General features: G+C 44.7%; 52 protein-coding genes, 2 tRNA genes and 2 rRNA genes (2 of these 56 only partly in view). 43 read left to right on the top strand and 13 right to left on the bottom strand.

Annotated features, from left to right (window positions below):
* Positions 1 to 307, top strand: partial view of a diguanylate cyclase gene (locus tag P5V12_RS14200; RefSeq protein WP_316953744.1) — the final stretch only. Its footprint begins 866 nt before the window's first position; only the last 307 of its 1,173 coding nucleotides appear in the window; its start codon lies beyond the left edge, outside the window; the stop codon is at positions 305 to 307.
* Here the strand turns inward: P5V12_RS14200 and hldE are convergent.
* Genes hldE through P5V12_RS14185 form a run of 3 tightly spaced genes read right to left on the bottom strand, consistent with a single transcriptional unit; the run spans position 295 to position 3,810 of the window.
* On the bottom strand, positions 295 to 1,737 hold the full coding sequence (gene hldE / locus P5V12_RS14195; RefSeq protein WP_316953743.1) for a bifunctional D-glycero-beta-D-manno-heptose-7-phosphate kinase/D-glycero-beta-D-manno-heptose 1-phosphate adenylyltransferase HldE: 1,443 nt from the start codon (positions 1,735 to 1,737) through the stop codon (positions 295 to 297). The genes P5V12_RS14200 and hldE overlap by 13 nt on opposite strands.
* Entirely contained in the window at positions 1,734 to 2,840 is a 1,107-nt protein-coding gene (locus tag P5V12_RS14190; RefSeq protein WP_316953742.1) for a glycosyltransferase, read from the bottom strand. Before P5V12_RS14190 ends, hldE begins: the two co-directional genes overlap by 4 nt.
* The gene (locus P5V12_RS14185; protein WP_316953741.1) at positions 2,821 to 3,810 is read right to left on the bottom strand and encodes a glycosyltransferase family 9 protein; all 990 of its coding nucleotides are present in this window, start codon (positions 3,808 to 3,810) and stop codon (positions 2,821 to 2,823) included. Before P5V12_RS14185 ends, P5V12_RS14190 begins: the two co-directional genes overlap by 20 nt.
* 261 nt (positions 3,811 to 4,071) lie before the next feature.
* Here P5V12_RS14185 and P5V12_RS14180 point away from each other — a divergent pair, with 261 nt between their 5' ends.
* The 23 genes from P5V12_RS14180 (at position 4,072) to nadA (ending at position 25,549) form a co-directional block, all read left to right on the top strand.
* The gene (locus P5V12_RS14180) at positions 4,072 to 5,241 is read left to right on the top strand and encodes a hypothetical protein (RefSeq protein ID WP_316953740.1); all 1,170 of its coding nucleotides are present in this window, start codon (positions 4,072 to 4,074) and stop codon (positions 5,239 to 5,241) included.
* A 25-nt stretch (positions 5,242 to 5,266) separates the two neighbouring features.
* Positions 5,267 to 6,361 (top strand): glycosyltransferase, encoded by a 1,095-nt coding sequence (locus P5V12_RS14175; protein ID WP_316953739.1) that lies wholly within the window; start codon positions 5,267 to 5,269, stop codon positions 6,359 to 6,361.
* A 462-nt stretch (positions 6,362 to 6,823) separates the two neighbouring features.
* Positions 6,824 to 9,691, top strand: a 23S ribosomal RNA gene (locus P5V12_RS14170).
* 232 nt (positions 9,692 to 9,923) lie between these two features.
* A 5S ribosomal RNA gene (rrf, locus tag P5V12_RS14165) occupies positions 9,924 to 10,038 on the top strand.
* 265 nt (positions 10,039 to 10,303) lie between these two features.
* The gene (locus P5V12_RS14160; RefSeq protein WP_316953738.1) at positions 10,304 to 11,428 is read left to right on the top strand and encodes a glycosyltransferase; all 1,125 of its coding nucleotides are present in this window, start codon (positions 10,304 to 10,306) and stop codon (positions 11,426 to 11,428) included.
* A gap of 28 nt (positions 11,429 to 11,456) precedes the next feature.
* Positions 11,457 to 12,572 carry a glycosyltransferase gene (locus tag P5V12_RS14155; RefSeq protein ID WP_316953737.1) on the top strand — a complete coding sequence of 372 codons (1,116 nt, stop codon included), beginning with the start codon at positions 11,457 to 11,459 and terminating at the stop codon, positions 12,570 to 12,572.
* A 5-nt stretch (positions 12,573 to 12,577) separates the two neighbouring features.
* Positions 12,578 to 14,380 (top strand): asparagine synthase (glutamine-hydrolyzing), encoded by a 1,803-nt coding sequence (gene asnB, locus P5V12_RS14150; RefSeq protein WP_316953736.1) that lies wholly within the window; start codon positions 12,578 to 12,580, stop codon positions 14,378 to 14,380.
* Between the two features lie 18 nt (positions 14,381 to 14,398).
* Positions 14,399 to 15,061, top strand: a complete 663-nt coding sequence (locus tag P5V12_RS14145; RefSeq protein ID WP_316953735.1) for a sulfotransferase family 2 domain-containing protein — start codon at positions 14,399 to 14,401, stop codon at positions 15,059 to 15,061.
* 199 nt (positions 15,062 to 15,260) lie between these two features.
* Positions 15,261 to 15,782 carry a crossover junction endodeoxyribonuclease RuvC gene (ruvC, locus tag P5V12_RS14140; RefSeq protein WP_316953734.1) on the top strand — a complete coding sequence of 174 codons (522 nt, stop codon included), beginning with the start codon at positions 15,261 to 15,263 and terminating at the stop codon, positions 15,780 to 15,782.
* 18 nt (positions 15,783 to 15,800) lie between these two features.
* Complete coding sequence (gene ruvA / locus P5V12_RS14135; protein WP_316953733.1) at positions 15,801 to 16,421, top strand: Holliday junction branch migration protein RuvA; 621 nt, start codon at positions 15,801 to 15,803, stop codon at positions 16,419 to 16,421.
* Positions 16,422 to 16,436: 15 nt separating this feature from the next.
* A complete protein-coding gene (gene ruvB / locus P5V12_RS14130; protein WP_316953732.1) occupies positions 16,437 to 17,447 on the top strand; it encodes a Holliday junction branch migration DNA helicase RuvB in 1,011 nt (336 codons plus the stop codon).
* Positions 17,448 to 17,466: 19 nt separating this feature from the next.
* Complete coding sequence (ybgC, locus tag P5V12_RS14125) at positions 17,467 to 17,886, top strand: tol-pal system-associated acyl-CoA thioesterase (protein WP_316953731.1); 420 nt, start codon at positions 17,467 to 17,469, stop codon at positions 17,884 to 17,886.
* A complete protein-coding gene (tolQ, locus tag P5V12_RS14120) occupies positions 17,883 to 18,572 on the top strand; it encodes a protein TolQ (protein WP_316953730.1) in 690 nt (229 codons plus the stop codon). Before ybgC ends, tolQ begins: the two co-directional genes overlap by 4 nt.
* 12 nt (positions 18,573 to 18,584) lie before the next feature.
* The gene (gene tolR, locus P5V12_RS14115) at positions 18,585 to 19,001 is read left to right on the top strand and encodes a protein TolR (protein ID WP_316953729.1); all 417 of its coding nucleotides are present in this window, start codon (positions 18,585 to 18,587) and stop codon (positions 18,999 to 19,001) included.
* Between the two features lie 5 nt (positions 19,002 to 19,006).
* A complete protein-coding gene (gene tolA / locus P5V12_RS14110; protein WP_316953728.1) occupies positions 19,007 to 19,762 on the top strand; it encodes a cell envelope integrity protein TolA in 756 nt (251 codons plus the stop codon).
* A gap of 8 nt (positions 19,763 to 19,770) precedes the next feature.
* On the top strand, positions 19,771 to 21,054 hold the full coding sequence (tolB, locus tag P5V12_RS14105) for a Tol-Pal system beta propeller repeat protein TolB (RefSeq protein WP_316953727.1): 1,284 nt from the start codon (positions 19,771 to 19,773) through the stop codon (positions 21,052 to 21,054).
* A gap of 45 nt (positions 21,055 to 21,099) precedes the next feature.
* Positions 21,100 to 21,606, top strand: a complete 507-nt coding sequence (gene pal / locus P5V12_RS14100) for a peptidoglycan-associated lipoprotein Pal (protein WP_316953726.1) — start codon at positions 21,100 to 21,102, stop codon at positions 21,604 to 21,606.
* 109 nt (positions 21,607 to 21,715) lie between these two features.
* Positions 21,716 to 22,501: a tol-pal system protein YbgF gene (ybgF, locus tag P5V12_RS14095; protein WP_316953725.1), complete on the top strand. Its 786-nt coding sequence runs from the start codon at positions 21,716 to 21,718 to the stop codon at positions 22,499 to 22,501.
* Positions 22,502 to 22,570: 69 nt separating this feature from the next.
* Positions 22,571 to 23,221 carry a 7-carboxy-7-deazaguanine synthase QueE gene (queE, locus tag P5V12_RS14090; RefSeq protein ID WP_316953724.1) on the top strand — a complete coding sequence of 217 codons (651 nt, stop codon included), beginning with the start codon at positions 22,571 to 22,573 and terminating at the stop codon, positions 23,219 to 23,221.
* Positions 23,222 to 23,250: 29 nt separating this feature from the next.
* Positions 23,251 to 23,928, top strand: a complete 678-nt coding sequence (gene queC / locus P5V12_RS14085) for a 7-cyano-7-deazaguanine synthase QueC (RefSeq protein ID WP_316953723.1) — start codon at positions 23,251 to 23,253, stop codon at positions 23,926 to 23,928.
* 112 nt (positions 23,929 to 24,040) lie between these two features.
* A tRNA-Lys gene (locus tag P5V12_RS14080) sits at positions 24,041 to 24,116 on the top strand.
* A gap of 54 nt (positions 24,117 to 24,170) precedes the next feature.
* A tRNA-Lys gene (locus P5V12_RS14075) sits at positions 24,171 to 24,246 on the top strand.
* Between the two features lie 238 nt (positions 24,247 to 24,484).
* Positions 24,485 to 25,549 carry a quinolinate synthase NadA gene (nadA, locus tag P5V12_RS14070; RefSeq protein ID WP_316953722.1) on the top strand — a complete coding sequence of 355 codons (1,065 nt, stop codon included), beginning with the start codon at positions 24,485 to 24,487 and terminating at the stop codon, positions 25,547 to 25,549.
* 93 nt (positions 25,550 to 25,642) lie between these two features.
* Here nadA and P5V12_RS14065 read toward each other — a convergent pair whose 3' ends face one another.
* Genes P5V12_RS14065 through P5V12_RS14055 form a run of 3 tightly spaced genes read right to left on the bottom strand, consistent with a single transcriptional unit; the run spans position 25,643 to position 27,351 of the window.
* Positions 25,643 to 26,527, bottom strand: a complete 885-nt coding sequence (locus P5V12_RS14065; protein WP_316953721.1) for a M48 family metallopeptidase — start codon at positions 26,525 to 26,527, stop codon at positions 25,643 to 25,645.
* 8 nt (positions 26,528 to 26,535) lie between these two features.
* On the bottom strand, positions 26,536 to 26,991 hold the full coding sequence (locus P5V12_RS14060) for a YbjQ family protein (RefSeq protein ID WP_316953720.1): 456 nt from the start codon (positions 26,989 to 26,991) through the stop codon (positions 26,536 to 26,538).
* Between the two features lie 42 nt (positions 26,992 to 27,033).
* Entirely contained in the window at positions 27,034 to 27,351 is a 318-nt protein-coding gene (locus P5V12_RS14055; RefSeq protein WP_316953719.1) for a YbjQ family protein, read from the bottom strand.
* Positions 27,352 to 27,811: 460 nt separating this feature from the next.
* On the opposite strand from P5V12_RS14055, the gene P5V12_RS14050 reads away from it, so the two are divergent.
* The 5 genes from P5V12_RS14050 (at position 27,812) to P5V12_RS14030 (ending at position 33,184) form a co-directional block, all read left to right on the top strand.
* Positions 27,812 to 29,356 carry a 2-isopropylmalate synthase gene (locus P5V12_RS14050; protein ID WP_316953718.1) on the top strand — a complete coding sequence of 515 codons (1,545 nt, stop codon included), beginning with the start codon at positions 27,812 to 27,814 and terminating at the stop codon, positions 29,354 to 29,356.
* A gap of 46 nt (positions 29,357 to 29,402) precedes the next feature.
* Entirely contained in the window at positions 29,403 to 30,176 is a 774-nt protein-coding gene (locus P5V12_RS14045; RefSeq protein ID WP_316953717.1) for a hypothetical protein, read from the top strand.
* Positions 30,177 to 30,226: 50 nt separating this feature from the next.
* Positions 30,227 to 30,727 carry a ribosomal protein S18-alanine N-acetyltransferase gene (rimI, locus tag P5V12_RS14040; protein ID WP_316953716.1) on the top strand — a complete coding sequence of 167 codons (501 nt, stop codon included), beginning with the start codon at positions 30,227 to 30,229 and terminating at the stop codon, positions 30,725 to 30,727.
* Between the two features lie 78 nt (positions 30,728 to 30,805).
* Positions 30,806 to 32,089 carry an MATE family efflux transporter gene (locus P5V12_RS14035; RefSeq protein WP_316953715.1) on the top strand — a complete coding sequence of 428 codons (1,284 nt, stop codon included), beginning with the start codon at positions 30,806 to 30,808 and terminating at the stop codon, positions 32,087 to 32,089.
* A gap of 270 nt (positions 32,090 to 32,359) precedes the next feature.
* Positions 32,360 to 33,184: a transporter substrate-binding domain-containing protein gene (locus P5V12_RS14030; RefSeq protein ID WP_316953714.1), complete on the top strand. Its 825-nt coding sequence runs from the start codon at positions 32,360 to 32,362 to the stop codon at positions 33,182 to 33,184.
* Positions 33,185 to 33,216: 32 nt separating this feature from the next.
* Here P5V12_RS14030 and P5V12_RS14025 read toward each other — a convergent pair whose 3' ends face one another.
* A complete protein-coding gene (locus P5V12_RS14025; RefSeq protein ID WP_316953713.1) occupies positions 33,217 to 34,605 on the bottom strand; it encodes a substrate-binding domain-containing protein in 1,389 nt (462 codons plus the stop codon).
* Between the two features lie 81 nt (positions 34,606 to 34,686).
* Positions 34,687 to 35,634, bottom strand: coding sequence for a DUF6635 family protein (locus P5V12_RS14020; protein WP_316953712.1), 948 nt, complete (start codon positions 35,632 to 35,634; stop codon positions 34,687 to 34,689).
* A 130-nt stretch (positions 35,635 to 35,764) separates the two neighbouring features.
* Between P5V12_RS14020 and P5V12_RS14015 the strand changes: the two genes are divergently transcribed.
* From P5V12_RS14015 to P5V12_RS13950, 14 genes are all read left to right on the top strand, one after another.
* On the top strand, positions 35,765 to 36,628 hold the full coding sequence (locus P5V12_RS14015; protein ID WP_316953711.1) for a methyltransferase: 864 nt from the start codon (positions 35,765 to 35,767) through the stop codon (positions 36,626 to 36,628).
* A 720-nt stretch (positions 36,629 to 37,348) separates the two neighbouring features.
* Positions 37,349 to 37,840 carry a type VI secretion system tube protein Hcp gene (locus P5V12_RS14010; RefSeq protein ID WP_316953710.1) on the top strand — a complete coding sequence of 164 codons (492 nt, stop codon included), beginning with the start codon at positions 37,349 to 37,351 and terminating at the stop codon, positions 37,838 to 37,840.
* A gap of 189 nt (positions 37,841 to 38,029) precedes the next feature.
* Complete coding sequence (locus tag P5V12_RS14005) at positions 38,030 to 40,036, top strand: type VI secretion system Vgr family protein (RefSeq protein ID WP_316953709.1); 2,007 nt, start codon at positions 38,030 to 38,032, stop codon at positions 40,034 to 40,036.
* A gap of 2 nt (positions 40,037 to 40,038) precedes the next feature.
* Positions 40,039 to 40,524: a DUF6484 domain-containing protein gene (locus tag P5V12_RS14000; protein ID WP_316953708.1), complete on the top strand. Its 486-nt coding sequence runs from the start codon at positions 40,039 to 40,041 to the stop codon at positions 40,522 to 40,524.
* Between the two features lie 20 nt (positions 40,525 to 40,544).
* On the top strand, positions 40,545 to 41,003 hold the full coding sequence (locus P5V12_RS13995; RefSeq protein ID WP_316953707.1) for a DUF4150 domain-containing protein: 459 nt from the start codon (positions 40,545 to 40,547) through the stop codon (positions 41,001 to 41,003).
* A 5-nt stretch (positions 41,004 to 41,008) separates the two neighbouring features.
* Positions 41,009 to 42,133, top strand: a complete 1,125-nt coding sequence (locus tag P5V12_RS13990) for a hypothetical protein (RefSeq protein WP_316953706.1) — start codon at positions 41,009 to 41,011, stop codon at positions 42,131 to 42,133.
* A gap of 12 nt (positions 42,134 to 42,145) precedes the next feature.
* Positions 42,146 to 43,069, top strand: a complete 924-nt coding sequence (locus P5V12_RS13985) for an AHH domain-containing protein (RefSeq protein WP_316953705.1) — start codon at positions 42,146 to 42,148, stop codon at positions 43,067 to 43,069.
* Between the two features lie 16 nt (positions 43,070 to 43,085).
* Positions 43,086 to 43,679 (top strand): imm11 family protein, encoded by a 594-nt coding sequence (locus tag P5V12_RS13980; protein ID WP_316953704.1) that lies wholly within the window; start codon positions 43,086 to 43,088, stop codon positions 43,677 to 43,679.
* Positions 43,680 to 43,682: 3 nt separating this feature from the next.
* Positions 43,683 to 44,276: an imm11 family protein gene (locus tag P5V12_RS13975; protein WP_316953703.1), complete on the top strand. Its 594-nt coding sequence runs from the start codon at positions 43,683 to 43,685 to the stop codon at positions 44,274 to 44,276.
* A gap of 22 nt (positions 44,277 to 44,298) precedes the next feature.
* Positions 44,299 to 45,108 (top strand): hypothetical protein, encoded by an 810-nt coding sequence (locus P5V12_RS13970; protein ID WP_316953702.1) that lies wholly within the window; start codon positions 44,299 to 44,301, stop codon positions 45,106 to 45,108.
* Positions 45,109 to 45,113: 5 nt separating this feature from the next.
* Positions 45,114 to 46,133, top strand: coding sequence for a DUF2169 domain-containing protein (locus P5V12_RS13965; RefSeq protein WP_316953701.1), 1,020 nt, complete (start codon positions 45,114 to 45,116; stop codon positions 46,131 to 46,133).
* A 10-nt stretch (positions 46,134 to 46,143) separates the two neighbouring features.
* Complete coding sequence (locus tag P5V12_RS13960; RefSeq protein WP_316953700.1) at positions 46,144 to 47,490, top strand: hypothetical protein; 1,347 nt, start codon at positions 46,144 to 46,146, stop codon at positions 47,488 to 47,490.
* 29 nt (positions 47,491 to 47,519) lie between these two features.
* Complete coding sequence (locus P5V12_RS13955) at positions 47,520 to 48,077, top strand: DUF6484 domain-containing protein (RefSeq protein WP_316953699.1); 558 nt, start codon at positions 47,520 to 47,522, stop codon at positions 48,075 to 48,077.
* 71 nt (positions 48,078 to 48,148) lie between these two features.
* Positions 48,149 to 49,399 carry a TIGR02270 family protein gene (locus P5V12_RS13950; RefSeq protein WP_316953698.1) on the top strand — a complete coding sequence of 417 codons (1,251 nt, stop codon included), beginning with the start codon at positions 48,149 to 48,151 and terminating at the stop codon, positions 49,397 to 49,399.
* A gap of 41 nt (positions 49,400 to 49,440) precedes the next feature.
* Here P5V12_RS13950 and P5V12_RS13945 read toward each other — a convergent pair whose 3' ends face one another.
* The 5 genes from P5V12_RS13945 to tssH form a co-directional block, all read right to left on the bottom strand.
* Positions 49,441 to 49,686, bottom strand: coding sequence for a hypothetical protein (locus P5V12_RS13945; RefSeq protein WP_316953697.1), 246 nt, complete (start codon positions 49,684 to 49,686; stop codon positions 49,441 to 49,443).
* A gap of 6 nt (positions 49,687 to 49,692) precedes the next feature.
* Positions 49,693 to 50,328, bottom strand: a complete 636-nt coding sequence (locus P5V12_RS13940; protein ID WP_316953696.1) for a tetratricopeptide repeat protein — start codon at positions 50,326 to 50,328, stop codon at positions 49,693 to 49,695.
* Complete coding sequence (locus P5V12_RS13935) at positions 50,321 to 53,137, bottom strand: tetratricopeptide repeat protein (RefSeq protein ID WP_316953695.1); 2,817 nt, start codon at positions 53,135 to 53,137, stop codon at positions 50,321 to 50,323. The genes P5V12_RS13940 and P5V12_RS13935 overlap by 8 nt, the downstream gene beginning before the upstream one ends.
* Positions 53,121 to 54,524, bottom strand: coding sequence for a hypothetical protein (locus tag P5V12_RS13930; protein ID WP_316953694.1), 1,404 nt, complete (start codon positions 54,522 to 54,524; stop codon positions 53,121 to 53,123). Before P5V12_RS13930 ends, P5V12_RS13935 begins: the two co-directional genes overlap by 17 nt.
* A gap of 137 nt (positions 54,525 to 54,661) precedes the next feature.
* Positions 54,662 to 56,424 carry the 3' portion of a type VI secretion system ATPase TssH gene (tssH, locus tag P5V12_RS13925; RefSeq protein ID WP_316953693.1) on the bottom strand. It continues 928 nt past the right edge of the window, so the window shows 1,763 of its 2,691 coding nt (coding positions 929-2,691); its start codon lies beyond the right edge, outside the window; it ends in the stop codon at positions 54,662 to 54,664.

Raw genomic sequence — 56,424 nt, 5'->3', positions numbered from 1 at the left:
GGAAAATGAGGTGAGACATGGAACGGATTTTGTGGCCAGAGTTGGCGGCGAGGAGTTTGCTGTGTTAATGGCGGAGACCAGTCTGGAAAATGCTGTTTTGTTGGCGGAGCGGCTTAGGCAGGTTGTGCTAGAGCTAAAAATACCGAATCAAGAGTCATACGTCAGCGATATTATTACCATGAGCTTTGGGGTTTCCAGCTTATCTCCTTCTGAGGAAAATAAGCCGGAAGATCTTGTTCGGTTGGCAGATGAGCAATTGTATAAAGCGAAATCTGAAGGTAGAAACCGCGTATCTTATGTTTCTTGATCTTTGAGGCTCTGAATTTTTTCAATAATAGATGTGGTTGAGCAGCCGCTTACAAAGGGCATGACGACCGTTTCTCCACCATTCGATTTAACTTCGTTGTAGCCAACGATTTTTTCGACTTGATAGTCACCGCCTTTGACAAGGTAGTCTGGCAGAATCTTTGTGATCAGCTCTATCGGCGTTTCATCTTCAAAAGGGATAACCCAGTCTACGCAACGTAAGCTTGCCAGAACCTCCATTCGCTCTTCTTGCGGGACGATGGGTCTGCTATCGCCCTTAAGCTTGCGGATTGATGTATCCGTGTTCACGCCTATTACCAGTCTGTCACCCAAAGCTGCGGCCTGTTGTAAGTAACGTATGTGGCCTGCGTGGATAAGGTCAAAGCAGCCATTGGTAAATACGATTTTTTCGCCTTCACTGCGACACAGGGGTAACTGCTTAAGCAGTTTGTCTAATGGCATTACGCCTGTTTCCAGTTTGTGTATGTGATCGCCTAGTGCTGACTGGATTTCTTCTGGCGTTACTGTTGCGGTTCCTATTTTTCCTACTGCGACACCTGCAGCAGCGTTGGCGACACGCATGGCTGTTTGGCTTTCGGCTCCAACCGCAAGAGAGGCGGCGAGAGAGGCAATAACAGTATCGCCCGCACCGGTTACATCAAATACTTCTTTTGCTTGTGTCGGGATGTGGAACGGGGCTGCATCGGTTGAGATCAGGGCCATGCCTTTTTCGCTCAGGGTGATCAGTATTGATTTGATATTTAGTTCTGAGCAGAGCTGGCCAGCTTTTTCAAAAGCTTCTTCTAGTGATTGAGTTTTGCCAACAACACCTTCCAGTTCGGAAAGATTTGGTGTCAGTATTGATGCACCAGAATAGCGGGCGAAGTCGGTTCCTTTAGGGTCAACCAGAACGGTTATGTTGCGTTTGTTGCACGCATCAATAATTGGCTGGCAATCGGTGACGGTACCTTTTGCGTAATCCGAAATAATAACAAGGTCTTGGTTGGCGACCATGTTGTTGATGTCGTTTTGGTAAAGGGTGCTGGATGTTGAATTGGGTGAGTCTTCAAAATCCAGGCGGATAAGCTGTTGGTGCTGGCTGATAATTCGAAGCTTGGTGATGGTTCTAAAGTCGGGGGTTGAGTACAGGCTGCTTTTGATTTGTGAGGCTTCCAGTATGCGCTGGACCTCGATACCCGCTTCATCGTTTCCTATTAGCCCGCAGAGTGTAACGTGACATCCGAGTGCCGACAGATTTTTGGCAACGTTGGCTGCGCCACCAAGACGGTTATCTGTATCGTTTATTCTGACAACGGGAACCGGAGCTTCGGGAGAAATTCTTGATGTCGAGCCCGACCAATATCGATCAAGCATGATGTCGCCGATGACGAGTATGTTTGCTTGACTAAAATTGGGTAACGCTTTCGTCATTGGTTTTCTCCAAGGTTGTGTTTCTTTAAGACGCTTTTGTATACGTTTAAATTTCCCTGGACCATAACATCAACAGAAAATTCTTTTTCTGCAATGCTTTTTCCATGGGCTCCCATTTGAGCTCTTAGTTCAGGGGTGGTAATCAGTTGTTGCAGAAAGTTTGTAAGCGCAGACACGTCGCCTGGCTTGATTAAAAAGCCGTTTTCGTTATGCCTGACAATTTCTGGAATGCCTCCCGCTGCGCTGCCGATAATCGGTACGCCCGCGGCTGCGGTCTGCACAAGAGAAACGCCAAGGCCTTCCATATCTGCCGGGTGAACAAGAATATCCAGATTGCCAAGCCAGTCAGATAAGTCTGACCTGAAACCGCAAAACTGAATGACTGACTCGATTTTTAGTTTTTTTGCAGACTCTTTTAACTGTTCTTCTAAGGGGCCTTTACCGAATACCAGTAGTTTTATATTTGGGTGTTTTTCTGCTAATGCTTGAATTGAGGAAAATATATAGCGGTGGCCTTTTCGGTATATCAGTTGAGCGACTATACCTATGTTTATGTTTTCGGAAGTTAGATTGAATTCCGAGTTGAAGGCTTCTTTCGATTTCGGTGATTGGTATAAATCGGCTTTAACTGCAGATCGCACACAGGTGATATGCGACTCGGGTACACCTTCACCGACCAGAACGTTTTTTATTCCTTCTGAAATCGTGATGACATGGTCGTACAGTTTGTATTTTTGTTTTGCCAGCCATTGAGGTTCCGGGTTGTCGACACGACGTGATAAGACGCAGGGTATGTGTCTTTTGTGGCAGGCTAGAGCGCCCAGAACGTCTGCGCCTCTACGGCTGTGCAAGTGTACGAGGTCTGGTTGCTCTTCTTTTAGTATCTTTAACAGTTGAAAAAGAAATTTTAAATCCAGGTCTCCGGCGCTTTTCGTGTAACGGGTTCTTATGCCCATGGATTCGCACTCAGCTCCGATTGCTGCATCTTGTGGGCAACACAGAACATTGTGCACACCGTGTTGTTGTAAGCCTTCTATGATGAACTGAACTTGTTTCGCTCCACCATACAGGTGCTTACCTGTTTCAAGGTGAAGTATTTTCATAGTGTGATTTCATCAAGGGCTTAATTTCTGCCAGAACGCGGTCAGGAGAAATCTCTCTCATGCAGTCAAAGCGCTGGTCGCAACTGGGGTTTCTTCTGCATGGTGAGCAGTCTTTTTCCAGGTAAATGACTTTACTGGTTTCATTGCCGACAAAATTATAAGGGCATGTTGACCCAAAGAGGGCGATGGTTGGCACTTTGTGTGCGTGCCCCATGTGGGTTAATCCGGTATCTACACCAATTACCAGTTTGGCGTTTTTAATTAGGTATGATGCTTCGGCCAGGCTTGTTTTTCCGGCCATGTTTATCGCGCCGCAGCTGCGAGCGATTTCTTCAGCCTTCTCTCCGTCACCCGGTCCACCCAGAATAACGGTTTTCAGTTGATAGCGGCCGCGGATTCTTAAGCATAATTGAACCCAATGATCATTAATCCAGTGTTTTTGCGGGCGTGTGGTGAAGGGGCATATGGCTAAGTAGTCGTCGCCTTCTTCTAATGTTGTGTCATCCAGCTTGGGTTTTGTGCTGTGAACGTACATTTCCCAAATACTGTCGTCGTAACCGAGTTGATTCAGTAGGTATCGATATTCGGATCCGATCAGACTTTGATCTCCCAAATCCCGCGATACCGTTTTGGTCATTAACCAGTAACTGCCCTCTTTTGAGCCGAGGCCTATGCGTTGCTTCGCTCCACTAAGGCGAGCAATGAAGCCGCTTTTAAACAAGCCCTGGAGGTCAATGGCGACATCAAACTGGTAGTTTTGAAGTTTTTCCCGAAAGCGCTTTATTTCTTGCCAAAGTTGGAAGAATTGTTTTTTCCTCCAGAGCGTCCGCCACTGTTTTTTATCCCAAACAATCACTTCATCGATATGAGGATTTTCTTTGAGTAAATCAGCGCACTCCGCCTGGGTTATCCAGACAACTTGGGTTTCAGGAGATTTTTTCTTGATCACTGACGCGACGGGGCTGGCCATGACAATATCCCCTATGGCACTTAATCTAACGATTAATATAGATTTCGCTCTCGAATGCTTTACCATAGCGGGTCTTATATATCTTGGGAGTGTTGTCGATCAGTCGATTAAGTCAGTCGGTCATTATACTGATCGACCATCAATAAGCTAACGTTGAAAACATATTTCGACAGCTTTCTTGTATTTTGGCATGTTTTGGGCGTGTAGATCGCTCAGGATCGATGGAATTATAGACACATAACTGTTCGCGTAAGGGGTTCTATGTCCTCGAAATATCACATTGGTATCGTTTCTGTTTTCTTCGACTCTCGACCTGAGGGGATTTGTACCGGAAGGCTTATTCGTGCACTTTTGGATGATGGTCATAAAATAACGCTGTTCACTTCATCCAAGTCCTCGCTTGACTATACGCATCCGAAATTGACGGTTCGATCATACCCTAGCGGTTTCCGTGAGTTCCGCTCAGTAACTGCACTATGGGCAAGATTAAATGGACATATTCCGAACAATTATTATCAATGGGGAAGAAAGGTTGCCGATACGGTTTTGAGAGGGGCTGAAGTGCCCGATGTGTTTTACGGTCGGGCATGGCCCCATGCCAGTTGGGTTCCCGCTTACGAGTTGGCGGAGAAATATAGCCGACCACTTATGCTTCACTTAAGTGACCCTTTTCCTCCCCCCAATGAGCCACAGCCTGATCAAGAGTTTCTAAAGGGCGTTCAGAAAATGGTTAGACGCGCTGACGTGGTCACTTTTACTAACCAGCAGACAATTCCTTATCAGAAAAAAAATATTTCGTTTGATCAAACTCCAACTGCAGTGTTGCCTCACGTTACTCGTGCGCCTGAGGTTTTATCTGATGTGCGCGAGGAAAAGCAGTTTTATCATATTGGTGCAGTCAGTAAATTCCGTCCCGCTGACCCTCTGTTGCAAGGGTTTGCCCTTTTTCTTGAGCAGTATCCGGATGCAACACTTAATTTTGTTGGTGCTTCAGCTAAGTATCTGGAGCCGCTCATTCACCACTATAAATTAGAGGGGCGGGCAATTATTTTACCTTATACCGATAACGTTCTTGCCAGCATGGAGAAGTCGTCTTTGCTAATTTGTCTGGATGCTAATATCGATGAGCCGGTGTTTACTCCAACAAAAATTATTGAGTATTTGACAGTTAACCGACCTGTTCTGGCAATTACGCCGCCGAATAGCCCTGTTGATATGCTGGTTGGTCGGTTTCCTGATTCTGCCGTGTCGATTACGGAATACACTGCCCAGGCTATTGCTAACGGTCTGGATGTGGCGGAAAAACTGCGGCCGGGTATGCAGTCTTATCAGGGGCGATTTGCTCAGATGGAGGGGTTTAGTGCTCAGGGTGTGGCCAATACGTTTTATGAAATTGTTGCGTCAGTTCTGAGCAATGCCGAATCTGTTTAACCCCTTCTGCGAGAAACTAACCTGAATGAAAATAGCTTTTTTCTTATCAACGTCTGGTCATAGCGGTGTTGACAGATCGATGGCGTTCTTGTTTCCCGAGTTGTGCAAGAGGGGATACAGCGTAGACTTACTTACAGTGCGTAAGCATGGCCCATATATTGATTTGGATTCTGACAACTTTCGCCGAATCGATATGGGGAGTAAACACACATTAACGTGCTTGCTTGGTGTGGTGAGCTATCTAAAAAAAGAAAAGCCTGATGTGCTTTTTGCTGATAAAGACCGAGCAAATCGAGTGGCTTTGCTGGCGGTTAGAATTGCCAAAGTAAATACCCGGGTAGTAGTGAGTTCCGGGACGATCATGTCGATTAATTTGAAAAATCGATCCTGGATGGAGGTTTTGCTACACAAGTTTTCGATGAATAAACTGTATCCGAAAGCGCATAGCATTATTGTTCCATCAATTGATGCCGCCGATGATTTAGCTGATATCACTACGCTTAGTCGAGAGCAGATCCAGGTTGTTCCTCTCCCTATTGTTGGTGAGCATGTGGATAAACAGGCTGTTGAACCTGTAGCTCACCCCTGGTTTCAGGATCAAACTGTTCCTGTGATAATTGCTGTCGGTGAGCTAAGTCCGCGTAAAGATCATGTCACATTGATAAAAGCGTTCGCCAAAGTAAGAGATAGGCGAGCGTGTCGTCTAGTTATTTTGGGGCGAGGGACAGAAAAAGCTGCGTTAGAAGCGTTGATTGCAAAACTTGGTTTGCAGGACTGTGTTGAGCTACTGGGTTTTGTGAGTAATCCCTATGCTTACATCGCAAAGTCGTCGTTGCTGGTTCATACGGCAACATTTGAAGGTTTTGGGATGGTGCTTATTGAGGCGCATTATCTTGGTGTTCCCGTTGCGGCGACGGAATGCTTGGGCGGTCCTCGTGAAATTTTGGGGTACGGCAAGCTTGGTTATCTTTCTCCCGTTGGAGACAGTGATGCGCTGGCGAAATCCATCGAGCAATCTTTAGACAGCCCCAAGTGTTCAGTTGAGGAGTTAAAGCAGGCATCTCTTCCATATACAGTGAGCAAAAGCACGGATAAATATTTGGAGTCAATGGGGTTCTGAGTAAGTCAGTTTTTTATTGACAAAGTCGACATGAATATTTTTGAAAGAGAGGGGTGAGTGATTTTTCCTCTATATTTCATGAGTTTTACGACGACAGAAAAATATATTAAAAATTCTTAAAAAAAATCTTGACTCTCCGTCATCTGAGTGTAAGATACGCCTCCTCTTGATGGCGTCGCCCAACAAGAAGCTCTTTAACAAGGTGGAAAGAATAAGTTGTAACATTGCACTTAAGTAGTGATTGAGATTAACTCAAGTACGCTTATCCGGTGTAATATCGTTGCGATTGCATTCAAACATATGTGTAGAGACACTTAGTTATCGACTGTGGGTCTTTGGCGAATTGGAGTGATTTTGCAGTATTTAATTGGTTTAGCCACTGATTAGATGAGGTCATGAAGAAGCTGAAGCAAAGCAGAATTTAATAAGTTGCGAACATTAACTTAGTCACTTGTGTTATATGGTCAAGTGAATAAGTGCACACGGTGGATGCCTTGGCAGCTGGAGGCGATGAAAGACGTAGGAGCCTGCGATAAGGCTAGGGGAGCTGGCACACAAGCTTTGATCCTAGCATTTCTGAATGGGGGAACCCACCCGCTTGCGGGTATCACTAACTGAATACATAGGTTAGTGAGGCGAACCCGGGGAACTGAAACATCTAAGTACCCGGAGGAAAAGAAATCAACCGAGATTCCCTTAGTAGCGGCGAGCGAACGGGGACCAGCCGATTCAATATGAAGTAGCAGAACATTCTGGAAAGTTTGGCAATAGAGGGTGATAGCCCCGTATGCGAAGCTTCATATTGGACATATTAAGTAGGTCGGAACACGTGATATTCTGACTGAAGATGGGGGGACCATCCTCCAAGGCTAAATACTCCCAGCTGACCGATAGTGAACCAGTACCGTGAGGGAAAGGCGAAAAGAACCCCTGTGAGGGGAGTGAAATAGAACCTGAAACCGTGTGCATACAAGCAGTGGGAGCTCTTCGGAGTGACCGCGTACCTTTTGTATAATGGGTCAGCGACTTATTGTATGTGGCAAGGTTAACCGTGTAGGGGAGCCGTAGAGAAATCGAGTCTTAATAGGGCGTGAGTCGCATGCAATAGACCCGAAACCGGGCGATCTACCCATGGGCAGGTTGAAGGTTAGGTAACACTGACTGGAGGACCGAACCCACTAACGTTGAAAAGTTAGGGGATGACCTGTGGGTCGGAGTGAAAGGCTAATCAAGCCCGGAGATAGCTGGTTCTCCCCGAAAACTATTTAGGTAGTGCGTCATGTCTCACCCTCGGGGGTAGAGCACTGTTTGGGCTAGGGGGTCATCCCGACTTACCAACCCCATGCAAACTCCGAATACCGAGGAGTGCAATCATGGCAGACAGACGGCGGGTGCTAACGTCCGTCGTCAAGAGGGCAACAACCCAGACCGCCAGCTAAGGTCCCAAATACCAATTAAGTGGGAAACGATGTGGGAAGGCTTAGACAGCTAGGAGGTTGGCTTAGAAGCAGCCACCCTTTAAAGAAAGCGTAATAGCTCACTAGTCGAGTCGGCCTGCGCGGAAGATGTAACGGGGCTAAAATTGGTAACCGAAGCTGCGGATACTTTCGAGTATGGTAGGGGAGCGTTCTGTAAGCCTGTGAAGGTGGATTGAGAAGTCTGCTGGAGGTATCAGAAGTGCGAATGCTGACATGAGTAACGATAAAGGGAGTGAAAAACTCCCTCGCCGGAAGATCAAGGTTTCCTGTCCAACGCTAATCGGGACAGGGTTAGTCGGCCCCTAAGGCGAGGCAGAAATGCGTAGTCGATGGGAAGCAGGTTAATATTCCTGCACCGACTGTTACTGCGATGGAGGGACGGAGAAGGCTAGGCAGGCGTGGCGTTGGTTGTCCACGTGAAAGCTTGTAGGCTGGGATCTTAGGCAAATCCGGGATCCTAAGGCTGAGAGGTGATGACGAGCTCTTTTTTGAGCGAAGCTGTTGATGCCCTGCTTCCAAGAAAATCTTCTAAGCTTCAGGTAACAGTTGACCGTACTCCAAACCGACACAGGTGATCAGGTAGAGAATACCAAGGCGCTTGAGAGAACTCGGGTGAAGGAACTAGGCAAAATAGTACCGTAACTTCGGGAGAAGGTACGCCGCTGACGGTGATCGGACTTGCTCCGTAAGCTGTTGGCGGTCGAAGTAACCAGGTGGCTGCGACTGTTTATTAAAAACATAGCACTCTGCAAACACGTAAGTGGACGTATAGGGTGTGACGCCTGCCCGGTGCCGGAAGGTTAATTGATGGGGTTAGCTTATGCGAAGCTCTTGATCGAAGCCCCGGTAAACGGCGGCCGTAACTATAACGGTCCTAAGGTAGCGAAATTCCTTGTCGGGTAAGTTCCGACCTGCACGAATGGCGTAACGATGGCCACGCTGTCTCCACCCGAGACTCAGTGAAATTGAAATCGCAGTTAAGATGCTGTGTTCCCGCGGCTAGACGGAAAGACCCCGTGAACCTTTACTACAGCTTTGCACTGAACTTTGAGCCTATTTGTGTAGGATAGCTGGGAGGCTTTGAAGCGTAGACGCTAGTTTACGTGGAGCCAATCTTGAAATACCAGCCTGATATGTTTGAGGTTCTAACCCAGGTCCCTTATCGGGATCGGAGACAGTGTATGGTGGGTAGTTTGACTGGGGCGGTCTCCTCCCAAAGAGTAACGGAGGAGCACGAAGGTGCGCTAATCATGGTCGGAAATCATGAGGTTAGTGTAAAGGCACAAGCGCGCTTGACTGCGAGACAGACACGTCGAGCAGGTACGAAAGTAGGTCTTAGTGATCCGGTGGTTCTGTATGGAAGGGCCATCGCTCAACGGATAAAAGGTACTCCGGGGATAACAGGCTGATACCGCCCAAGAGTTCACATCGACGGCGGTGTTTGGCACCTCGATGTCGGCTCATCACATCCTGGGGCTGAAGCCGGTCCCAAGGGTATGGCTGTTCGCCATTTAAAGTGGTACGCGAGCTGGGTTTAGAACGTCGTGAGACAGTTCGGTCCCTATCTGCCGTGGGCGTTGGAAAGTTGAGAAGAGTTGCTCCTAGTACGAGAGGACCGGAGTGAACGAACCTCTGGTGTTCCGGTTGTTTCGCCAGAAGCATTGCCGGGTAGCTACGTTCGGACGGGATAACCGCTGAAAGCATCTAAGCGGGAAGCCTCCTTCAAGATTAGCTTTCCCTGGGGCTTGACCCCCTGAAGGGCCGTTGAAGACTACGACGTTGATAGGCTGGGTGTGGAAGCGCTGTGAGGCGTTGAGCTAACCAGTACTAATTGCCCGTGAGGCTTGACCATATAACAGAACTGATTAAGTTATGTTGAAGTTAAGCAACAAAATTATTAAATAATCGAAGCTAAGTGTGACACACGCAAGAGCAAAGATATTGTCTGGATAAGCAAACCGAAAGGTAAGAGTAATCCAACACTATGAGCAAAGTTGCAAAAAACTTATTCAATCCGCCACCCTATTTAGGTAGGTAAGTGCAGTTCAATAGAACATAAGACATACACCGCCTATACAGCTTTGCCTGACGACATTAGAGCATTGGAACCACCTGATCCCATCCCGAACTCAGAAGTGAAACGATGCATCGCCGATGGTAGTGTGGGAGATCCCATGTGAGAGTAGGTCATCGTCAGGCTTCTAAATAAAGAAACCCCAGGTTCTAACGAGCCTGGGGTTTTTTGTTGTCTTTTATTAAGGGGACATTGAAGACAAATTTATTGAGGGCTACGTATGAACAATGCCCGACCTTCCAGATATTTCTTAAAACATTTGATAAATGTTTCGGTTTTTTGTTGTCGAACGTAAAACAACAAAATGGAACAATACTCTCCGTGAGTTTGGCTATTAAATGGTTTAGGATGCACCTTAATACTTTTTCCAATGCATCTAGTTAAATGAATATGGCCAAAGATAGACCAGAGATTCAACGTGTTGTGTTTATTTGTGCCTATTTGGATGGTGGCATTGGTCGAAATATTGTTCGTTTAACTAATTATTATTTGTCTTTGGGCCTTCAGGTATCTGTCTGGGTTGGAGATTTGTCTCGTGGTTACAAAGACGAGATTGAAGATCAGAATGCTATTGTGGAACTGAAAACCACCCACCAGTTTACGGGTGTATTCGAAACCGTCCGTTTGATTAATCGTTTCAAGCCAGATGCAATTATCATCGCCAACGAACGTTTAGGTCGCTTGTGCTACAACGCTTGTAAACTCAGCACAAGTAAGCCTCTCCTCATTCCACAAGTCCATAATATCCACAGTCAAGAGTACCTTCCTTTATCTCAAAAAAAGCGGGAAAAACGTATTGCCAGAATGGCTAAGCTTTATCCTAAGCTGGATGGGATTATCGCGGTATCAAAAGCCGCAGCGACAGATCTGAGCGAAATTACTGGGATTGCATTTCAGAAAATTGATTACATTCTTAACCCGGTTTTTGATAAAAACCTGGAGCAAAAGTTAGCGGAATATAACGAGAGGATTGAGTTTAAAAAGCCAACAATTATTACTGTTGGACACATTGTTGAACAAAAAAATATGACTTTTCTCATCGACAGTTTTGACATTGTGCGAAAAGAGAAGGATTGCCAACTAGTTATTATCGGTGATGGACCCGAGGGCGATGCAGTGAGGCGTCGCGCTGACGAGTCAGTGTTTTCGCAGGATATCACGATGTTAGGGCACAAAAATAATCCATTTCCTTATATTAGTGCGTCCCAAGTTTTTGCAATGTCGTCTTCTTTTGAAGGGTTTGGAAATGTGGTTGTGGAAGCATTGGCCAGTGGTACACCCGTAGTCTCAACACCCTGCGGTGGGCCGGAGGAAATACTTCTTGAGGATTTTCTCGGAGAGGTTGTCAGTACATTTGACCCTGCTTGTTATGCTAAAGCATTACTATCCTGGTTGGACAAATCTACGGACCGAAATAAGTTAAAACAATACGCCGCAGAGCACTTTTCCGTACCGGTAATCGGTGATCAGTATTTAAGATATATCTCTTCACTAAACGATAAACGCACAGCATAATAGCTGTTTCACTGAAATAATCATTTAAATGTCAAATCAAACTGCCCATAAGCATCTTGCCGTTCTCATATCATTCTCCGGTGCGGGAGGGGTAGAGCGCATGGTGATGAGTTTGGTCAGAGAATTTGCGCAGAAAGTCCAATCTCTTGATTTACTTGTTATTCGTGCATCAGGCCCACATTTTCGTGATATTCCAGATAACGTTAATGTTATCTCGTTAACGGCGAAACACACGCTGACAGCCATTCCCGAAATCGTAAAATATCTGAAAAACTCACAGCCTGATGCAATGTTGGTGGCGAAAGATCGTGCTGGCAGAGCTGCGTTACGGGCAAGAAGTCTGGCGGGAGTGGATACTCGAATTTGTATTCGCCTGGGCACAAACCTTTCAACAGCGCTAAAACATAAAAATCGATTTCAGGCTTGGTTAAGAACTGCGCCAATGAAGCGACTATATAAAAAAGCGGATGCGGTAATCGCGGTATCTGAAGGTGTTAGGCAAGATACTTTGTCGATCACTCAAATCAATCCAGAAAATATACACGTTATTCGTAATCCGGTAATCACTGAATCGTTCTACAGTGCAGCAGCAGAGCCCGTGCCACATGAGTGGTTAGAGGCGAATCAACCGGATGTCATTATGGGTATCGGGCGCCTTAGCGTACAAAAAGATTTTGAAACGCTTATTAAAGCGTTTCATATCGTAAAGCAGAAAAGGGATGTTCGGTTGATTATTCTGGGAGATGGCTCCCTCAGAAAAGATTTGGAAATACTGGTTGCAAATTTGAAGCTTCAGGATTCTGTTTTGATGCCTGGCTTTCAAGCCAATCCAGGGGCGTGGTTGTCGCGTGCAAGTGTGTTTGTATTGTCTTCCCGTTGGGAGGGGTCACCCAATGCGTTATCTGAAGCGCTGGCGCTCGGTGTGCCTTCTGTTTCTACTCGCTGCCCTAGTGGTCCAAATGAAGTTTTGGACGAAGGCAAATACGGTCCATTAATTGAAATGGGCGATTATCAGGATATGGCTACGCAAATTATGTCGACTTTGGATCACCCGTTATCTTCGACAGAGTTACAAGAAGCCGTGAAAGAATACCATTCGCCGATCAGCGCAGCGCGTTATCTGGCGCTTCTGTTAGGGAAATAATTCACGTGTGTGGAATAGCTGGTGGTATCACTTGGCAAGGTCATTTTCCTACTGACAAGCTAGAAAAGTCAGTCGCGACTTTATATCACCGCGGACCAGACGAGTCCGATATCTTCTCACTGGATCGCCTGGGCCTGGCGCATTCCCGGTTGTCCATTATTGATTTGGAAGGTGGCAAACAGCCGCTGCAAAATGCAGAAAAGACCCTGCATCTGGTGGCGAACGGCGAAGTTTATAATTACATCGAAATCCGCGATCAAATAGATTCGTCAATCCTCGGAAGTACATTAAGCCGGTCGGATTCGGAAGCGATACTGCAGGTGTATCAACAGTTTGGTTTGGACGGGTTTAATCGTTTAAATGGTATGTACGCGTTCGCCTTATACGATAGTCAAACCGAAGAACTGATTCTTTGTCGAGACCGTCTAGGCATTAAACCGCTTTTTTATGCGGAAACATCCGAAGGCGTTTTTTTTGCTTCCGAGATAAAAGCGTTACTACCTTTACTGGATTCTTCGCCAGAGATACATGACGAATCGCTTATTCACTTCTTTCAGTACCAGTTTAATACCGGTCGGGAGACCATATTCCGCGGTATATCGCGAGTATTGCCCGGTGAATACTTGGTGGTTGCCAACGGCGGAGTTCGCCATGAGAAGTACTGGGATGCCTCTGCTGTTACCCCGCAAGAAATTGATTATGAGGATGCAGTAACTGCGTTTGAGCCGTTGTTTGATCAAGTCATGACCGAGCATATGCGAGCGGATGTCCCTTTCGGGTTGTTCCTTTCTGGTGGTATTGACTCATCCTTGTTGTTGGCAGAGTTAGCTAAGCGTAAAGGGCAGGGATTAAAAACATATTCTATTGGTTACTCTGGGACAACACTGAAAGACGAAGTTCAAGACGCCGAAATACTGGCAAAACATTTTGGCGCGGATCATCAATCTATTCGTGTTGGTCGCGATGATTTGTTTCAACGTATTGTGTATAGCATCTGGGCCGCAGACGACTTAATGCGAGATTACGCATCGTTACCGACATCGCTGTTATCGGAAGTTGCTGGAAAAGAATTAAAAGTGGTGTTTTCCGGTGAAGGTGGTGACGAATCCTTCGCGGGCTATCGGCGCTATGCGCCCACTTTAGAAAACAAACTCAAGTCGATGATCTTTGGTGCCGGGGGAATAAAAACCCGAGGCCAATGGAATCGCACCGCTCAAGCGCAAGTCTTTCCAGATAGAATTAAACAAATTGATATTCGCGCGCACTACACCCAGTTATGGAAATCATTACCCAAAAACTGGAGCCGGATGCAAAAAGCACAGTATGTAGATCTGGTGAGCGCATTGCCTGACAACTTATTTGTCAAAGCCGACAGGATGATGATGTCCTTCAGCCTGGAAGGGCGAGTGCCTTTTGCGGATCACCGAATTGTGGAGTTTGGTTTATCACTGCCGGATGAGTTGAAATACCCGGCCAAAAGAGGGAAGTGGTTTGTCCGTCAGTGGGCGAATAAAGTGTTGCCTCGTGAGCATTTACAAAAGCCGAAAAAAGGTTTTTATGTTCCCGTTCGGGAATGGATGACCGGTGATTTTGTTGATCAGCTTGGACAAAAGCTATGTTCAAATCCAGGAATCAAAGCCCATTTGTCCGTTGAGGGTGTAAAATCCGTGATTCATTCTCACCAGAACGGACAGAACCTGTCCCGGGAAATATGGGGATTAATGCAATTTGCAATTTGGTACCGGTTATTTGTCGAGCAGCCAGCTCGGGCGCCATCGCCGATAGAAAACCCGCTAGACTGGGTTTAATCATCTTTAGAGAAAACTATGTTACTTTCCCATAAATATAATTTTTTATTTGTTCATATTGCTAAAACCGGTGGTACGAGTGTGCGCGCGGCGTTGAATACCTTGCGTTGGAAAGACCCTATGTACTATTTGATGTGGCCCGCACATAAAATTAGCGGTTTGACCGGCCATAAACTGGGTATGAAATTCCCCCGGCATTCACACATTATTGCCGCTAAAGAAATGCTGCCAGAAGAGTTTTTTAATCAGTTATATAAGTTTGCCTTTGTTAGAAACCCTTGGGATTTGCAAGTAAGTTCGTTCCACCATATACAGCGAGAACGCCCTCAGTTTATGAATGGTATAACGGATTTTAACGAGTTTATGCGCTGGAAGTTTAACCCGGAGCGCCCCTATCAATATCATATTGATACGTCACTATCTCTTCAGTCAGATTATCTGGTGGACTTACACGGTAATTCGCAGATGGACTTTATTGGCAGGTATGAGCGAATAGAGGAGGATTTCAAAGCGGTCTGTGATCATATTGGTGTCTCAATAAGTTTGCCCCATAAACGTAAAGGTAAGCGTGGTAAGGACTATCGAGAGTATTTTGCCGACGACACAGCGGAAATGGTCGCTAAGCATTTTGCGAAGGATATTGAGATGTTGGCATATAATTATGACCAACCTAACGTCTAGCTGAACAAAATATATACTAGAGTGGCATAATCGTTTCAAAAACACGTTTAGATGTTCCGTTAGTCCGGTCAGTTCATCTTTAAATAGGCGGTTTTTGATGTCTTCCCCGTACAACGCTGCTCTCTCGGGCGAATTAGGCCTTGACTGGGATTGCTAATACTGAAAAACTCCCCATAAACTACTGAATATAAATACAGATATGCAGACCATTCTTGGGATAGATCCCGGGTCAAGAAAAACAGGGTTTGGGGTGATCACAGTGCAAAGTGGCAAGCTGGCGTATGTTTCCAGCGGCGTTATTCGCATCCCCGAAACCTACTTGTTGCCAGAGCGATTAAAGCTCATCTTTGATTCTGTCTCTGAAGTTATTCACACATATTCTCCCAATGAATTCGCCATTGAACAGGTTTTTATGTCAAAAAGTGCGGGTTCCGCGCTTAAACTTGGCCAGGCGCGGGGCGCGGCTATAGTTGCGGCAATGAATTGTGATTTACCTGTTGCTGAGTATGAAGCGCGAAAAGTAAAACAATCTGTGGTCGGAACCGGGGCTGCCGACAAATTCCAAGTCCAGCATATGGTGAAAACCATGCTTGGCTTGACTAAAACCCCACAAGAAGACGCGGCGGATGCACTTGCTGTTGCTATATGCCATGCAAACACCCAAAAACACCTTATTAGTCTTGCCGGGCGTGGTCGCTATAAAGCCGGACGCCTTCGTTAATTGGTATAGGTCAGAATTATGATTGGTTTCCTTTCCGGAACATTAATTGAAAAGCTTGCGCCTTGGCTTTTGGTCGATGTAAACGGGGTTGGCTACGAAGTGCAGTCACCCATGACCACGTTCTTCCAGCTGCCCGCAGCCGGGGAATCTGTGACACTGTATACCCACTTTTCGGTCAGTGAAAACGCACAGCAGCTTTTTGGCTTTATCAATAAAAAAGACCGTGAACTATTTCGTCTGTTAATCAAAATTAACGGAGTCGGCCCGAAAATGGCTGTGGGTATTATGTCCATGGAAACGACCGATTTTGTTCGTTGTGTGATGCAAGATAATGTCTCTGCTTTGGTTAAAGTACCGGGAGTGGGTAAGAAAACCGCGGAACGTTTAATCATCGAAATGAGAGACAAGCTTAAAGGATGGGGAGAGGCTGCGGAGCCCGCTCAAGCAGGGATTATTAATATCGAACATAATAACCCGCTGGACCCCAATACTTTGATTGCCGATGCGGAAGCAGCTTTGGTTGCCTTGGGGTATAAGCCCACCGATGCAGCCAAAGTGGTTGCGAGTTCATATACGAGCGACGTTCAAACCAGTGAAGAGCTTATTCGGCTTGCATTGAGATCCATGTTACCAGCGTAAACTACGAGCTATTCCATGATTGAAGAAGATCGCATTATCAGTGGCGGAGCAAAACCCAAGGAAGAGATGCTCGATCGCGCTGTTCGCCCAAAAACCTTAAAAGACTACATCGGGCAGCCTGTTGTTAAGGAGCAGATGGATATCTTTATCCATGCTGCCAAGGGCCGTGGTGAAGCGCTTGATCATACGTTGGTATTTGGCCCTCCCGGTTTGGGTAAAACCACCTTGGCCAATATTATCGCGGCGGAAATGGGCGTAGACCTGAAAACCACATCTGGTCCAGTGCTGGAAAAAGCAGGTGATTTAGCTGCGATGATGACCAACCTTGAACCGGGTGATGTGTTATTTATTGATGAAATCCACCGTTTGAGCGCCGTGGTCGAAGAGGTTCTCTACCCGGCGATGGAAGACTTCCAGCTTGATATCATGATTGGTGAAGGCCCTGCGGCGCGCTCAATTAAAATCGATCTGCCGCCATTTACTTTGGTTGGTGCAACTACTCGGGCGGGGCTGCTTACTTCTCCGTTGCGGGATCGGTTTGGTATCGTACAGCGTCTGGAGTTTTACAATGTGGAAGACCTGACTCATATCGTGAAACGCTCGGCCTCGCTTATGGGCATTCAAATGGAGCCGGAAGGGGCTTTCGAAGTCGCCCGAAGAGCCAGGGGAACCCCCAGAATTGCCAACCGTTTGCTTCGTCGTGTTCGCGACTTTTCGGAAGTAAAAGGCGATGGGATTGTGACCTCGGACTTGGCTGACAGAGCATTGAATATGCTTGGTGTTGATCATCAAGGGTTCGATCACATGGATAGACGTTTGATTCTCTCCATGATTGAAAAATTTGAAGGCGGCCCGGTTGGTGTAGATAATCTGGCGGCGGCCATTAGCGAAGAGCGGGATACCATCGAAGATGTATTGGAACCCTACTTGATACAGCAAGGGTATGTTATCCGCACACCAAGAGGGCGTATGGCCACGCAACTTGCCTACGATCATTTTGGTTTAACCCCAAAGAAGAACGATTAACGAACTATTCAGAGTTGTTGTGACAAACGAATTTTCTATCAATATCCGGGTCTATATCGAAGATACTGATGCCGGGGGGATTGTTTACTATCCCAATTATTTGAAATTTATGGAGCGTTCCCGCACCGAATTTTTACGGGAGCTGGGTTTTCCCAAAGCGGCTTTTATTGCCGATGGTTTTTTGGTTGTGGTGGCTTCAGCACAGATTGATTACCGACGTTCAGCTAAACTGGATGACGAAATTCAGGTGACAACCTTTCCCGAAAAAGTGAAACGCGGTTCAATAATAATGCACCAAAAGGTTTTACGTGATGGGCAAGTCCTGGCTGAAGGACGTGTACGAGTTGCCTGTATTAATGAACAAACTGCAGAACCTGCTCCATTACCCACAGAGTTGGTGTTGCAACTGAATAAATATCTCGAGGAGTTTTCTGCATGAGCCAGGAACCGCTTTCCATTTTCCATTTGATCGCTAATGCCAGCCTTTTGGTGCAGATGGTGATGTTAATGTTATTTCTTGCATCGGTTGTGTCCTGGGTGATGATCGTGCAGCGGGGTATCTACCAGACTCGTGCTAAAGCGGCCTTTGATGCGTTCGAAAGACAGTTTTGGTCTGGTATTGATCTAACCCAGTTGTATCGTCAGGGAAACAGTAAGGCTAATCAAAATAACTCTGGCGGAGTGGAAAATATTTTCCGCGCGGGATTCAAGGAGTTTTCCCGTTTACGTCAGCAATCGGGGACCGAACCGGATGCCATTATGGAAGGCACGCAGAGATCAATGCGGGTTGCTCTTGCGCGGGAAGAAGAAAAGCTGGAGGCCAATCTACCTTTTCTCGCCAGCGTCGCATCGGTGAGCCCTTATATCGGACTGTTTGGCACCGTATGGGGAATCATGAATTCGTTCCGCGGTTTGGCCAATGTGCAGCAAGCAACTTTGGCTACGGTTGCTCCGGGTATTTCCGAAGCGCTAGTGGCTACCGCGATGGGATTGTTTGCTGCTATTCCTGCGGTACTTGCTTACAACCGCTTTTCGGCTCGAGCAGAGTCATTGAGCGGTAAATACGAAACCTTTGCCGAAGAGTTTTCTTCTATCTTACACCGCCAAGTGCATTCAAAACCTTAAAGGTCGTTCAACATGGCATCCAAGAAAAAGAAACCTATGGCGGAGATCAATGTGGTTCCCTACATTGATGTGATGTTGGTTTTATTGGTTATTTTTATGGTAACCGCGCCTTTGCTTATGCAAGGAGTGAAAGTTGATCTACCGCAGGCGCCATCTTCACCTTTAGACAATAAAGATGAAGAGCCGCTTATTGTTTCAGTCAAAACAGATGGCACACTCTATATAAACCTGGGGGGAAAGCAGGAACAGTCAAAGCCCATTGGTGAAATTCAAGAGACCGTCAGCAAAGTGTTGCGTCAAAAGCCGGAAACACCGGTGCTTGTATGGGGTGATCATAAAGTGGATTATGGAATCGTGGTGAACTTGATGACGGCTTTGCAACAAGCTGGAGCCTCTTCTGTCGGTCTTGTTACTGATCCTCCTAAGTAGATACCGTGTTACAGATCCGTACCTATATTATTCCTGTTCTGGTTAGCCTGCTCATTCATGCCGGGGTTTTGGCTCTGCTTGGTTTTAACTGGAACCCGCAAAATCCTACCCGAAAAATCGAGCGCCCAAATTTTGTAAAAGCCCAGCTGGTCGAACTAAAAGAAAAGGCTCCCAAAAAAGTTGCGAAGAAGCAGCCTAAAAAAGTGGACTTGACTAAGCGACGTCTTGAACAGCAAAGGCAAAAAAAACTGGCTGAGCAAAAGAAACAAGCTGCACTGAAAAAGAAACAAGAAGACGCCAAGCGCAAAACGGAAGAAGAGAGAAAGCGCAAAGAAGCGTTAGCTAAGAAAGAAGCTGAGGCGCGTGCGCGAGAACAAGAGTTACAGCGGTTGCAAATGCAGCAGGAGCTTGAACAAGCTATTGCTGAAGAGGAGCAACTATTAGCTGAAGTGGAATTTGAAAATGAAGCTCAAAGCTATGTGTCAGCAATTACTCAACGCATAGAGCAAAACTGGAGTCGGCCGCCATCTGCGCGTACAGGAATGCAGTGTGAATTATTGATACAATTAGTGCCGACAGGGCAGGTCGTTGAAGTAAACATCATTAAGAGCAGCGGTAACCCTGCCTTTGATCGTTCTGCTGAACAGGCAGTAAAAAAAGTGGATCGCTTTCCAGAAATTCGGGAGATGCCCCCCGAAGTGTTTGAACGATATTATCGAAAGTTAAGATTAGTATTTAACCCACAGGACTTAAGGCAGTGAGAAATCAAATGCATAAAATTGGCCTTTTCCTCTGTGCAATGGTGCTTGCCTTGGGCGCGCGTGCAGAGCTGACCATCGAAATCACACAAGGTGTTGATAACCCCACTCCCATTGCTGTTGTTCCTTTTGGTGGCGCACAAAATGTTCAGGAAGACCTGACGCAAATTATATCTGCGGACTTAATGCGAAGTGGTTTGTTTCATGCGATACCACAAAGAGATATGTTGTCATTTCCGAAAAAAGAATCGGAAATTTATTATCGCGATTGGCGTGTGCTCGGTGCAAACTATTTAGTGGTTGGTGATCTGCAGAAATCTCCGACAGGTTTTGTGCTTGAATATCAGTTATATGATGTTATTGCGCAACGAAGAGTATTGAGTCGAACAGTAACCGGCAGCGATACGCAGGTAAGAGACATTGCGCATTTAGTCAGTGATGAAGTTTACCAATCGATTACCGGAATAAAAGGCGCTTTTTCTACTAAAATACTTTACGTTGAAGATTTGGGGAAATCTGTTCAAAAGCGTTATCGCATAGTGTTGGCTGATGCCGATGGTGCGCGCGATAAGGTTTTATTTTCATCTTCGGAGCCTTTGTTATCCCCAACCTGGTCCAACGATATGCGTTATGTGGCTTATGTTTCATTTGAAACATCCCGGCCAGCCATTTTTAGGCAGAATATTCGCACAGGGGAGCGAGAACAGCTCACAAATTTCAGAGGCTTGAACGGTGCTCCGGCATTTTCGCCTGATGACACCAAATTGGCGATGGTTTTGTCAAAAGACGGTAATCCAGAGATTTATACATTGGAGATAGCAACGAAAAAGCTTCGTCGTGTGACGCAGACATCAAGTAGCGTCATTGACACCGAGCCGAATTGGACAGAAGATGGAAAAGGAATTATTTTTACCTCCAATCGCGGGGGGAATCCACAGATTTACCAAATCCATCTTGCAAGTGGCCGCACAGAGCGCTTAACCTTTGAGGGGGATTATAACGCTCGGCCAAGAGTTTCGCCGGATGGTAAAAGTTTGGTCATGGTTCATCGGGAAAATGGCATCTTCCATATCGCCTGGCAAGATATTGCATCGGGGGATATGCGCATTTTAACGGAAACTTGGCTTGACGAATCTCCCAGTATAGCGCCTAATGGCGCGATGTTGCTGTATGCGACTCAGCACAATAATAAGGGAGTCTTAGCGGCAGTTTCTTTGGATGCTGGTGTAAAATACAGATTACCTTCTAAGCGAGGGGATGTTCGAGAACCCGCATGGTCTCCGTTCATCAAGTAGCTGAATGGGTTTTGGTGCTTTTATATACAATTTGGAGTGACAACAATGACAAAAACATTAAAAATTTTCTTGGCAATGATTGCGGTTATGAGTCTGCTGGCGGGGTGTAGCTCAAATACTCAAGTTGAAGACGACGCTTCAGCAACAGATTCTGCTACTGAGTCTACCGATCAAGGTGCTGGTGCGGATCTTGATGGCGCTAATTCTATGGAGAATGCGGTTGACCTTTCTGGCGTTGACACAGTTTTCTACTTTGACTTTGACCAATCCATTCTTCGTTCCGAATCACGTTCTGCGCTTATGCTTCACGCTGAAGCGTTAAAAGCTGAGCCACGTAATGTTCGTTTAGAAGGTCACGCTGATGAGCGTGGAAGCCGTGAGTACAACATGGCTCTAGGTGAGCGTCGTGCTAACGCTGTTCGTGATTTCCTAGTACTTCAAGGTGTGGATTCCAACCTTATCGAAACTGTAAGTTACGGTGAAGAGCGTCCAGCAGAAGTCGGTAGCTACGATTCTGCATGGTCAAAAAATCGTCGCGTTGAACTTAAATAAGCGCGTTTGATTCAAAGAGTGTAGGTTTACCTGCACTTTTATTTCTGAAGGGGGCTAAGGCCCCCTTTGTGCATTGATTACCTTTCAAGACTTAAAGCGAAACGTGAACATGCCTAGTAGATTTATACTGTTTTTTTCTGCGTTACTTATTAGTTTTTCTGTTACCGCTGTTGAAGTTATTGACCGCTATCCCGATGGGGAAGAGCGTCAGTCTCAACGGCAACCTCAGGCTGTGACTCAAGCGCCAATGCCTGCACAATCGCCAGCAGAAGCGACAAACCTCGCCGAGCTTTATTACCAATTGCAGGTAGTGCAACAGGAGGTGTTACAGCTTCGTGGTCAGGTTGAAGAACAAGCTCATCAGATTAAAAAGCTAAAGCAGCAACGGCTTGACGATTATATCGATCTTGATCGACGTCTTAGCCAATTAGGTCAGCCGGGCAGTGGGCGACCGGTATTGTCTTCTTCTACTGATAGCCAGACTTCGAATAGTTCTACTGCAAGTGGTGGGGCGCAGGCTTCTGAGCTGCAAAGCTATCGCTCTGCTATTGATCTTGTTTTAAAGCAGCAAAAGTATGACCAGGCGGCTGATGCATTAATGCAGCATCTGAAAGATTACCCTAGTGGGCGTTATGCCGCGAATGCTCAGTATTGGCTGGGGGAGATTTATCTGCTGAAAAATGAGCTTGAGACCGCTCGCCAGTGGTTTACCAAGTTACTAAGCACTTACCCTGATCACAACAAAGTGCCTGATGCCCAATTTAAACTGGGTAAGGTCCACCATTTGTTGGGGGACGATGCGAAAGCCAAAGAGTTTTTAAACAAGGCTGCGTCATCCAATTCCAGCGCTGCAAGCTTGGCTCGAGACTACTTGAAGCTAAACTTCCCGTCATAAGGCAGTAAAAATAAGACATTGAGCTGGTGTTTCGGTAGAATTGCCGGCTTTGCACCAGTTCAATGTGTTATGTCTGATATATCCCTCCGTATTACTGAAATATTCTGCTCGTTACAAGGTGAAGCCCGTACTGTGGGATGCCCAACGGTGTTTGTGCGTTTAACCGGCTGTCCTTTGCGCTGCGGTTACTGTGACTCTGCATACGCCTTTCATGGCGGAGAGAGAAAGACACTGGCGGAGATTCTGCAAAAAGTGGACGGATATGGTGCTCGCTATGTCTGCGTCACGGGTGGAGAGCCTTTGGCTCAGCCAGACTGTAAACACTTACTTACTGCTTTGTGTGATAAGGGATATGAAGTCTCACTGGAAACCAGTGGTGCAATGGATGTTGAAGAGGTGGACGAGCGGGTCAGTATTGTCATGGATCTCAAAACACCGGCTTCGGGCGAGGTCGAGAAAAACCTCTATGCCAATATTCCTAAGTTGTCAGACAAAGATCAGGTCAAGTTTGTTCTCTGTGATCGTCAGGATTATCAGTGGGCCAAAATGAAACTGGACGAATACCGTCTGACTAATCAGGTTGGTGAAGTACTATTTTCCCCAAGCTACGAGGGGGTAACGCCAAAAGAGTTGGCGGAGTGGATCTTAGAGGACAAGCTGGACGTTCGTTTTCAAATTCAATTACATAAATACATTTGGGGCGATAAGCCCGGCGTGTAAGTTATTTGTTGTTTCAGAAAGGTTTGGTTGTGAGTAAAAAACGTGCAGTGATTCTTGTGTCTGGTGGTCTGGACTCTACTACGGTTCTGGCTATCGCTCTGGCAAATGGGTATGAGTGTTATACCTTGAGTTTTGACTATGGGCAGCGGCACCGGGCTGAGCTAGAGGCTGCAGAAAGGGTCTCGAACGCAATGAATGTGCAGGAACACAAGGTGGTCTCTCTTGATCTGGGGACAATTGGTGGTTCAGCATTGACCGATAGTAATATCGACGTACCTGAAGAAGAGACGGATGGCATTCCCGTTACCTACGTTCCCGCTCGCAACACGGTGTTCCTGTCTATTGCATTGGGATGGGCTGAGGTCCTCGGAGCTGAGGCGATTTTCATTGGCGTAAATGCGGTGGATTACTCTGGATACCCGGACTGCCGCCCTGATTACATTCGCGCCTATCAAACAATGGCAAACTTGGCCACGAAGGTTGGAGTTGAAGGTCAGGGAGTGTCTATTGAAACTCCTCTGATTGATTTAACCAAAGCACAAATAATTCAGGCCGGAGTGGATTTAGGGGTGGATTATTCACTCACAGTATCCTGTTATCAGGCTTCTGAAGATGGTGTTGCCTGTGGTAAGTGTGATAGCTGTCGTTTACGAAAACAGGGTTTTATTGAAGCTGGCGTACAAGATCCAACCCGATATCAGGCATAAATTTAAAATACGCCATCTTAATGTAATAAATAACTTGTGTTTTGCGGCTAAATCATTACTATATGCGCCTCTTTTGTGGCGGCTGTGAAGTTGCTAAAAGAAAACTGATTATGGGTCGTTAGCTCAGCTGGTAGAGCAGTTGGCTTTTAACCAATTGGTCACTGGTTCGAATCCAGTACGACCCACCATATTCAAAGTGCCATGAAGTCGTTCATGCGCTTAGCCGTAAGGCAAACCGTTTTGGGTCGTTAGCTCAGCTGGTAGAGCAGTTGGCTTTTAACCAATTGGTCACTGGTTCGAATCCAGTACGACCCACCATCTTAAAAAAGGGGCTTTTTTAGCCCCTTTTTTATTTTCAGCCTTAAGCCGCTCTTTATTCTCTGAAAAGATCTTCATGATGTGACTTAATGCTTTTATGTGACCTGCTGTCAGGCAACTTGATCTGTGTGAGACAGTCCAAAAGGTTATGAGCGCGAGTTCTACTGGTAAGGCTTTCTTTTCCGTTGACACGTCATTACCGGTATAATTCGAAGCCTATGTAGTTGAGTATATGGCAATGAGTGAATTGGAAACCCTGCACAAAGAAATGGGGACAAACCCGCAAGAACTGGTTAAGCAGTATTTGGATGATGCCCTAAAATATCGAGAGTCACATCCACCCCATAAAACCGAGCACTTTCGTGAACAAATAAAACAGTTGCTCATCAAGCACAATGCCGTGCTTATTGCTCATTATTATACCTCTCCAGAAATTCAATCCCTTGCTGAAGAAACTGGCGGCTGTGTTGCTGATTCTCTGGAAATGGCGAGGTTTGGTAAGAACCATTCTGCTGAGACTTTGGTGGTTGCCGGGGTTAAGTTTATGGGAGAGACATCCAAAATTCTTTCTCCCGAAAAGCGTGTGCTTATGCCCACCTTGGAGGCAACCTGTTCATTGGATTTGGGGTGCCCTGTGAATGAGTTTTCTGCATTCTGTGATCAACATCCTGACCGCACTGTCGTGGTTTATGCCAACACGTCCGCGGCGGTCAAAGCGCGTGCAGATTGGGTTGTTACATCCAGCATCGCTTTAGATGTTGTGGATTATCTGGACAGCAAGGGTGAGAAGATTCTTTGGGCTCCAGACAAGCACTTGGGCAATTACGTGGCCAAGAAGACTGGTGCTGACGTGCTGCTGTGGGATGGCTCCTGTATTGTTCACGAAGAGTTCAAGGCTCGTGGAATTCTGGATTTGAAAAAGCAGCACCCTGAAGCTGGAATCCTTGTTCACCCTGAGTCACCAGAGTCCGTGGTCGATATTGCTGATGCGGTGGGCTCCACATCACAGCTTATTGCTGCCACTCAAACATTGGATAACCCCAGCTTTATTGTCGCTACAGATCAGGGCATTTTCTACAAAATGCAGCAGGCCTGCCCGGATAAACAGCTTTTTATCGCGCCAACAGCTGGTTCCGGTGCAACTTGCAGAAGCTGTGCAAATTGCCCCTGGATGGCTATGAATGAATTGGATAATCTGGTTCAGGTGTTTGAGAACACAAAAACCAAAGAGATCGTAGTTGACCCCGAATTGGGCAAAAAAGCCATGATTCCTTTGCAGCGTATGTTGGACTTTAAGAAATAGAGCCAGCTTTTAAACTGTCTGAAGCCCTTATCTTTCGCGCCGATTCATAAGTAATAGAGCATCCGCAATTAGTGGCTGCTCTATTCGTTGCTATTACGTGTTATCCGGACTGTCTTTTTTGTTCGCTTTCTTTAGTTCAAGAATAAAATCTGGCAGTGGTTTGAATTCCGTGTCGGTGTCCATTGCTGTTTGCATTTCCTTAATGCGTTCAATTCGTTTCTCCGTGTGTGGGTGAGTGCTTAATATCTGGGGCGGTTCTTTCCCGTCATATTCCTTTTGTAATACTTCAAAAAGCGCTTCTGCACCCCCAATATGGCCGTATTCGGCTGACAAAACGCCCAGTGCATCATGGTCTGATAGTTCTTCTTGGGAGCGACTGAAGGTTAAGGTCGTCAACATACTGAGGTTGCCTAGCAGTTGCTGGACGGCGACACCATCGCCCACACCGGATAAACTAACCAAAACCAGCCCTACTGCAACGCCACGGCCAAGGGCGACGATAGGGTGGCGATGCTTGATATGAGCAATCTCATGGGCCATCACCATTGCCAGTGCATTTTCATGGGGAAGGGTTTCTAGCAGGCCTTTGAAGATGACAATGTTACCGCCCAGTGTGGCAAAAGCGTTCACTGTATCGCCTTCTGAGTAATGCACTGTAATCGTCATTCCTTCCGGCAACGCTTGATGCTCGCTCAAAGAGTCAGCCAGCTGCTGTAGATAGCCTTCTATTTGTTGATGGTTATCCGATATTTCCTCTGATTGCATGCTCGCAGTGAAACTTTCCCCCATTCGACCGAGCCATTGGGACTCTTTCTCAAAAGGAATCAACGTCACCAGATACTGCACTGTGACCGCGAGTAGAAAGACGGCAACAATGACTAATCCCGCTACTCCGGCAATAAGAGTAAAAAACTCTTTCAGTGGGTGAACCTGCGTGACATTGATTCCTTCAGGTATCTCTGGGTTGGAATATCGCATTACGTTCCTCAGTCAAATTGCTTATCGTGCAGGGCTGTACCATAGGCTAATACTTCAACACAACCTACCTGTTGGCGCTGGCCTTTGGTGATTGAAGCAGTTTCCAGCTTGACGTTGACAATGATATTGGCCCCCATAGCAGAAGCTTCCTCCTTCATGCGTAATAGTGCTTCTCTGCGTGCGCGTTCGAGCAATGATTCGTAAGAGGTTATTCTTCCGCCTATTAATGCTCGTAGCCCTGCAACAATCTGTTTAAAGTAATCGATGGAAATTACCACTGACCCGGTGACAAGTTGGGCGTTCTGTTCCTCCGTCACTGATGGAGGGTATCTGTTACTGAAGGTGAGAAGGTGTCGAAGCTCTTTTTCACGTTTGATTATTGAGCGGAAATGGCTTTTTTCCAATGCCTGTCCGACAAAGTAGCCCAGGCTCAGCAACACCAGAAATATAATTAAATCGTACATAAAACACCTGTGTGCGTATGAATTCTGATGAAACCGGGTTTTTTACTCTTCCAGGATTACCGCTGTGCCATAGGCAAATAACTCGGCGGCGCCTGCGGTGACGGAGGAGGTTGAATAGCGCACATTTAATACGGCGTTAGCGCCAATGGCTTGGGCCTGCTCAATCATCCTCTCTGTTGCTTCTTGCCGAGCCTCTGTCAGTAGCTCGGTATAACCTTTAAGTTCTCCACCAAAAATGTTTTTTAGTCCAGCCATAAGATCTCGTCCGGCATGCTTGGCTCGAACCGTGTTGCCTTGAACCATGCCAAGGTGTTTTGCAATACGTTTGCCGGGGATAATTTCTATGTTGGTTACGATCATTGTAAGCCTGCTCCGCTTGGTAAATTTTAGGTTCTTAAGACTATATGAGTTTGCGGTCAAAAAGAACTTGCCTGGATTAAATATGATTAGGATGTTTGTTTTTTATTTGTGCTCTATTTGATACAGATCTTTTCCAAAAACCGGGTTTTTGCTATTAAATTTGTTATTTTATCCTAATAATGTAAGGTTTTTAGGATGAGCATTGATTGGTTCTGGTGAACCTTTTAAAATAACAAAAATCGGCAATTATTTAACTACATCAAATTGGACCAACCGTGAATACGATCGTCGGGTCACACCACTATCTTGAGTCAGATAACAAGCTTAACCTTTTGAGTATGCTCTCCCCTCTGTTGTTATGCTTGTTGCCGCAAGGCGGCATATAACAATTTCCTCCCCATACACATATAAACAATAGAATTCAGTTCCGCTGAGGAAGGCCTCAGTTATGGAGTTAGCGATGAGCAAAGAAAAACTAGTCATTTTTGATACGACCCTGAGGGATGGAGAGCAGAGCCCTGGCGCGTCCATGACCAAAGAAGAGAAAGTACGCATTGCCAAAATGTTGGAAAAAATGCGGGTGGATGTGATTGAAGCCGGTTTCGCCATCGCGAGCCCTGGTGATTTTGATGCGGTTCAGGCTGTGGCCAACACGATTAAGGATTCAACCGTATGTAGTTTGGCGCGCGCAGTCGATACCGATATTGACCGTGCTGGAGAGGCATTGAAGGGGGCTAACTCGTCTCGTATTCATACATTCATTGCCACTTCTCCGATTCACATGAAGTACAAGCTCAAAATGGAGCCCGAGCAGGTACTTGAACAAGCTATCCGTGCGGTGAAGCGGGCGCGAGGTTTTACCGATGATGTCGAATTTTCTCTGGAAGATGGTAGTCGTTCAGAGTTTGAGTTTATGTGCCGTATTACCGAAGCAGCAATTGCTGCTGGTGCATCGACTATTAACGTTCCTGATACGGTTGGTTATGGTGAGCCGGGTGAGTATGGTGCAATGTTTAAGCGCTTGATTGAGGCCGTGCCCAACTCCGATAAAGCTATTTTTTCAACGCACTGTCACAACGACCTGGGGTTGGCTGTTGCTAACTCTCTTTCTGCGGTGATGAACGGTGTTCGGCAGATTGAATGTACTATTAATGGCCTTGGTGAGCGTGCTGGTAATGCCGCCCTGGAAGAAATCGTAATGGCGGTGAGGACTCGTAAGGATTTATTCCCGGTGGAAACCGGCATTGTTTCCGAGCATATAGTGCCCACATCGCGCTTGGTATCGTCGATAACCGGTTTCCCTGTGCAGCCAAATAAAGCCATTGTCGGTGCTAATGCGTTTGCTCATGAATCGGGTATTCACCAGGATGGCGTGCTTAAACACCGCGAAACCTACGAGATCATGCGTGCTGAAGATGTAGGGTGGAACACTAATAAAATTGTTTTGGGCAAGCACTCTGGTCGCGCTGCGGTTAAAGCTCGCTTCGAAGCGCTGGGTATTACGTTTGAATCTCAGGATGCGCTGAATCAGGCGTTTTCCCGCTTTAAAGAACTAGCCGATAAAAAACACGAAATTTTTGATGAAGACCTTCAGTCTCTTCTGACATCCGCCTCAAGTGAAAGTACTGAAGAAACCTATATTCTGATTGATGTAGAAAGCCAGTCCCGTTCCGGGGAAAAATCCAAGTCCAGAATCTCCCTACAAGTTGAAGGCCAGGATATGGAAGCGCATGCGGAGGGCAGTGGGCCGGTTGACGCGGCCTATAAAGCGATTGAGAGCGTGGTTAAGAGCAACTCAGATCTTCTGCTGTATTCTGTAAATGCGATTACTCAAGGGACTGATTCTCAGGGAGAGGTGACGGTTCGGCTTGAACGCAACGGCATTATCGTTAATGGGGTTGGTGCCGATACTGATATTGTGGTTGCATCGGTGAAAGCCTACCTCCATGCGTTAAATTTGCTTTCTTCTCCTGGGCGCTCTCATCCTCAACGGGATGGTGTTTAGTGCTGTCAACTGAGCTAGAATGCGTGCTTTGGCAGCGGAATGTAATATGAACGAGCGGCAGCGAATGCAATATATGGAGGCGATGGGCATTGATATGTTCGTGCCTCGTTATATCCTGCCGAATTCGCTGCCTGTCCAACAATGCGCGTTACCTGCCGAGCCGGCATTCGAACAAGCTCGGATCGAAGAGCCCATAGCGCAGCCATCTGCCTTCGATCAAAGTGAATCCAGCGTTGTTGAGCAGTTCGTTAAAATTAATCTGGATGAACCTGAAAGCAAAAAGCCCGTCGAGCCTGTTCAATCAATACAAAAGCTTATTGATAATGTCAAAGCGGTTGTGTCTGATACACCGGTTGAAAAAGCCGTTTTTACTTTGAATATCTGGCACTTGGAAAACGTATTTGTTTTGGACTCATGCCAACCAGGTGAAGCCCTACCGACAGAAAGGTTGATTACCAATATTCTCATCCAACTGAATCTTTTACCTGTCAGGTTACCTCGCGCAGAGATGTTGACGTGGCCGATAGTGAATAGTCGACCGCAAGACCAGTCTTGGGAAGATGCTCGCCAAATGGTCAGTGCGTTTATTGATAGTCGTTTAGAAACAAAGCCCGTAGAAAAACTATTTCTTTTTGGTGAAGAAGCTTTTCGTGCATTGGATTCATCCGGGAAAAAGTTTGATGAGCAAAAATTTACTCAAGTGTCTTTGGAAGGGCAACCAATACCGGCATATGTCTTACCAAGTTTGGCTGATTTACTTCGAAATCCTGTGCAAAAAAAATCTGTGTGGCAGCTGTTACACAGTTGTTTAAAAGTTTAATTTTCTGTCCCGTCATATTCCCTCCATACAAGCGAGAATATCATTAGCATATGAATTCTGTTTTTCTTACCTTTCACCTGGCAAATGGCAAACTCTGCGCAGTTAAAAATCTCGTTGAGGAAGATCTGTCTAAGGTTTATCACAACGAATGCCTTGCCAATCCTTTCCCTTGGAAAAAAAGTCATTTTGAGAGCTCTCTAACATCAAGCCATTTGTGTGTTGGTGTCTATAGCGATGACCAGGCGTTAATAGGGCACGGAGTTTTTTCTCTTGCAGCGGGCGAAGCGGAATTGCTGAATATTGCGGTTATTCCCGGTTATCAAGGGCAGGGAATTGCGCGAGAATTTTTATCTGCAATGTGTGACTACTTACAAGAGTTTGCCCGGGAAATTTTTTTAGAGGTTCGTGAAAACAATATCAGGGCGATTTCTGTTTATGAGCATACCGGTTTTAATTGCGTTGGCGAACGACCTAACTATTACCCGGGCTCTCTGAATGGAAAACAATCGAGGGAAACAGCGTTAATTTACGCCAGATCGTTGAGGATATAACAAAGGCATATGGTATCTCTGCAAACATCACTAACTGAAGGCTCCATTTTTAAGCGGCTCTTAAATATGAGCTTCCCAATGATGATTGGGCTTTTGGCGACCATGTCGTTTAATTTGGTCGATACGTATTTTGTTTCAGGGTTAGGCAAAGATTCTCTGGCCGCGCTGAGTTTTACCTTTCCAATTATCATGCTTGTCTTTTCCATATCTATTGGTTTGGGTGCAGGAACATCATCGGTTGTATCCAGAGCCGTTGGCGAAAAAGATGAACAAGCGGTAAAGGAATTGGTTACGGACAGCATACTATTGAGTATGACTATCGTTGGTGTTGTTTCGATTATTGGTTTGCTCACCATTGAGCCTGTATTTCGTATGCTCGGTGCAGGAGATGATGTACTTCCCCTTGTTAAAGCCTACATGTATCCCTGGTTTATTGGTGCAGTGCCAATGGCCGTGCCGATGGTGGTGATGTCGTCGTTTCGTGCCATGGGTAATACCAAGTTACAGGGTGTGGCCATGATCGCCATGGCTGTGGTAAACGCAATATTAGATCCAATACTAATATATGGTTGGTGGATTTTTCCCCGTATGGAAATCCAGGGGGCTGCGGTGGCTTCCCTTGTTGTCCGCTTGTGTGGATTATTGTTGATTGGGTATTGGCTGGTGTTTCGGTATAAGCTACTTGTGAATCCATTTAATGGATCGAGAATAATCCGTTCGTGGCAAAAAATTCTTCATATTGGAATACCTGCAACCGCGACCAATATTATTATTCCTGCATCCAGCGCCGTTATTGTTGGAATCGTGGCGACTCATGGCAATGAAGCTGTCGCCGGTTTTGGTGCTGCGGTTCGTGTAGAAGCCATATCGCTTATTTGTTTCTACGCGCTTTCCGCTGTTATTGGTCCTTTTTGCGGACAGAACCTTGGGGCAAGCGAATTTGAACGGCTGTTCCGAGCGCAGAAAGTTTGTGCAAAGGTATGCCTCTCAATCGGGCTATCGGTCACGGTTATCCTGGCGTTGTTTGGTGCGCATGTAGGAAGAATCTTCAGTGCGAACCCAGAAGTGATTGAGGTGGTTCGTTTTTATTTGCTTATCGTGCCGATTAGCTATTCAGCGTATGGGATTGTGATGGTGGTGAATGCCTCGTTTAATGGGCTTGGATTGCCCATCCCCGGCGTTTTATTATCTTCAACTCGAGTGATATTGCTATTATTGCCGTTAGCATGGTTAGGAAATATGCTTTTGGGTTTGTATGGTGTTTTTATCTCGATTACCTTGTCAAATATTATCGTTGGTACCTGGGCATATTTTTGGGTGAATAAAACAATTCATACGTTGGTCAAGCCTGCTACTGTGTAGTAGGTATTCGTCTTACCTTATAGTTTTTTGGTTTAAAGCGTTAATGCTTAGACTGGATCTTTATAAGCGTGTTTAAAAATTCGTGTCAAAGGGTGCTAACCTTAATACATAACTCCATTCGTGTTGAGGTGTCCAAAGAATAAAGTGAAGGTTCCTGAGGTATTAGTAAAGAGGATATTTTTCTTTTGTGGAATCTTCTTTGCACTTCATGTGCATCTCTCCTTCTCTGCGCCTGAAAATGATACAAAATCCTATTTAAATGTCCATGTTGTGAAGTACTGGGCGGATGGCATGAGTTTGGGGCTAAGAGAATATCAGCTCGAAGCCGTCAAAATGGCATTAGACAAAACTATTGACGACTATGGCCCATATGAACTCATACATAAGCATTCCTATTTTAGTGGTAAGCGCTCTCGTCAAGAGATAGAAATGGATGGACGTCTGAACATGCAGTTTTCTACTGGTTGGGAAAACGGCAAGCTGATTTCAGATAAAGTAAGTTTTATCCTTAACCCCTATATGTTCGGTATGCTGGGATTGCGTCGTTGTATCATTCGACAAGAAGACATACATTTGTTTAAGCAGGCTCGAACGATTGAAGATCTAAAAGAAGTGCGTATTGGACAAGGTGAATTGTGGCCAGACAATCAAGTTTATATTCACAACAAAATACCCCTTGTGGAAGTTGATCGATACGATAATCTGTTCCCGATGTTAGAGCGCGGACGATTTGACTGTATTGCATTAAGTGTATTGGAGATTGATGCTGCGTTGACTCTTTCTCACAAGACAAATGAAACCTTTGTATTAGCTCCAGATTTCTACATTTATTACCCTTTTAACGTGTATTTGGCTGTGAGTAAAAGCAGGTCAGAACTCACTCGGAGAATGACTGAAGGCTTTTCCAGAATGATGAGTTCTGGCGATATGAAGAAACTGTTTAAGCAATATTTTGGTGAAACATTGAAAACACATTTTCAGTCACCTATTCATCCAATATTTTTACCTAATCCTTCTTTTACTCATATAGAAAATCAAAAAAGAATGGAAAACTTCGAATTTGAAGTTTTGCCTTACTTCTATTACCTCAAGTAAAAACTAAGTGGAGTTCTAATTATGGTCGTGATTTATCGGGTCGCGAATCTGTTGATGTCTCGCTGGGTTTCGTCATAAAACCAGACTTCCACTCGCTGATTTTTACTCTTTCCCGATCCTATATGTGAAGCTACAGGCATAAAAGGACCGAAACCGACGACCGCATCTGTAATCACACCATGATCATACAAAGCCGATTTAACTGTTGTGGCTCGTAACTTGGAGAGAACAATTGCCCGTTGATTGTTTTGTTTTAAATCACCGAAGCCGATTAACTGAATCCGTTTGTTTTTGTTTTGTGGAAGTTGAATAAAACTTACCAGACGGAGAATATCCTGCTTTGCTTTATTATCGAGTTGAGCGCTGTTTTCCCTGAAACGGAAGTTGATAGATAACCGTTCAGAATTTTTTACGAGAGACAGATATTCGTCTGGACCATCCATATCTTCTGGCGCACTCTGGCTGATCGGATTGAGAGAAATAAAACCGATTTGTTGGGCGATTGCTTGACCTTCACTGCTTTTTACGTAATGAATAAACTCTTCCACAATCGGTAGAGGTATCTTTTCCGGGGTATACATAAAAAGCCGTCGGGATAGTGGGTAGTCTTCAGTGGCAACATAAAGTGGTTGTGGTTGAAGTGGCGATGTATATTGGTCGGAAATTCCCAGCGTTTTGACTCTGCTTGTCGAGGCAAGACCAACAAAACCAATCCCCGATGTATCCTGAGCAACTCTGTCAGCCAAATGATCGTTAGATTCAAACCGGGTAGCCTGTGAAGTAAGTTGCTTAGTGTTTTTTAACACCAGAGTATTAAATGTATCCCAGGTTCCAGAGTTATTATCTCTAGCGTACACCGATATTTTTTGATTTGCTCCGCCAATCTGTGACCAGTTGGTAACCTCACCAGAAAAAATATCAGAAATTTGTTTTAACGTTAAATCTATCAGAGGGTTGTGCTTGTTAACTATTACTGCCAGTCCATCGATAGCAACAATGTGTTCGGCAGATACATTAGTCATATCGCCGTATGATTGAAGAAGTTTAACTTCATTGTTGCGAATCGGCCTGGAGGACATTGCGATATCGGCTTCATTTTCATTTAATGCAGAAAAACCCGTGCTGGAGCCGTGAGCATATATATCCACGTAGATATCTTTTTCGCCGTTCTTACCTGTGACACGATATTCATTTTCCTTAGAAAGTGAACGTATCTGTATAGATTTTGCGCCTTTCTTTTCGAGAAATTCTACAACCCATTTTGGCGCTAGTTCTGCTCCTATGGTGTTGGAACCTTTTATTGCAAATAGTCGTCCTGAATTCTCTGGAGAGAGCGTCGATAGAGCATGGCTGTATAGGGGAGTAAATAAAGCAATAAGAAAAAAAACGGTATGGGTTAATTTATGTTGTCTATGATTCATACACCTCACCTCATAGTTGGAGGTGAAATCTACGCATTTAATGTTTCTGTTATATGAAATTTTGCGTGAAAATGGTAATTATTATGTGAGAGGTGATTTTATCGCATCAACAATTTCCAATATTCGCGCAACATACTGGTCTTTAGGGCGGAAACTACCGATGGAGCTTTGAAAAAAGTCATGCTCCAACTTATCTATGAATAAGTTTAACCTTCGGTTGTGTAGCCCCAGTACGGCTTGTATCGGGTCTGTTATCAGCCCGGATATGGATGCCATCACAGCAAGCAAAGCAAGCACAACTGCAATGCTTCCGGTAATTAAATAACCTGAAGGTTCTGGTGGGAATATCGAATAATATAGCCCTCCAATATGTTGGCCAAATATAAAATTATTTTTCGCGTTTTCCTTGGCAATAATAAAAGCAATTAACACGCCGATACCCAGTCCGCCAGGAGTAAACTTATTAAATGCTGCTGCACCCACAATGGTGCTGACAAATGTATTGGTGATATCCGATGAGGCGGTTCGGGTTATTGCATATTGGGTTAGAGCATCGTGTATGGCATGATCCACCGTTGAGCTTAATTGTGGTGTCTGATCATTTAAATGTAATGTTGAATTAATCTCCTTCTGAATTAACTGTTCCAGTCTTGAGGTACAGTTTTCATTATTCGTGCGCTGTAATAGGTTGGTGGAAACCAAATTGACCACATGTTGTTGAACTTTGGTGGTCAGCCCGGCTGGCATTCGATTCAGTAGGTTGTACAGGCGTGCAGATCCCGTTTTTTGGGCTAGAATAGCGAATAAGCTAATTGTTACGTATACGGGAGCCCAAAATAAATTAAACGGTGCGCGTAGTATGTCCCAACCAAGTGCAACCTTGTTCGTATGCCAGGCACCGGGATATATATAATGCTGCATAATGAATTCAGGAATCCGTAGGCGACATTCATTGAAGTACTGATCTGCCCCCCGCCGAATGGCATTTTTTAATGCTGCTTCGTGTGTTTGTTTACCCGTGTTTGACATTTAACTGCTTAGTATCTCGACCGTTGTTATTTTACTTACTAACATGCAGTGACTTTATCAAAAAAGCACTAACGATAAACTATTGCTGCGCCAAATTAATTACTATAAAAACGTTAAAAAGGAATATGTTATGAAACTGACGTCGTTCGTATCCAGTCTCATCGCTTGTGCTGTATTAACCTTCCCCTTTACTCACGCTACGGCTAAAGGAAGTGATTTACAAAAGCTTTCCGAGGTTCTCGCCGCGCAGTCTGATGAAACAAAAACCCGGTATGAGTATCGACACCCACAGGAAACAATTGAATTCTTTGGTATTAAACCTGGAATGACTGTGGTTGAAGCGTTACCCGGTGGCGGGTGGTATTCACAAATCTTGGTACCGTACCTGGGAGAAAAAGGCCGGCTGGTTGGTGTAGATTATTCTTCAGAGCTATGGCCACATTTCGAATGGATGAATGAAAAGTTTTTGCAAGGCCGAAAGGATTGGCTGGAGAGCTTTCCGGAAAATGCTAAAGAGTGGGGCAAGGGACAGGGAGCGAAGACTGAAGCCTATACTTTTGCGACTTTGCCTAAGAAATTAACCAAGCAAGCCGATGCCGTACTTTTCATCCGTGCGTTACACAACCTGAATCGCTTTGAGCCCAAGGGGCAGTTTATGACTCAGGCGTTGAACGAATCATATCGAATGCTCAAAAAGGGGGGAGTGCTTGGTGTCGTGCAGCATGAGACCAGTGACGCGAATGCGGATGGTTCAACTGGTTATATGGAAAAGCAGGCGCTTATTAACGTTATCGAGAATGCTGGCTTTAATCTCGTTGCCGAGTCAGATATTAACCAGAATGCAAAAGACAAGGCCGATGGTATTGTGTGGCGTCTGCCTCCAACGTACAGCGGTGTAAAAGATGACCCAAAACAAAAGGAGGCGAATAAGGCAATAGGGGAGTCAAACCGCATGACGCTTAAATTTGTCAAAGTAGGAAAATCTAAGCGCTAATCCCAAAGCATTTCTGTTAATGGGCGGACTTCGTTTCTTCGCCCATTACCGGTTGGTCAGCCATAGAACCAAGGATGGCCTCTTTTTCACCTATTACATGTTTCGAAGTAAGCGCCAAAGATGTCTTTCGTGCATACGTTACTCCTTCGAATGCTCTTGTAGGTACTCCAAGCGCCACTTTCCACCTTCATCAGTAAAAACTGGGATGTGTACATAATTTGGTCAGGAAATATCCTTGGATGCTGGTTTCGTCATATTTGTATTGGCATGATTTTTATTTTGATGTTTTTGGCGAAAATTGCGCGTATTTGGTCGTTTTTGTGACAAAAAATGCGTTTTTTTGACAAGTTAAAACGAAACCCAAGACGGCGCGTTTGGCTTCTTTCAGTCGAAAAATTTAACACCGCTACCTTATGCTAAATTGTGTGACGTAGTTCACGTTTTGGGGGTTTTCTCGTGCTTGGTTTAATAACGGCAGATTGTTTTAATAACCGTGTTCGAAGGCGAAAATAGTTTCTTGGCGATATGAGTAGGTAACGTACAAATTGCTTATTCAGTGCCCCCCGAAGAGCGTCTTCAGTGAAGTTTTCGGGAGCAAGGTAGAAGTGCCACGTTGAGGGATTTTTAGCCTTTCGGCTTAGACTAATTTACAGGATTTGGTTGCATTGCGTCGGCCAAGCTTTTGTGGGCTTTTTATCTAAAATCTTAGGAGATACTTAGATGCAAATTTATGTTCTACACGATGGTATTAAAGGGAATGTCACTGCTGAGGGCTTTGCTGACCACTATAAAGCAGAAAGCTTCAGTTTCGGTGTTAGCCGTAACCTAAGCATGACTACTGGTAGCACATCTAACCGTGAATCAGACAACCCAACTTTGAGCGAAGTGACTTTAACTAAGTACGCTGACAACTCTGCTACAGAACTTTTCAAAGACTCTGTTGGTGGTGGTAAAGGTGCACAAGGTAAGGACGTAGTTATCAAGTTCGTTCAAACTGGTAGCTCTGGTGACGAAGTGTTCATGGAGTACACGCTTAAGAATACTATGGTTAGCTCTTACTCTGTAACTGCACACGGTACTGAGCAAGCTGTTGAGACTTTCACTCTAAACTACACTGAAATCATGATCAGCTTCAGCGATTACGATTCAGGCAACGCTCAAGCTAGCCCACAACGTGTTGGCTACAACGTTGAGAAAACTACTGTACTATAAGCCCTTTGCATATTGCATAGCGCTTTACAGTCTTGCGGGGAGCTTAAAGCTCCCCGCAGTTAACTTTGGTACCTCTCCCGCGATTAGACTCCGCAAGGTATGCAAAAAAGCGCAAACTCTGTGGTTTATCCTCGTATCGGGAATGGAAATCGCTTCAAGTGTTGAAGCTCGCGATAGGGTTTAATTCGCATGGGTCGACTTTCTCAAGACAATCGATTTATAACTATTACGGACTTCTCCCTAGGGGAAGATACCTTTCTTGTTACCGCATTTTCTGGAACGGAATATGTTTCAGGTCTGTTTGAGTTTCAGATAGATTTAATATCTGAAAATCTGGAAATCAAACCGGACAAAATTGTTGGTAAATCTGCAACAGTCACACTAAAAAATGAACAGGGCCGCAAGTTTAACGGTTTCATTAAGTCATTTTCACTAGGTGGCATGCTTGAGCACGATAAGCGTCAATATCGAATGACGATGGTGCCCTGGCTATGGTTTTTATCGAAAACCAACAATCATCGAATTTTTCAGGAAAAGAATACCAAAGATATCGTTACCCAAATTTTTCAGGATTTAGGTTTTAACGATTTCGATTTTCGCGCGGCTGGTGGAAGTCCGCGTGAGTATTGTGTGCAGCACAATGAAAGCGATTTGAATTTTGTATCGCGCCTTCTGGAAGAAGAGGGTATTGCATATTATTTCGTACACGAAGATTCAAAACACAAATTGGTTTTGGTCGATCAAAAGAACGCCTACGAAGACTGTGGCGAAACTGATGTTACTTATCACTCGGGTACGATGTCCGTTCCGCATATTTCCTCTTGGGAGCATGTGCACCAGTTTAAAAAAGGTATGTGGTCATTAGCAGACTACAACTTTAAAGAGCCAACCAAAAAGCTCGACCCTCAGCGCAAAACCAATAGTAAGTTTGCCAACAACAATAAGTTTGAGCATTACGAATATCCTGGCTTATACGATTTCACTAAAGGTTCTGATTTAGTGAAAATTCGTTTGGATGCTGAAGAGGCCGATCGAGATGTCGTCAATGGGCAAAGTGACTGCAGCAGCTTTTATGCCGGCGGCAAGTTCAAGCTGAAAGAACATCCCAATGCGGAAGAAAAAGGCTCGTATATTATTGTTGGTATCAGTCATAGAGCGGTAGATACCTATCACTTCAGTGGTGCTCAGGGTAACGTAGAGTACTCAAACGAATTTGCCTGTATCCCGGATTCAGTGCATTTCCGTCCAGCATTACTTCACGAAAAACCTTATGTTCCTGGTCCCCAGTCAGCCATTGTTACCGGGCCTTCCGGCGAAGAAATTTACGTCGATGAATTCGGTCGTATTAAAGTACAGTTTTACTGGGACAGAGAAGGCAAAAATGATGAAAACACCACCTGCTATATTCGTGTTATGCAGGTGTGGGCCGGGGCGCAATGGGGGGCATCCTTTATTCCCCGTATTGGTCATGAAGTCATTGTCACCTTCTTAGATGGTGACCCGGATCGCCCAATAATTACCGGTACCGTATACAACGGTAAGAACAAACCTCCTTTTGACTCAAAAACCAAAAGCGGAATTCGCACTCGCTCTACCAAAAAAGGTGGTGCGTCAAACTGCAATGAACTGATTTTTGATGATAAAAAAGGTGATGAGCAGATCTTTATCCATGCAGAAAAGAACATGGATACCGAGGTTGAGAATGATGAATCCTTGACAGTGGATCATGATCGTACCAAACACATTAAGCATGACGAAAAATACACGATCGACAATGACCGAACTAAGACTATTGGTAATGATCAAATAGAAGATATTGGTCGTGATAAGACAACAAGTGTCGGTAAGGATCACACGGAATCGATTGGGGCAAACATGTCAATTACTATTGACAAAAACCTCAGCGAGACGGTTAAGGCGGACTACACCGAAAATGTAGACAAAAACAAAAACTCAACCATCGGTAAAGATTTAACTGAAAAAGTACAAGGCAATCACCATGAACAGGTGACTAAAAATTATTCAGTTAAGGCAAAGAAAATACAGCTAACCGCGCAGGATGAAATAAGTATTAAAGTTGGTTCGGCCAGTATTCTAATGAAGAAAAATGGTGACATTACCATTAAAGGTAAGAAAATAAATGTTAAGGGTAGTTCTGATATTATTCTCAAAGGTTCGAATATTAAGGAGAACTAACAATGTCAGTGATTAAAACATTGAAGCCATTAAAGGGTAATCTACTTGTTGAATCTGCTGTCCAAACGGTGATTGCTTCCTTGGTGGGTGTTAATGAAGAGGGAAGACCTCTTGTATCAATTGGTGATGCTCCTGAGGTTGTTGCTCGCTCTGCGTTAAGCTTATCTGAATGTGAGGAAGTCACGTCATTTCCTGTCCAGGTTATTGTGGCGATAGAATCTGCTGAACCGGCGCAACCAATTATTACCGGTCTTGTTCGCGATACATTATTTCCTGTTCCAGGACAGAAAAAGAGTAAAGAAAAATACAAAGCTGTTGTTGATGGTGAAACCGTTACACTCTCGGCAAAAGAAGAAATAAAGCTGGAATGTGGTAAAAGTTCTATTCTTCTGCGTAAAGACGGCAAGGTCATCATAAAAGGGGTAAACTTGGTCAGTCGCTCCCTTGCTACAAACAAGATAAAGGGTAGCAGCGTCAGCATTAACTAGTTAGTGGAAGAGAGTGCATTATGGGTGTCACGGTTGGCGTAAATCATCTTTCGGTTGTTCATAAAAACAGCAGTGGCATAACGCCATGTTTCCCTGACGTCTGTAAAACACCGACGCCTGGTGGGCCTGTGCCTATTCCTTATCCCAATATCGCAAAATCTTCTGATACGGACAAGGGCGCAAAGAAAGTCAAAACAGATGGCAAGCCGCCTTGTGTCAAAGACTCCAACTTTAAAACGAGTGTGGGTGATGAGCCGGGTACATTAAAGGGTATTGCTTCCAGTAAAACCAAAGGCAAGGCCGAGTTTGTAAACTACTCTTTTGATGTAAAATTCGAAGGTAAAAATGTCGCCAGAGCTTTCGATATCATGCTTCACAATGATAAAAACACACCGCCATTCCCCGTGATGCAAAAGCCTATAGTTGCTGTTCAGATACTTGAAGATATCAAGTGTGTTATCTGCGATAAGAAGCTTTAAATATTATGGCCGTTTCAGGTGCTGTCACAATTTCCGGCATTGGGCTGGCTTCTTCTTTAGGGGGTTACGGAGACGCTTGCGCGGCATACCGTGCAGGATTGAACCGATTTTCGGCTCACCCGGAAATATTTGGTGATGAAGAACAACCTCTGACTATCGCACCGTGTCCAAATCTGGATGGTTATAGTTGGGCCGCGAGAACGGCCAAGCTGTTTGCCAGAGCCTATTCTGATTTTGTGGCAAATACTCAAACTCCATTCCCTAAAGATTCATCTGTTCTATTGATGGCAATGCCAGATCCACATGATAGAGGGATGTATGATAGCGCAAGATACGATTCCCGAGCTGCGCGATTACAAGAGTATACGCGGCAGGTTATGGAGCCATTCTCCGCCATATCCGGTTCAAAGCTGCACGAGCTGCCTACCCAAATGGTTTTTGGTGACAGAGTGGCATTTGCACGCATATTGGAAAAAGCGGTAGCTTTCATTGCGTCAGGTGAGTATCAAAACTGCTTGTTAATGGTGGCAGACAGCCTTTTAAATGGCGAAACACTGCAAGAACTGTTGGAACAGGATCAGCTCAAAACCGGAGGCAATCCAGTAGGTTATATCCCGGGAGAAGGCGCCGTGTTTCTATGGCTTTCTGCGGGGCAAACTCAATCAAAATTTACAGCGGTGAAACTGGCAGTACAAACGAGCATTGACAACAGTCTTCAGAAGGAAGAGCTAAGAGAAGATTCTACTGAAGGGGAACAAGAAGAAGTATCAAAAGAAATTTCCTCCCAATGGCATGGGGATAAACTTCTAAACGTGTTACGGGGAGTATTACAGGGGAATTATGAAAATACCTATTTCCCTCAGCTTATTTCCGATATTAATGGTCAAGAATGCCGGGCTCGGGAATATGGTGTATTACAGTACTATTTGAAAAGAGACTTTCCAAAGTCTGCTCTTGTAGAGGATAAGATCCCCGCATTGGGTTTTGCAGAGACGGGCACGTTATCGAGCGCCTTGGGTTTTACTACGACTATCGCCAGCGTACAAAGAAATTACGCTCAGCATAGAGAATTTATTATGCTTTTGTCTGAAGAATCGGGGAAAAGAGCAGCAATTAAACTGGGTTTCTAGTAGGGGCTTTTTATGGCTGGTGAAAATTATACTGACTATTTGAAAGAGTTCGGTTCTAACGGGCTTCATAAAGATGTTCTTGTAGAGCTTATCTTTGAAACAGATAAACCCAAAAGTGATTGGACTTCCAGTAAGCAGCAAAAGCCAGAAAAAGAAAAGAATAAAAATAAAGATGACTCGGAAGAGCACTCATTTGCAACATTTACTGAGACGGCGAAACTTAAAAAAGATAGTAAGCATCCCTCTAACCTTAGTTATTATTTTCGAGGAGATGGGAAAGCGAGAGCGAATAAAGTCTATGATAAGATCAATGATCAGGTGGATAAGCTTTATAAGCAGAACTTTCCTCATCTAAAAGGCTTTTTAGATGACTACTACAAAATATCCAGCGTTGATAGTAATTTTAATAAAAACGGTAAGTTAAAGGGAAAAGCAAAGTCAAATCAGCAACGACCTTACTATTGGGAATCACATCATATGATTCCAGGCGATGTGTTTACCAAAATGAAGGATGGTGAACAAATTTTTGATGATAAGCAGTATAAGCTATTAAAGATGTCTGATTACGATATTAATAATGGACATAATCTTATCGCTTTGCCTGGTAATGAGATGGATTTTTTTCAACCGATTCATGGGCTAATTCAGCATCCGAGTGATCATAAGAAATACACTGATCGTGTTATAGAAGAAATGAAAAAGGTATCTAAAAAGTTAGATGAAATGGTAGACGAGTTAGATAAACCTCATCCAGATGCTATTGGAAAAGTTGAGCTGGAGCTAGATGGTTTAGAGGACGACTTGTGGGATCTGATAATAAAACTTGGTAAAGCCGGGATCAGTGGAGATACATCTAAGCTTGCTCCTGGAGATATCGGTATGCTCAAGAGTAGGGCTGATACGGGAACAGTTTATCAATATAAAGCTCTTGGCTAATAAACGGGAAAATAAAATGAAATACTGGGTTATTTTTGCTTGCTCTGCTAGTGATGCAGCTAGACTTGCCTTTATACCAAAAGCTGGACCTAAAGCGTATAAGTATGACAAAGGAATTCCTTTGATCGATGCTTGTCCAGCTCAAGAAGATATGACAATGAGTTACGATTCGGATTATCCCGATGGAATAAAACTCTATGATATTGCTTATTGCATTGATGGCGTAATTGTCGCAAATAAAAAAGTGAAAGAATGTTTGGATAATCTAGGTGAGACTAATGTTGAATATTTACCGGTTACCCTTCTAAATCATAAAAAAGATGTTTCATCAACAGAATACTTTATTCTGAACCCTCTTGGAGGGGAAGATATTATTGATATGGATAAGTCAGAATATAGAATGAGTGCGTTAAATGAAACTCAGATAGCTCGTGTTAAACACTTGGTTGTCAATCAGAATGGGGTGTCCGAGTCTGCCAAATTTTTTAGGGCAAAAAATAAGGGCGATAGCTACTTTGTTTCAGATGAGGTGAAAATAGCTTTTGAAGAAGCGGGTGTTTCAGGATATGAGTTATTCGAAGCAGAAGGCTGGGATGGGTTGAACGTTTAGCGTATGAAATACTGGGTAATCTATCCGGTTATGATAAGCGATGCTGCGGTTTTGACTCGTGTGCCAAAGGTTGGTCCAAAAGCATATAAGTATTTTAAAGGTATATCTTTACTTGACGAATGTCCTTCGCAAGATGAAATGACAATGAACTATGATGATGATTACCCGGAAGGTATCAAGTTATATGACATTCTCTCAAATATTCGTGATTTAATTGTTGCCAACTCAAAGGTAAAAGAGTGTTTGGATGGATTGGGTGTGGCTAATGTAGAGTATATCCCTATCTCATTGCTGAACCACAAAAAAGAGCTTGTATCTCAAGACTATTTTATTTTGAATCCTTTGTGCTGTGAAAATATTATTGATATGGATAAGTCTGAATACAGAATGGATCCTTTGGATGAGGGGCAGATTGCAAGCATTGATAATATGGTTGTCGATTTTGAGCAAGTAGCCGAGTCTGCAAAATTCTTTCGAGCGAGTAAAAAGAAAGATAGCTTTTTTATAACGGATGATGTTAAACAGGCTTTCGAGGCAGCAGAAATTACAGGGTATAAACTGTTCGAAGCAGAAGGCTGGGATGGTTTAGACATCTAATTGTTTGAACTGAAGGTGACAAATGCCAGATTACGACCTAAAAGGTATGAAATCCCATTCGATGTATAGGCTGGACGCCTATATTGGTCGTATGTCGACATCTATGAAATGGATTGATTTTAAGGATGAATCACGAAAGATATGCGACTATTTCTTAACGCTCTCTGCCGCCAATCTGCTGGTGGATATGAAAATCGATTTTTATTATCACAACCTGTGTCGATCTGCAGAAAATTGGCGACGTTACCTACTCACAAGCAGAGATCACTATAAAAAGCAGGCGCCTTTAACCTATATTTCTCCCTTGTATGCTGCGGTTGCTGCGGGGGAGGTTTCGTTAGTTAAGGGAATTAGTGACTTAATCCCCGATGCGCATGTAGAAGGTGAAGAATACCCCGATAAGTTTTTGATTGCCAAAGTATTGGCTCTGGTTGCTTCGAATGGTGTTGAACTAACCGATCAAATCACTAGCCTGTTAAAGCAGATGGAAGAGGTTGAAGATGAGCCATTAAGCAGTAATTTATTCAAAGCGTTACTTGGGGTAGATGAGCTGAAAGAAGAAGATTTTTGGGATGCATTTGAAGCAGCACATTATGCTCACGATGAAATGAACGAAGAAAAAATTACCAATGTAACAGTAAAAATCAGTGAATTTATCGCTCATCGTTTTATTTGGTTCGAGGGAATTGCCTGGCTTAAGTTAGCCAAAATGAAAGGGTTTACACTACCATCCAACGGTTTTAAGTATTGCCCAGACGAAGCGTTAGGGAAAATGAAAAAACCGTACATGGGTGATTGGCCTCTTGTGCCCCTGCCTGATGGTAGTTTTTAACAGTTATGGCTCAAGCAGAAATTAATAATAATACCGCATGCGAAGTTGAAGCGCTTTTTACTAATGATGAGCAGCTTCGACCATTGGTTGCGCCTATTATTAAAGCGACCTTCGATATTTTTCCTGATGGCATTCTCAAATTTTCTAAAGAACAGCTACCGGTAAATTTGGCGGGTGAACATTACGGTGACCCGGAAAATTCCAGCTATATCTACGAACCAGAGTGCGTGTTTTTTAAATCCACTACGGATGTTGCAGTAATAGGTGATGCCATCTCAACCCGAGGACCGGTTACGCATTTGTTGGTTGAAATAAAAGCTGGCGATTTGTTTAAGCGCATGGGTGTGATTGGCAACCGTCATTGGATAAAACAAAGTATCGGCTATGCGATCTCCGATGTTACCCCGTTTGAGTCAATGCCTCTGACCTATGAAAATGCATTTGGTGGCTGGGATAAGCGTTATGAAGAGTTATCCCAACAAGGGTTTGAGGCTCGTAATACCGTCGGCAAGGGTTTTTATAAAAAAGGGTTAAAGCATGTGGATGCCCCCATGCCGCTGCCCAATATCGAAAACCCGGATGATTTAATTCAAGATGTACATGATACGCCCGCACCCGTTGGTTGCGGCTTTACGCTTCCTCATTGGCAACCGCGTGCTGCCTATGCTGGGACATATGACCAAGCATGGGAAAAGAATCGCAGCCCGATGTTGCCAAAAGATTTTAATCGATTTTTTTACAACGGAGCGAGTGAAGGCTTGATTGCTCCCAGCTATTTTTCCGGTAACGAGGTGATTTCAATTTCCAATATGACCGCGGGAGGACTACTGCAGTTCCAGCTGCCGGTTAGAAGAGCCCCCATTGCAGTTGTTCAATTAAAAGCAAGAACTGTGGAGTTGCCAACAATCTTGGATACGGTGATTGTGAATACGAGGACAATGCAATTGAGTCTGATTTGGCGTAACTACACCTTGTTGGATCAAAACTTCCATGATGTTGAATCTGTTGATATTCATTACGGGTAAGGTTGAGTAAATGGCAATACACTATCAAGCTTTCCGTGAAGAACTCTATATTGAACATTTGGAGGAAGCGGCATTTCAATATGAGACGCGAACCAATTGGTTGCGGGATAAAGAGATCGGTTGGCAAGAGGTTCAACAGGTCGATACCGCTTTGGAAGCGCATTTAGATGCGTTAATGGTGGGCGAGACACTGGCAGTTAAAGTCTGTCTCAATGCTTTGGAAGATGCTGACCCGAGTACACTGCATGTCATTGTTCGAATCTTTTGCCGGCACAAACTTATTGATCGCTTGAATAAGCTCTGGAGCGATTTTGATTTCGAAGATCAGGAAAAGGTGGATGCCGTTGCGGATGCCTTGAAGTGGGAATGTCCGGCCGATTGGCTTCCTGAATTCGTTAAAGTATATTCGTCTGGTAAGACAGAGCTTTTCCCTGTGTTTGCCCAGGCGATTGCCCATAAAGGAAGAGATAACGCTGAGCTGCTTTTATCCGCATTACCAAAACTGGACGATGAAGCCAAGAAAAGAGTTATTGAAGCATTAAGGCTATGTGACAAAAAAAATAAGCAAAATTATTCTGCTGCGCTTACTTCGATATGCACTACAGAAAAGACAGACGATTTGCAGGAAGCGCTGATTACGTCTTTGGTTTATGGGCATATTCAACCGCTGGTGTCCAATCAGGCATTGCTCGAAAAACTTCCGTTGGCCTTTGCATTAGCTGGCAATGCTTCTCATGCAAAAATGTTAACGGCTACCGCGCAAAAAGGAACGGCAAGCGAAGATGCTCTATTGGCTTTAGGGCTGCTCGGCAGCTTGGAGTCGGTGCCGAGCCTATTAGGGTATCTAAAGCATCCAGACTATGCGCCCACAGCGGCATTGGCGCTTAACTTGATCACTGGCGCAAGCTTATATGAAGACGTTCATACTCCTGACGATGTGGAAGAAGCTGAGCTTTTCGAACATGAACTGGAAGCTTACGCTAAAGGGGAATTACCGAAGAATATTGATGGCGTACCCTACGGTGGAGAAGTTCATCAGCTATCTTTGGACCCCGCGCTATGGCAGCAATGGCTGGAGCACAATAAACAGAATTTTCAAACCGGTCAGCGATATCGTAATGGGAAACTTTATTCGCCAAGGGAATTGTTATCGAATTTAGTTAATAATCAAACCCCCTATGATATACGAGAGTTTGCTCACTACGAACTGATGGCTCGCTATGGGCTCGATGCGGTTTTTGTTCCAGATGAATTGATATATACCCAACAAAGACAGCTTAATCTGTTACACCAAATGCTTCAGGGGGGAGGGTTTCCTCCAGATGGCACATGGTGTTTTCAGGGAAAAGTAATTTAGATTTTGAGGCACACTAACGGACGAGAATTATGACTTCTTTTGAAACTTCCAATATCTCCAGTGACAGTGAGCTGGCTCAGACGGTGGCAAAACAATCCAATGAAATTGTGATTGGGACCATTGTGTCTATTAATGATCATGGTCAGCCGATGGTGGAATACAGCCTGGGTGAGGATATCGGCCCTCTTGCGGCATTGTCCACGATAAGTGTTGCTACAGAGCATATTGGAAGGCAGGTTGGTTTACTGTTCGTCAATGGCCAAGAAATGACGCCCGTATTAATTGGCTTTATTCATAATCCGTTGCATAATTTTCTTGATAATTTACAGATGGGTGAATCCATCACTAAAGTACCTAAGCATCCTGCTCAACAAAAAACAGAGCAGGAAGGTGAGGCGAAAGAACCGATTGCCTATGCGGATGGCGATCGTGTTGTCATTGAAGCAAAAGAAGAAGTGGTGCTTAAATGTGGTGATGCCAGCATTTCGCTGAATAAAAATGGCAAAGTATCTATTCGTGGTAAATATCTTCTAAACCGCTCTACCGGTGTAAATCGTATTATGGGAGGCTCAGTACAAGTGAACTAGTTTGCTGTTCAGCATTTGTATTTGTCATTGCATATCATGTTAGAGACTAGTTTTTATATTGAGTAAACAAAATGGGTTTGTCTGCCTCAGAACATACTACGCCGTTTCTACAAATCTATGAACGTTACGTGGACGAAGCTTCTTTTCTTTGGGTGCTTAGAAAAGTTGCATTAGAACAACCGCATTACTCGTCCGAAGATTTAATGGATCTGGAAAATCGTATTGAACAGCAATTAGACGGCATAATGACTGCGCCGGAAGATGCCTGGGCGGTCTGTGAAGCTGCGCTGGATTTGGAAGAGCCCGGTGAAGTGTTTGTTGCCGCAGTCACTGCGTTGCGTTGCCTGGATGTGTGGAAAATCCAGAAAGCGGTGGAGTGTGGCTTACATAGTGAAGAAACTTTTCCTGCGTTAGTTTCGGCTTTTGCCTGGGTCAAGGAAAAGTACTCCCACACCTGGATAAAAAAATTCTTCATGAGTAAAAACTTTGATCATAAACGTTTGGCGCTTGACGTTTGTGCACTACGTGGAGAAAACCCGTTAGAGCAGTTGGATAAAATTCTGGAAAGGGATGATTGTCGGCAGAATAAGCCGTTGTTTGCGCGAGCCATTCGATCCATTGGCGAATTTAAACGTACAGACTTGTCCCATATCTTACCCCTGGCGTTACAGGACGCAGACAAGTCGGTTGTGTTTGCTGGCTTATGGTCATCAATTATGCTCGGTGATCAATCGCATATGGAGCAATTAAAACAATTTGTGATTGACGGCGGAGAATACCAGCAGAATGCGATTGAAATTGCATTCAGGGTATTGTCAATAGATAAGGCGAGGGAGTGGATTTCTTTAATGGCTGCACAGCCAAACAATAAAAGGCATGTGATCGTGGCTAGCCGGATTCTTGGTGATCCGCAAGCGTTACCCTGGGTTATTGCCCAGATGCAGGAGCCGGGTATGGCCAGGGTTGCTGGCGAAGCTTTTTCGGTAATAACCGGGATTGACTTGGTTAAGTATGGGCTGGCAACGGATATTCCCGACCTGGATGAGAAGCTTCGCTACCACGATGACGATGCTTTTGTCGCATTGGATGACGATGAAAATCTACCGTTTCCAACGGTCGAAAAAATTGCCGGAGTATGGCAAAAATACGGTCAGTATTTTTCAACCGGTAAGCGCTATTTTATGGGGCACCTCATTACTGAAGAGTATTTATTGGAATCAATTCAACATGGCAAACAGCGTCAAAGACATGCTGCAGCGTTAGAGTTGGCCCTGCTCAATATTCATCAGCCATATCTAAATACGCGGGCAAAAGTCATTTAGGCGCGGTTTACACCTCTTCCCAGTTTATATAACACCGTTTGCTACTTTTCTAATGAGGTTTTTGGTGGTTCGGGCGTGAGCGGGTCATAGAGATCACCAAAAAAATCATGCAATTCCAGTTTTTGTTCGTTCTTGTTGTTTGCAACAGACTCTTGCCAGGGAACTACATACAAAATTTTGGGTAGCTCTTTGTTGCCCTTGATTTTGATGGTTTTTAGTTCGATTTTATCTTCGGCCCAGCTGATGGAACTAAGAATAAGTAGAAATGTAATGAGTAAAATGCGCATTGCCGGTTATTCCTTATTCGCCAGGGAAGCTTCAAGCTGTTGAATCCAGGATTTAGTGTCTTCATCTTTAAACCCCGATAAAACCAAATACGCTTTGTAATATTTAAGCGCCAGGGCGATATCCTGGTAATAGGTATCTTGTATCAGTGCCAGGTTGTAGTATGCCTCGGCATATTTATCATCGTACTTAATGGCATTCTGATAAGCCAATTCCGCTTCTTTAATTTTATCCTGGTTCACTAATATCAAACCATGAATATTATGCGCATGGGCATTTTGAGGGTTAAGTGTCAGCGCCTGTTGCGCTAGCTTAAGCGCATTATCTTGGTCATTTTCCAGATACTCGATTGTTGCCAGATTGCTGACAATAAGGGAGTGGTTGGGATAATCCTTGTTCAGCTTTCTCAACATTTTTCTGGCAATCTTCAGATGATTGTTATTGAGGCTTTCAATCGCTTCTTCAAATTGTGCTTTATCGAGAGGTGATAACGTCTGTGTTGGAATTTCTGTTATCTGTTGCTTTGGCGCGTCTGTTTTCTCCGGTGCCTTATCTTTTGGTGGTGTCGATGAACAGGCAAATAACCCCAAGGCAATTGTCAGGACAAACGTGACGTTTTTTATCGTTCTGTATTGATTATTCATTTCCAGTATACCCTCCGAGTTTTCCTTCGCGGGAATATCGCACAGGGAAGAGTTCTTTCAGTTTTTCCCGGCTTTGTTTCAGCCATGGGTTGTAAAGCCCTTCGCGTGAACGTGCCAGGTTGGTTTCGTAAAATTCAATGGCTTTTTCTTCAAATGGAAATGCCTGGTCTTCCAGAAGAATTTCGTATTGTTCCAGTTCATCTTCCGAAAGGTTTTTCGGCCGCTCGGATTCCAGCAACGCTTTGGAGAAGTCCCGATATATTTCGCCAATTGAAAAAGTTGATTGAGTCGTGATATCCGCAAGACCAAAAGAAGAGGCCTGACCATATAACTTGATTGTATCCTGCATTAGCTTTTTCTTTTTACGCAAGTTGGCTGCAATGGGTTCAACCAGTTTTCTGCGCGTATATTCTTGCCTACTCTGGGTGGCTAAATCCAGTGTGGCCGAGGCAGCAATAAACGTTGTTCGTTCGGTTTTTTCGTCATTTTGTGCCCGGCGTTCAGCCCCTGCTATCTTTAACTGCCAAAAGTGCTGCTTGTTTTTATCGCCTTGTTTCGCATAGAGCTCGGTAAGCTTTTGCATGGCTTCCATATTCTGGGGGAAGGGCTTCTTATAGCTATGGGCGTAGCTTCGATATGAGCGAATTGCTGACTCGGTATCGCCTTTTGATTCGTACAACTCTGCGGCCTGCCACAGTGCTGCCATTTTAACTTCTGAATTATCTTCAAACGAGGAAATACGTTCGAACTCCCTGGCTGCTTTACCGCCTTGATTGGATTTCAAATAGGCTACAGACAGCTTGCGAGTGACGTCATTAGTGTATTTATGCTGCGGGTAAAGTTGCTTAAAGCGGTTGATAAAATCAATCGCGTTTTGCCAGGACTCATGTTGCATGGCCAGGGCGATAGCATCATATAAACCGGAAGATGCGATATCGGAGTTGGGAGCAATATCTGACACTCGTACAAAATGATGTGATGCCTGAGCAATATCCCCTTGTTCTTTAGCCTGTTCACCTTGTCGGTAAATAGAAAGCGCCAGATTGTCCCGAATGCTTGCTCGCTGATTACGGTTGACGGATTTGTCTGACAGCATCGTCTGGTAAGTTGCTTCTGCGTCAGCAAAATTTTTCGTTTCGAAGTAAGAACGAGCTTTAATTAAATTCGATGTGTACTTTTGCGCGCTGGTAATGGTTTCAGGTAACGCTTCGGTCAGCTTAATGGCCTGGTCATACTGCTGACTGTTAAATGAAAGCTGAGCGGCATTAATTGCAATTTCCGTCGACTTTTCGTCAGTTGGATAAAGTTCGGTATACAGACTTGCGTATCGAATGTGTTTATCCAGTAGCGCGGCTTTTTGTTCGCCTTGTGCGCGATTATATAGACTATTGGATATGCTCACCGTGGCGTAAGCGGCTTTTTTATCCAGAACAATTTCTCCATCATAGGCCGCAAGCTCAAAGTATTTTAATGCGCCGGTATTGTCCTTCGCCCGGTACAGTAGCTCCGCATACAAGCCGTATATGTTGTCCTGCCGTGAATAAGATGAATAGTGTTCCAGGTAGCGGTCATACCAGGTTTTGGCTGCTTGGTAATCTTCGCTCTTACCTTTGTTCTGATATTTGGAATGATAGAAAGAAGCTTCTTTTACGATGTAATCACGTAAGGCTGTTTTGGTTTTCTTGGCAATATCCGGGTCGGTATTGGTTTTCCAATAATCGCTTTTGGGATGATAACTAAGATAAAAGTCGTCCACAGTGGTGTGCACACGTTTGGCAAAGCCACCTTTCTGCCAGATCTGAATAATACTCAGCTTTGCGCTTGGAACATGTTTTGAGTCGGCATGTTGTGTCACAAATTGATTCAGTGTTTCTACCGCATCGGAGTAGCGTTCTTGCTTCAGGTAAATGTCGGCGATAACGCGATATGTATGGTAGAGATACCGGAAGTTGGATGAACTGGCAAAATAGCTTTGCAGTGATTCCGCTCCATTCAGGTGAGAGAAGGCTAAGCCGATTGCGCGGAAATACTCATCAAATAAGCTCTTCTCATTATCGGGTAGGGCATCGTAATCACCGAACTTGTGTATGGTTAGGGATTCCAGGTAGTCATCCACCGATTCCACATAAAGCTCTTGTTTATACCGAGTCCAGCCGCGCTTGAAAAATGCCTTTTCATAAAAACGGTCACTATCGGGTGACATGATGACTTCTGTGTATGCATCCTCTGCCGTGATGTAATCACCGGTCACAAATGCATTTTCCGCAATACGGAACTGTGCTTCGGGATAATGCACAGAATTTTTAAAGTTCTTAACCAATTGGGTTAAGGCCTCTATGGCTTTATTGTGTTCCCCAACCTGATCGTAGGTTTTGGCCAACTGATAGAGTAATACGTCGTTACCTTTGGCTTTGGGGTAGTCCCTGAGTGAGGTGGTGAGCAGATTAATGGTTTTGTTCAGAGTTTCCGTATACAGCCTGTCAGAATTTAAGTCGTCTTCCTCTTTACTCTCTTTTATCAGGCGGTTACTCAGTTGCAGTTCCATCTGTGCCAAACGACTAATGGCCTGTTGTCGCGATGTCTCATCTTTGGACGCGCTTTGGATGTAGTTGTAGTACGCCTGCTTGATCTCGTCTTCTGTTTTTGGTTTAACAAAAACATCTGCCTGCAAGGTGGATTTGTCCGTAAAATCGATATCACGCAGTGTTGCTTTTTGTGGCTCATTTGAACCACAAGACATAAGCGCCATGGAGCTGGATATCGCGATGCTGAGTTTTAACGCTGAAAAAGGTTTATTTGTTTTCATCATAAAGCTTGGCTAGGCCGAATCGTGATTGGCTCAAATAGCTGTTAAAAATATTTTGTTTGTCATCGAGTTGGGCAGAAATTTCGCCAACGGTAAATGCAAGGTACTGGTTGAGTAACGCATCTAACTGCTGTTGTTCTTTTGCTGACAGGGGAAGCTGTTTCATTGCCTGAATCCTGGCGATGTTCTTTAATGGCTCTGCCGGAAATTCGATAGAAGAAAATTGTGCTTCGCTAGGAATCAGTTGGGTGTTTTGGTGTATTTGGGTTTGTGCCAGTTCAAGTACTCTATTTTGGTTTAGTTGCGTAATCTGACTTCCCAACTCTGATGAAAGCCGTTGAAAATAGGCAATGGCCTCGGAATATTTTGCTGACGCAACACGGTTTTGCTTAAGCTTTTCGTAAACAAAAGGGGACAATAAATGTGATTCGTGTACTGATGGAGCATCAATGCCTTTATTGATTAGTATGTTGAAGGCATTTAGCGCCCCGACGAAATCCCCTTGGTGCATGGCGGAGATACCAATGCCCAGAAGTGCGCGATTGGTGTAGGGGCCTTCGATACTGATAGAACGAAATGTTTCCCGTGCATCTCGATAGAACTCGAATTGAATTTGAGAAAAACCCAGGGTTAAGTAAAGACGGTCAGCAAACTGGTCGTTTTTATTGGCCTCTTCATGTTTGATTGCTTTCTGTAATTCGATTTGTGCGTCGGTCCACCATTCCTGACGCAGGTAGGCGACCGCTTTATTGAGCAGGGCAATCGTGTAGTAGGGGGAATTGGGTTCGATTGCATCGTAAAATTTTACCGACTTTCTATGCTTTCTAAGCCGTTGTAGCGATATGCCTTTCATTAAGTTGGAGTAATCAATCTCGTCCGATGTTAAGGCCGCGTTGATATCCACAATACGTAAGGTCAATAATGTTTTGTTCCAGTCCCCTCTCAGGAAGTAGTACTTCGCCAGTTGGAAGGTAATACGCGAAAGCGCAATATCATCGGCTTCGGATTTTGCTGTGTAGTAAATTTTATCCGCTACGGCCTTGGCGTTTTGCTGATACAAAAACCATGTCAGGTCGACGACAAAGGGTTCGTCAATATTTTGCTCAATCACCGAAATATTGGCCGCTATGGTAAGTACCGCCAGTAGGGGATTGTCATCGTTGATCAAGCCGCGCACCTTTTTTTCCACGGAACGAATATCCGGCAGGTTTTGCAGGTGCGACGGAATTTTTTTTGCTTGAGACTGATATATGCTGGCTGAACGTTCAATAAAAGATTGGTTCAGTTCGTCCCGTGTTGCCGAATAACTACTGCCGGCGTGACCGAGCAGTGCGACAAATAGCAGGGCTTGGCTGCAAATTGCGAAGAGCCTGGAGGTTGTTAACATCATGAGCGCGTATACAAATTAAAAGGGAATGCCTTTTGAATCCCTGGTTATTACCGTTTTGGTCAATCATTTCTTGGCATCATGCCAATCGTGTTATCAAGCCCCCAGCGGTGAACCTCCGGGGGCTTGCTTTTGCAGTTTTAACTAATTTGGTAGGTAAAACCACCTTCTTCATCTACATTAACGTGAATTGCGGTAATGGTTTCACCGTCTGCCATTTTGGCTAAACACTCGGCCGCCAAGGCAGGCAACATTGTGCGCGTTAATATATTTTCAATGTTTCTCGCACCGGTATCCACTTCCTGACAACGGGCAACGATGTGCAGGATGACATCTTCGTCGTAGCTGAACTTGGCATCGTAGTGTTCACGTACACGTTTTTCGATACGTCGCATGTTGATTTCACAGATCTTCATCAGATCGTCGTCACCAAGCGGGTAGTAAGGAATAACGTTGGTACGACCCAGGAATGCGGGTTTGAAGTATTGTAATAATTGTGGACGGAAATTATCGAGCAATACTTCTGGTTCTGGTAATTCTTCTCCAGAAGCACACATGGCCCGGATATGTTCCTCACCTGCGTTGGAGGTCATAATGATGACCGTATTGCGGAAATCGATATCACGGCCTTCACCGTCTTTAATGGTGCCCTTATCAAAAACGTTGTAGAAGATGTCTTGCACACCGGGGTGGGCTTTTTCCATTTCGTCCAATAGCACCACGCTGTATGGTTTGCGTCGAACTGCTTCGGTAAGCACACCGCCTTCACCATAGCCTACATATCCGGGAGGAGAACCAAGCAGCATGGAGACTTTGTGTTCTTCTTTAAACTCAGACATGTTAATGGTGGTAATGTTTTGCTCACCGCCGTAGAGAATGTCTGTCAGTGCCAAAGCAGTTTCGGTTTTACCGACACCACTGGAGCCGACCATGAAGAACACACCAATAGGTTTACGTGGGTCTGTTAAACCGGCGCGGGAAGTACGAATACTTTGTGCGATCGCTTCCAGTGCATGCTGCTGGCCGATAACGCGTTTGCCAAGCGTGTCGCGAAGGTTAAGTATTGCATTAATTTCGTCAGACACCATTTTGCCCACAGGGATACCGGTCCAGTTGGCAACCACTTCGGCAATTGCCTGGCTGTTTACATTAACCTGAATCATTGGCTCATCGCCTTGAATTTCATCAAGGTTAGCTAATGCCGCGTGTAAGGCTTCCTTGGTGCTTTCTCTTTCTTCATCACTTAGCAGGGTGGGCGCACCTTCTTTCGCACGGTCTTCTTCCGAAAGTTTTTGCGCGTTAAAGTCACCTTCAATTTTGTTTTGCAGCTCATGAATTGCTGCAACTTGTTCTTTTTCTTTGTCCCATTGAGCTTCCTGTTCTGCAAGCTTTTCTTCTAGGGCAACCTTTTCCGCTTCTAGCTGATCAATTTTACCCTGGTAATTGCCAAGGGCTGCGTTTTCCTGACCGAGGGAGTGAATCGTGGCTTCTGTTTGAATAATTTGGCGGCGAGTATCTTCAACCGCAGCAGGTGTAGCACTTTGACTTAATGCTACACGAGCACATGCGGTATCTAACAAAGAAACCGATTTATCTGGAAGCTGACGACCTGGAATATAACGCATTGATAAGCGTACAGAATCCACAATGGCTTCATCCAGAATATTCACTTTATGGTGTGAGTCGAGCATTGGAGAAATGGCACGCATCATGTTGATGCCTTTTTCTTCATTTGGCTCTTCAATTTTCACAACCTGGAAGCGGCGAGTTAATGCAGGGTCGCGTTCAAAATATTTTTTGTATTCGGCCCAGGTTGTGGCTGCGATTGTTCGCAATTCACCGCGAGCCAATGCGGGTTTAAGCAGGTTTGCGGCATCGCCTTGACCTTCTTTACCACCGGCAC

This window comes from Teredinibacter sp. KSP-S5-2 (assembly GCF_032773895.1).
GTDB lineage: Bacteria > Pseudomonadota > Gammaproteobacteria > Pseudomonadales > Cellvibrionaceae.
This window is presented reverse-complemented; position numbering and strand designations above follow the sequence as displayed.

Bases quoted from the DNA above. Each gene is read 5' to 3' on its own strand.
- hldE (WP_316953743.1), bottom strand. From the start codon at position 1,737: ATGACGAAAGCGTTACCCAATTTTAGTCAAGCAAACATACTCGTCATC.
- P5V12_RS14190 (WP_316953742.1), bottom strand. From the start codon at position 2,840: ATGAAAATACTTCACCTTGAAACAGGTAAGCACCTGTATGGTGGAGCG.
- P5V12_RS14185 (WP_316953741.1), bottom strand. From the start codon at position 3,810: ATGGCCAGCCCCGTCGCGTCAGTGATCAAGAAAAAATCTCCTGAAACC.
- P5V12_RS14180 (WP_316953740.1), top strand. From the start codon at position 4,072: ATGTCCTCGAAATATCACATTGGTATCGTTTCTGTTTTCTTCGACTCT.
- P5V12_RS14175 (WP_316953739.1), top strand. From the start codon at position 5,267: ATGAAAATAGCTTTTTTCTTATCAACGTCTGGTCATAGCGGTGTTGAC.
- P5V12_RS14160 (WP_316953738.1), top strand. From the start codon at position 10,304: ATGGCCAAAGATAGACCAGAGATTCAACGTGTTGTGTTTATTTGTGCC.
- P5V12_RS14155 (WP_316953737.1), top strand. From the start codon at position 11,457: ATGTCAAATCAAACTGCCCATAAGCATCTTGCCGTTCTCATATCATTC.
- P5V12_RS14145 (WP_316953735.1), top strand. From the start codon at position 14,399: ATGTTACTTTCCCATAAATATAATTTTTTATTTGTTCATATTGCTAAA.
- ruvC (WP_316953734.1), top strand. From the start codon at position 15,261: ATGCAGACCATTCTTGGGATAGATCCCGGGTCAAGAAAAACAGGGTTT.
- ruvA (WP_316953733.1), top strand. From the start codon at position 15,801: ATGATTGGTTTCCTTTCCGGAACATTAATTGAAAAGCTTGCGCCTTGG.
- ruvB (WP_316953732.1), top strand. From the start codon at position 16,437: ATGATTGAAGAAGATCGCATTATCAGTGGCGGAGCAAAACCCAAGGAA.
- tolQ (WP_316953730.1), top strand. From the start codon at position 17,883: ATGAGCCAGGAACCGCTTTCCATTTTCCATTTGATCGCTAATGCCAGC.
- tolR (WP_316953729.1), top strand. From the start codon at position 18,585: ATGGCATCCAAGAAAAAGAAACCTATGGCGGAGATCAATGTGGTTCCC.
- tolB (WP_316953727.1), top strand. From the start codon at position 19,771: ATGCATAAAATTGGCCTTTTCCTCTGTGCAATGGTGCTTGCCTTGGGC.
- pal (WP_316953726.1), top strand. From the start codon at position 21,100: ATGACAAAAACATTAAAAATTTTCTTGGCAATGATTGCGGTTATGAGT.
- ybgF (WP_316953725.1), top strand. From the start codon at position 21,716: ATGCCTAGTAGATTTATACTGTTTTTTTCTGCGTTACTTATTAGTTTT.
- queE (WP_316953724.1), top strand. From the start codon at position 22,571: ATGTCTGATATATCCCTCCGTATTACTGAAATATTCTGCTCGTTACAA.
- nadA (WP_316953722.1), top strand. From the start codon at position 24,485: ATGAGTGAATTGGAAACCCTGCACAAAGAAATGGGGACAAACCCGCAA.
- P5V12_RS14065 (WP_316953721.1), bottom strand. From the start codon at position 26,527: ATGCGATATTCCAACCCAGAGATACCTGAAGGAATCAATGTCACGCAG.
- P5V12_RS14060 (WP_316953720.1), bottom strand. From the start codon at position 26,991: ATGTACGATTTAATTATATTTCTGGTGTTGCTGAGCCTGGGCTACTTT.
- P5V12_RS14055 (WP_316953719.1), bottom strand. From the start codon at position 27,351: ATGATCGTAACCAACATAGAAATTATCCCCGGCAAACGTATTGCAAAA.
- P5V12_RS14050 (WP_316953718.1), top strand. From the start codon at position 27,812: ATGAGCAAAGAAAAACTAGTCATTTTTGATACGACCCTGAGGGATGGA.
- P5V12_RS14045 (WP_316953717.1), top strand. From the start codon at position 29,403: ATGAACGAGCGGCAGCGAATGCAATATATGGAGGCGATGGGCATTGAT.
- rimI (WP_316953716.1), top strand. From the start codon at position 30,227: ATGAATTCTGTTTTTCTTACCTTTCACCTGGCAAATGGCAAACTCTGC.
- P5V12_RS14035 (WP_316953715.1), top strand. From the start codon at position 30,806: ATGATGATTGGGCTTTTGGCGACCATGTCGTTTAATTTGGTCGATACG.
- P5V12_RS14025 (WP_316953713.1), bottom strand. From the start codon at position 34,605: ATGAATCATAGACAACATAAATTAACCCATACCGTTTTTTTTCTTATT.
- P5V12_RS14020 (WP_316953712.1), bottom strand. From the start codon at position 35,634: ATGTCAAACACGGGTAAACAAACACACGAAGCAGCATTAAAAAATGCC.
- P5V12_RS14015 (WP_316953711.1), top strand. From the start codon at position 35,765: ATGAAACTGACGTCGTTCGTATCCAGTCTCATCGCTTGTGCTGTATTA.
- P5V12_RS14010 (WP_316953710.1), top strand. From the start codon at position 37,349: ATGCAAATTTATGTTCTACACGATGGTATTAAAGGGAATGTCACTGCT.
- P5V12_RS14005 (WP_316953709.1), top strand. From the start codon at position 38,030: ATGGGTCGACTTTCTCAAGACAATCGATTTATAACTATTACGGACTTC.
- P5V12_RS14000 (WP_316953708.1), top strand. From the start codon at position 40,039: ATGTCAGTGATTAAAACATTGAAGCCATTAAAGGGTAATCTACTTGTT.
- P5V12_RS13995 (WP_316953707.1), top strand. From the start codon at position 40,545: ATGGGTGTCACGGTTGGCGTAAATCATCTTTCGGTTGTTCATAAAAAC.
- P5V12_RS13990 (WP_316953706.1), top strand. From the start codon at position 41,009: ATGGCCGTTTCAGGTGCTGTCACAATTTCCGGCATTGGGCTGGCTTCT.
- P5V12_RS13985 (WP_316953705.1), top strand. From the start codon at position 42,146: ATGGCTGGTGAAAATTATACTGACTATTTGAAAGAGTTCGGTTCTAAC.
- P5V12_RS13980 (WP_316953704.1), top strand. From the start codon at position 43,086: ATGAAATACTGGGTTATTTTTGCTTGCTCTGCTAGTGATGCAGCTAGA.
- P5V12_RS13975 (WP_316953703.1), top strand. From the start codon at position 43,683: ATGAAATACTGGGTAATCTATCCGGTTATGATAAGCGATGCTGCGGTT.
- P5V12_RS13970 (WP_316953702.1), top strand. From the start codon at position 44,299: ATGCCAGATTACGACCTAAAAGGTATGAAATCCCATTCGATGTATAGG.
- P5V12_RS13965 (WP_316953701.1), top strand. From the start codon at position 45,114: ATGGCTCAAGCAGAAATTAATAATAATACCGCATGCGAAGTTGAAGCG.
- P5V12_RS13960 (WP_316953700.1), top strand. From the start codon at position 46,144: ATGGCAATACACTATCAAGCTTTCCGTGAAGAACTCTATATTGAACAT.
- P5V12_RS13955 (WP_316953699.1), top strand. From the start codon at position 47,520: ATGACTTCTTTTGAAACTTCCAATATCTCCAGTGACAGTGAGCTGGCT.
- P5V12_RS13950 (WP_316953698.1), top strand. From the start codon at position 48,149: ATGGGTTTGTCTGCCTCAGAACATACTACGCCGTTTCTACAAATCTAT.
- P5V12_RS13945 (WP_316953697.1), bottom strand. From the start codon at position 49,686: ATGCGCATTTTACTCATTACATTTCTACTTATTCTTAGTTCCATCAGC.
- P5V12_RS13940 (WP_316953696.1), bottom strand. From the start codon at position 50,328: ATGAATAATCAATACAGAACGATAAAAAACGTCACGTTTGTCCTGACA.
- P5V12_RS13935 (WP_316953695.1), bottom strand. From the start codon at position 53,137: ATGATGAAAACAAATAAACCTTTTTCAGCGTTAAAACTCAGCATCGCG.
- P5V12_RS13930 (WP_316953694.1), bottom strand. From the start codon at position 54,524: ATGATGTTAACAACCTCCAGGCTCTTCGCAATTTGCAGCCAAGCCCTG.